Source organism: Synechococcus sp. RS9902 (assembly GCF_014279635.1).
GTDB lineage: Bacteria > Cyanobacteriota > Cyanobacteriia > PCC-6307 > Cyanobiaceae > Parasynechococcus.
Window position 1 is genome coordinate 1,375,445 of sequence record NZ_CP047949.1, and the last position, 53,393, is coordinate 1,428,837.

Genomic DNA, 53,393 nt, shown 5'->3' on the forward strand with positions numbered 1-53,393 from the left:
CGTTGGTATGGGCGTTGGATCGATGCCGCCAGCCTGAAAGCAGAGGTTGAACGCGTTAATTCTGCGATGTAAATCACACCGGAGTTGTGCAGAACCGAATGGATGTGGTTACATTGTGATCGGCAACAGGGCCCGGGACCGATCGTCGCCCTGCGCAGAGTCACTGACTCCTCCCATACTTTTCGCGAGAAAAGAAGCCATCCAGATGGTTGGGTGATCTGGACAATCTAATTTTTACAAGGCCAGTGCGGTGGGGGACTTGTTTCAGAAATCTCTGATTCATTCCCATGCCAGAAATTATTCGGCAGCTGTACAAGACATCAGCTGCTGCTCCCATGCTCTGCCTCTCGCAGGGCCATCTACAACGACTCAAGGACTCTCAAGGTGGTCCTCTGATTGAAGGAAAGCACTGGTTTTCAGGACCAACACCTAACAGCCCGATTCGTTGGGATGTTCCGGAAATTCTGAAGTTGCTAAGCCATCGTGGTCAGGCTCGGCGCCTTGCCGATAGAGAACTATTGGCCGCAGGAATGGCTCCATCCAAGCTCCAGGAGGTTGGGTGATGCCTGAAATCGCATGGGACATCGATCGAATTGATGCGCAAGCCAAGAAGTGGCAGGAGATGGCTTCTGTTCTTCCCAATGACAGCGACCGCGTCGCTTGGTTGATCGAACAGATCTCGTACCTAAGTGCCTCACACTTGCAACTGCAACAGGTCTGCAGGGTCCACAGCGATGCCGTGGTCAACGTGCTGAACAAGGCCGATGGCATCGAGAAGGTGCAGCTCATTCAGATGGAGGCGATCGCACAACGCCTCGAGGTACTGGAGCAACGGCCATGAAAAAAGCCACCGCGCTAACGGTGGCTCAGTCGATAAAAAGCACAAAGCAATTATCGCCACTGCAGGGCTTAGCGACTGCTAATTCCTGCAAGCCACCGCTTAAAAGCAGCTGTTCTGGCTTAAAGCTCGATACTGCTCAAGCCCATCAGCACCTGGACCTTCTGGGTCTGGATGAGACCTGCACCATCATCCGCTTAATCCCTCACAAGGGAAGACGCGGAGGCGCGATCAACGGCATCTTTGCCAAGGATCTCGACCGCGCCCAGGAACTAAACGGCCAGGGCTACGGGGTCTACCTACAGGTCAACATCGCCAGCGGCACCAAGGCTGATGACGTAACGGCCTGCACAGCCCTGTTCTGCGAATGGGACGACCGGCCTGTCGAGGAGCAGCTGGTGCTCTGGCAATCGCTGGGGCTGCCAGAACCAACGTTCATGGTCATGACCGGCGGCAAATCAGTTCACCTCTATTGGGTGCTGACCGTGCCGATCGAACCGGAGCGATGGGTGCCGCTGATTGACCGGCTGGTCGCTCATGCCAGTAGCGATCGGTCCTGCAAAGGACTGAACCGGATGATGCGGCTCGCTGGCGGTCACTACATCGACCGCGATGGTGAGGCCAAGGCCGTGACCCAGATCGTCAACGTGACGGGTTACCGCTACGAGGCAGCGCAGTTCGAGGAGTTGTTGCCTCTGCTGCCATCACCCACGAGATGCGGGAGGGCTCCCCGGAAGGCAGGCTCAACGCCTGCAAACCTCCGCCAAATCACCGAGGCGTTGGATTGCATCCCCAGGCGTGTTGAAGGTTCTGGCACCTACGCCGACTACCGAAACATCCTCTGGGGTCTGATCGATGCCTGCTCTGAAGCCGGTTGCGGCGAGGACGTTGCCATCGATCTGATGGAGGACCACAGCCCGTCAAAACAATGCGGTTGGGACATTCGACAGGTCGCCCGCTCTGGCGGCGATCAGATCGGTGCAGGGACCTTTTGGTGGCACGCAAAGCAACACGGTTGGAGGGGTCGCCATGCGTGATCAATTCACCTTCGACAGCTTGTTGCCGCCGGATCTTGCCGATGCGTTGGAGCTGATCCAGCAATCGTTGCCCACTGACCCGTTGTCGGCCACCGGCACCCTCCTGACGGGTTACAGCGGCCTGTTGAAGATCGGAACGCGGGTGGCACAAGACCACCAGTATTCGGTCCCCTGCAATGCCTTCTGGGCCAACGTCGGTTACTCGGGCCAAGGCAAATCACCGATCCACCAAAAGCTGATCAGGGATCCTGCGGCGGCGATTCGTCTGATGCACAAGCACCAGCATGAAAACGCCATTGAGCGGTGGCTCAAAGACACCGAGGGCATGAAAAAGGACGACAAGCCTCCCAAGCCTCGTCCTCGTTTTCCTCACGTCGGTGGCAACTACAGCCCTGAGGCATTGGACATCCAGCTCGACCTTCACGAAAAGGACGGGCTGGGCGCCTTGATCAGCAAGGACGAAATGTCCGGGCTGTTGCAATCGCTTGAGTCCGACACCAAGCGTGGCCGTGGCACAGGTGAGGCTCAGCTCTTGGAGCTATTCGACGGCAACGGCAATTTGTCGCTGCGGGTCGAAGGCCAACGGCAGTACGAACGCTGCCATGTCTCCCTCTACGGGAACATCCAGCCCAAGGTCCTGCGGCGGGCGATCGCTGGTGATGATCCCACCGGCAAGTTCGCCCGAGTGCTGTTCAATCGGCTCCCGGCCCAGTGTGCTGAGTGGAGTTATGACGACCCCACCGACCAAGAGCGTGAGGCTTATGCCCGTGCTCAAAAGGTGCTGGAGAGGTACGCCATAGAGCTGCACAAGCAGCAGCCAGACACTGTGGAGGTGTCGAGGGAGGCCAGATGTCTTCTGCTCGATTGGTTCAAGCCACAGCAGGCCAAGGCGATCGATCCCAACATCAGTGAGTTGTGCGATCACTGCTGGGCAAGACCCACGCTCATGCTTTGCGGTGGGCCGGGATTTTGCACAACGTGCACAACCTCAACGCTGCAACGCGGGAGCTGCGGGTGACGGCGCAGACGATGCAGATCGCGATCGACATCGTCGACACGATCACTACCGAGATGCGTCTGTTCCACCAGGCAGACGATGACGCCAGCACCTTGCTGATGCGTCGGGTGCATCAGCTGAGCTGGGGTGACGGAGCGTCACCAAGGGCTGTGGGTTGGCAGTACGCCAAAAAGGAGGCGGCCACGACCAATGCTTTGCGCGAGCTGGGAGCTAAGGGTTTCCACATCGCCATTGCAGATCTCGCTGAACTTGGCTTCGGGACCGTCAGCCAAAACGGCACCACCACCTACAAGGCTGAGCGTGCGATGCCCGGGCAGACATAACAGACATCGGCAGGCATCCACCATGTCTGCCGACATCACAGTTCTCAACTGTGGTTACAGCGAATCAGGCACAAAGACACGGTTTAAGACCCCCGGAGTTCTCGGAACCCTGGAGTACTAAAAACCGTGTTTTTCTGTCTGAATCATCCATTTCCGTTGCGCTGGAGGCTGTCTCAGCGGACATGGCATGTGTCTGGGAATGTCTGCTGTGTCTGTGGCTAGTTATTCAGCTTCCAGGACAGAGCCTTCGCACCAAAAATCCAAGTGTGCTTCTGCAGTTTCCATGTCGTCGCAGTACACGCAGGATGTGCCGTGGCATGCGTAGTAACGGGGATTGCTGTCTCCCATAAACATGTGAACTGTTCCACCTTTCTGGTTTGTATGCACCAGTGAAGGAGCAAGAGCCATTGTCACCTCCATTTGACTGACGAGACGCTATGACCCTTTTTCTACGGCTACAAGCAATCTGTTAAGGCGAATAAAGTGCCTAGGCAAAAATGCCTTTGGCTCGATTAGGCAAAAATAAGCTTGTGTTGGCCAAGTTTTGCTCTTTTAAGGCTCGGTTGCTCGCTGCTTTTGTTGATTAAACGAATTTAGATTTCCGGCTACTATTTGTAGACAACTATCCCTACACTCGAGGTAGTCACATGTCGCCAATATTGGCCGCAACGGTGATCATTAATCCTGTTGATGACGATGTACCCATGCATCCAGATCCTCTAGAAGATGATCTGGCCTCTGCTCAATCATGTCGTTATTTACGGGCCCTCTATGACAGCGAGGTCCTCTATGACAACCACAGCCGTTGAAGTCCAACGGCGTTATCTCACCATCAACGAACCCAAGGCTGATTCCGATCAGCTGGAGTTTTCGTTCAGCAGCGAGACACCCGTCACCCGTTATTTCGGCGACGAGGTGCTCGACCACGACCGTGAGGCTGTCGACCTGTCGAGGCTCAACGGCGGGGCAGCACCGCTGCTGTTGAACCATGACCCGGATCGCGTGCTCGGCATCGTCGAACGGGCATGGATTGATGAGAAGCGCCGAGGCATGGCCCGCATCACCTGGGCCACCAACGACCTGGCCCGGCAGGTCCGGCAGGACGTTGAAGCCGGAGTGATGCCAAACATCAGCGTTGGCTACGCCGTGCAGCAAGCCGAGCAGGAGGGCGACGTGATGGTCGTCCGCAAATGGCAGCCAATCGAGCTGAGCGTCGTGAGCATCCCTGCCGACGCATCCATCGGTGTGAACCGATCTCTACCAACTACGACCTAACAACCAATGACTTCGACTTACGAAACGATCAGCGCCTTGAACCCTGATGAGTTCGGGCATGCGCAGCGTGACTTCAGCGTGGTCCGTGCCATTCAGGCGTCTGCCTCTGGCAACTGGTCACAGGCTGGCCTTGAGCGTGAGGTGAACCAAGAGCTGGAGCACCGCAACGGCAAGCGCACCCAGGGTTTCTTTGTCCCTGATGACTGCTGGGGCAAGCGTGATTACGTCAAAAGCACTGCTTCTGCAGGCGGCAACTTGGTCGCCACCGACCTGCTCGCCGGCAATTTCGTCGAGGCGCTGCGTGACCGTCTCGCGGTTGCTGAACTCGGCGCCACCATGCTCACCGGCTTGGTTGGTGATGTCTCAATCCATAAGCGCACCGGGACGGCGACTGCTTACTGGTTCGGGGCTGATAACGCTGATGCCGTGACTGAATCGACCGGCACGATCGGCACCATCTCGATGAGCCCCAAGACCGTCGGTGCCTACAGCAAGTTCTCCCGCCTGATGGAGCTGCAGTCGACACCAGACATCGAGCAGCTGATCCGCGCTGACTTCGTTGCCCTGCTGGCCGATGCGATCGACACCGCTGCCATCAATGGTTCTGGCAGCAGCAGCCAACCCACCGGCATCCTGCAAACCTCAGGCATTGGCTCGGTAGCTGGCGGCACAAACGGACTGGCCCCAACGCTCGATCATCTCCTCGACCTCAAGAAAGAGGTCGCTGTAGATAACGCTGACGTCAGTACCTGTGGCTTCCTCACGAACGCGAAAGTCGAGTCCGTTCTTGCCAAAGCCAAGGACTCGCAGAACCAGTACCTCCTCAGCCCTTATGGAACTGAACTTGGCCGTAGCCAGGTTGCAGGGCGCCGTCTGGAGGTCAGCAACAACGTCCCCTCAAATCTCACGAAGGGCTCAGGGACCAACCTCTCGGCTGTTATTTACGGGAACTTTGCAGACCTGCTGATCGGCATGTTCGGCCAGCTCGAAATCCTGGTTGACCCTTACACCGACTTTGCCAAGGGCACCGTTGGTGTCCGTGCTCTGCAGTCGATCGACATCGCTGTTCGTCACGCTGAATCGTTCGCCGCCATGCAGGACGCGATCGCATAACCGCGATCGTTGCCTGCTCTGGTGCAGATGGTGCCCGGGGGGATGCAGAACCCTCGGGCTTTTTTGACGAAATAGAATTTTTTGTCAACATGGGTTTGGTATGTATCATCAGATGAAAGGCGCTACTGGAAGCAAGACAAGAACTATCAAGTCAACGTCAGCAAAGGTTTGCGAATTATTTGAGTTCAACAAATCTATTATCCCTCATGGAGGAAGGACGTCCAGATTGAAGCTAAGACAGCGCAAAAATGGTTCGTATGTAATCAAACTTTTTCAGGATGTCAATAACGATGGGCGTGTTTTAAAAAAGGAGTTGATTTACAAAGGACAGAGCAGGGTCAGGCATGAAGCAGATTATTTGACTGATTTCAAGGGCAGGATTCGTCTGGAGAAAAGCATGCACCGATGCGAGTGGATTACTGCTAAATATCCGGATGAATTAATTGCCTGCACGAAAGAGTATATTCCCACAACTTACTCTTGCTTGCTCGTGGATAACAATGGGGCGAGGTATAAGTTTGATGGCATCGGTAATTTTGCTGCGGATATAAATTATCTGGTTGGTGTTAAATGAATATCGTTGGTTTTTGGGGTCCTTGTTGGCTCAAGCTTTGCGGGTCATCCGAAGGCGCGTTGTTCGCCTAGGGACGACGTCTGAAAATTTGTTTAGTCCGATTTAGCTGCGTTTAAGCAGAGCTACCCCTACCCCGTTCATTTAAGCGGTCACTGAGAAGAGTGGAACTCAACTTAAGTGGCAAGTGATACGCAAAGTGCTTGACCTCCAAAGTTATGACTTCTGTGCTCCGGTTGATTTGCACCTCTGAGAGCGGCGAAGTCACCTCTGTACAGGCGGTGGTTTCGCTTGCCCAGAGCTGTGCTTCAACATGCAGTGGGTGACGCTGCGCAACGTGATTGAGCTGGCTGAGGAGACCTAGCGCCTGCGGTTGCTTGAGAGATTGCTGAAGCAGCAGTAGCAGTAGCGGTTCGTGGGAAGTCGAATGTGATTAACCAGCTTCTCGTCGGTAGTCAGTGATACCGATGGAATAGAGGCACACGAAAGAAATCCTTGATCCCAAAGGTCTCCGGAAAATGGTGTGCGAAAGCACGGGGGATTCCCTATCAAAGAGACCTGCGGCACTTCCTCTTACGGCTGAGTGAGGTGAAGCAGCACTACGGGAGAGCGACCCGTAGCTGGCAGACAATCCAGTCCTCATCCCACGGCATCTGGGACGGGGGCTGGCTTTCTGCGCTTAATCCCGTCTTCCAATAAAGGAAAAGTTTCAGTGCATCGCACCGAAGTGCGTAACGCCTCACCAAGCTTTTGGAACGGCAACCGCATCGCTCGGGGAGAACGCTGTTCTCCTCGCGGTTCCGTAGCCCCACATCATTGCTTCGGTTAAGGCTGTTGGAAGTCAGCCCAACCGATAGAAGGGGTTGTTTTTTTAATCACTGACTGGTCGTCGTTTTATGCGGCAGGGATGCCAGAAATTTGATTAGACCATTTGCATGTCAAATAAGGACCGCAGCTTCCACGAGTCGCCAGAAAAGGCTGGTGGTGAGGGGTGGCTGTACTCCGAGCAGCAGCAGAAGCTCTGTCACTTCAAGCCCGACACAGCGACGGTGCATGCGCAGTGGGTAGCCATCAGGACCTACAGCTACGTTCCGCCCCGCCCACCTGAGCCGATGACTCGGCGGCGGATGCTGCGGCACAACGCCGTTGAGGCTTGGCAGACGATGCAGAAGACGGGCTGGAGACGCTGCCCCCCGCCTGTCCGATAGCTATCAGTTGGGCATGACCAGACCACAGCGAATCGCTGTCACCGCTTTTCTGTCGGCTCTGTTTGTGCCGTCGTTGTTCCTTCTGCCCGTCTGGTGCTTGAAGAGCGAAGGGATGAGGTCGCTGCTCGGGGATCTGAGTTCCAGCGCGCCTCCATTTGTCACCACGGTGGCGGCTGGGGCCATCCCATTGACCGTGTTTGCCGTCCTTTGCTCAGTGTTTGCTTGGGTCATCGCAAGGATCTGGCGCTGACCACGAAGCCTTGCGCACAATTTTGCGCACATTGATGAATATTTAAACCAGAACCCACCGCAGCACTTCAGTTACAAGCAAAAGACATGCTGCTGGAGGAGGAGCAGACGCTCAGCCAGGCCAAATAAGCACTAACACTCAGGAATGGTCGGAGCTAGTGGCCTACAACGGGTTTGCGGCAGGGACTGATACGGCGTCCATGCCGATTGGAGCAGGGTGAATCGTCTACACACTCTGCGCAGCCCGGTCGTTCCCTCCGCTTCTTTCCTGAAGGGGGGAATGGCCCCTATGGGCCGGCAATGAGATCAGAGCTCTGTCGTGAGGGGTTGCTCAGCTGATGAATCAACTGCGGAAGTTGAACTCCAGCTTTGTTTTGGGCTTTTGGTACTTGATCACATTCATCACCTGAAGACCAGTATTTTCAGACTTCCTCTCCTCGGCAAGTGCTTTGAGGATCATGGAGCCCGAGGCCTGCCAGTCTTGTTTGACTTCGATCAAATGCTTGGCACGTGAGTAGTAATCTGCAGCTTTCGCCAAATAATCTGATTTCTGGCTTGATGTCTTTGAAGATATTGCTGTTGTGATGGATCTCGCTTTCTCTGGAAGAATTGTACAGCATGCTTTTCAGTGCAGATAAATTACTTGAAGCCTGCAATCCCGTGAACGCGTTTTAGACCAAGGCGATTGACAAACCGCGAGGAATCGATAACCAGCTAGCTGGGGCGGATGCTCCTAGCGAGCGTTTTTGGCCTGAATGTCACCTGATATATCAACGTTTTGAATCTTTAACCTGCCAAATTCACCAGCTGCACTTGCGATAAGGTCAGGCATGGATGACCCCACCCTGGTTGTACGGCAGCTGATCAATGAGCTTCGGGATGACATGTCCGAAGCGGGCCGTGAACTCAGAAATCGCAGCACCTGGGATCTCCAATGCCCCGTCGTCATCATTGATGCACGTACCGAACCCAACCGGGTAGTTCGTACCTCAGTTCGCGGCATCACTGGTGCCATCGCCACCAGCAACGTAATCGATGATCCCTTGATGCGGTCTTTTCTGGATCGCTTCCGTGAAGTTGGTGCTGATGAAGCCCTCAATGAATTTCTGCAGGGACCGGAGGCAGAACGGTTCTCAGAGCTCTGGGACATCTACAACGACGAAGCCCAACAGCAGGGTCTAGCGGTCTGGTCCCACAGTGACGCCGCCAAATTTGTGCTCAAGTCGAAAACTTGTTTTGAGGATGGTCAGCTGGCCTGTGTTGCCATTACGTCGGGAGACCATCGTGATGCCCACGACGTACTCACCTTTTCTGTGGATGCCTGCTGGTTGTCTTGAGCGCCGGTTCGGCCTTAAACGCACCGGAATTCAGGAGCGAATCAGTTGAACAACAACAAAAAGCGCTGAAGCTGCCAGGGGCCAAAGCAACCAGGTCAACTGAGGAATGGAGAGGGCGAGCACCAGCCCGATCACAGAGAAAATCAGAAAACGGCCGAGGGTCATGTGGACACCAATACCGACGTATTGAACCGAAAACCCCGCCTTAGGCCAGTTTTTCGCGCCTTGAGCTGGGAGCTGGTTCGGGGGTGAACAGGATGGGGATCGAGGAAGCAACCAGCACGCCGCCAACCGTCAGCAACACCAGCAGCGGAATGGGCCGGACCAGCGGCTGACGCTGCAATGGTGTCGCGCAGTTGGAGCAGAGCGGAACAACCCCCTTGGGTGGATGCAACACCAAGGCCGGGCCGCAACAGCAGGACGGGCAGCGGTAGCGCGGCATCGACCGGTGAAACGCAGCTGCTGGCACCTTATTGCGAAGATCATGGATTGCCGAGGCCTGCTCCATGCCGCTCCGTTCCCTGGTGACCAAGTTGCAGGAAACTGCACTCACCGGTGAGCTTGATGAGCGCTCAGGCCGCCCCGAACGTTTGTTGATGCGCGGGGCTGGTCGGTGCAGCCGAGCTCTGGTGGCCAGCGCGCTGTCACAACGGCGGGGAGCACCTCTGCTCGTGGTGGTGCCAACGCTTGAGGAAGCGGGACGCTGGACGGCGCTTTTGGAATTAATGGGGTGGAGCCAGGCCGGCCTGTACCCCACCAGCGAAGGCTCTCCCTATGAACCCTTCGATCCCACAAGTGAAATCACCTGGGGGCAGCTTCAGGTTCTGAGTGACCTGCTGGGGGAACCCAACGCGGCGTCCTGGGCCATCGTGGCCACGGAACGTTGTTTGCAGCCCCATCTCCCCCCGCCGGATGTTCTGAAAACGAAAACGCGCACCTTGCGCAAAGGGGATGAGGTTGATCTTGAAGCACTGGGCGAGACGCTGGCCCAACTTGGCTATGAGAGGGTCACCACCATTGAGCAGGAGGGGAGCTGGAGCCGTCGCGGCGACATCGTCGACATCTTCCCGGTGAGCAGTGAGCTACCTGTTCGACTCGAATTTTTCGGAGAGGAGCTCGACAAGCTGCGGGAATTCGATCCCGCCAGCCAACGCTCACTGGACCCCGTCGATGCGCTTCGACTCACACCAACAGGGTTTGGGCCTCTGATTGCGGACCAGCTCAGGGAGACGATGCCCGATGGACTGGAGCAATTGCTTGGTAGCGAGGGCACAGAGCAGCTTCTGAACGGCGGGACACCCGAAGGCATGCGCCGGCTGATGGGGCTCGCCTGGGAGCAACCAGCCTCGCTTCTCGACTACCTGCCGGACACCACAACAGTGGTGATCGATGAGCGACGCCAGGGCCTAGCCCACGGACAACAGTGGCTCAGCCATGTTGAGGAACATCACCACGACATGGCTGCTGAGGCGGGCCTGGACGAGGGCGATCGCAATCGGCTCTGGCCAGCGGTTCTGCACCGTGAGATTGAAGCCGCCTATGCCCTGACGGAGGTCTTCCATGGATTTGACATGGCAGAACTGCTCGAAGTTGACCAGCACCCCAACAGCTTTGACCTCGCCAGCCGCCCTGTTGCCGCCTACCCCAACCAATTTGGAAAACTCGGGGAACTGATCAAGGGATTTCAAACCGAGCGCACGGCGGTTTGGTTGGTGTCTGCACAACCCAGCCGAGCGGTTGCTCTGCTGGAGGAGCACGACTGCATCAGTCGGTTTGTGCCGAACGCGGGAGACAGCAATGCCATTTCCCGTCTGATTGAGCAGAACACCCCCGTCGCCCTGAAAGTGAGGGGCACTGCTGAACTTGAGGGTTTGCAGCTGCCGGCCTGGCGAATTGCCCTGGTCACCGACCGGGAATTCTTTGGTCAGCAGAGCCTGAGTTCCAGTGGTTATGTGCGCCGCCGTCGCAAGGCCGCCAGCCGCACGGTGGATCCCAACAAGATGCGTCCGGGCGATTTTGTGGTGCATCGAAACCATGGCATCGGCCGCTTCAAAGCCATGGAAAAACTCGCGATGTCAGGCGACATCCGCGACTACCTCGTGGTGCAGTACGCCGATGGAATCCTTCGGGTTGCCGCCGATCAACTGGGCAGCCTTGGGCGTTATCGGGCCACGAGTGAAACACCCCCGCAGCTCAACCGTATGGGTGGCACGGCCTGGAACAAGGCCAAGGAACGGGCCAAGAAGGTGGTTCGCAAGGTTGCCCTTGATCTGGTGAAGCTGTACGCAGAACGGCAACAGGCCGCAGGCTTTGCCTTCCCCTCCGACGGCCCCTGGCAGGTGGAAATGGAGGAGTCGTTCCCTTATGACCCGACGCCGGATCAACTGAAGGCCACGGCCGACGTGAAGCGGGACATGGAACGGCAGGAGCCGATGGACCGACTGGTGTGCGGGGACGTTGGCTTCGGCAAGACCGAAGTTGCGATCCGCGCCATCTTCAAAGCCATCACCGCTGGGAAGCAAGTGGCGATGCTGGCCCCAACCACGGTGTTGGCTCAGCAGCACTGGCGCACGCTCTCGGAACGCTTCGCGCCATATCCGATCAAGGTGGCTCTGCTGAATCGTTTCCGGACGGCGTCGGAACGCAAATCCATTCTCGATGGCCTGAAGCAGGGAACCATCGACGCCGTGGTGGGAACCCACCAGCTGCTCAGCAAAGGAGCGTCGTTCCAAGAGCTTGGTCTGTTGGTGGTGGATGAAGAACAGCGCTTCGGTGTCAACCAGAAGGAAAAGATCAAAGTGCTGCGGAAGGACGTCGACGTGCTGACCCTGTCGGCAACGCCGATTCCCAGAACGCTCTACATGAGCCTTTCGGGGGTGCGGGAGATGAGCCTGATCACCACACCACCGCCACTGCGCCGTCCGATCAAGACGCACCTGGCTTCTCTGGATCCGGAGGCGGTGCGCAGCGCCATCCGCCAGGAACTGGATCGTGGGGGCCAGGTGTTTTATGTGGTTCCCCGGGTGGAAGGAATCGAGGAGGTGGCTGCAGGCCTACGGGAAATGCTGCCAGGCCTGAAGCTTTTGGTGGCTCACGGTCAGATGGCCGAGGGCGAACTGGAGAACGCCATGGTGGCGTTCAACGCCGGTGAAGCCGACGTGATGCTCTGCACCACGATTGTGGAAAGCGGCCTTGACATTCCTCGTGTCAACACGATCCTGATTGAGGACGCCCACCGCTTTGGCCTGGCCCAGCTGTACCAATTGCGGGGACGGGTCGGTCGCAGTGGGATTCAGGCCCATGCCTGGTTGTTCTATCCGGGCAACGCATCGCTGAGCGACACCGCCCGTCAGCGGCTGCGCGCCATTCAGGAGTTCGCCCAACTGGGCAGTGGATACCAGCTCGCTATGCGGGATATGGAGATCCGTGGAGTGGGCAATCTCCTCGGCGTGCAGCAGAGCGGCCAGATGGAAACCATCGGCTTTGACCTCTACATGGAGATGCTGCAGGAATCCCTGGCGGAAATTCAGGGTCAAGACATACCCAGCGTTGAAGACACTCAGGTGGACCTCCCCGTCACGGCCTTTGTGCCTGCGGACTGGATCACTGATCCCGATGAGAAGATCGCGGCCTACCGAGCTGCCGCCGACTGCCTCACCGCCGAGGCCCTGGTGGAGCTGGCTGCGGGTTGGGCCGATCGCTACGGAGCGCTGCCCGCTGCCGTGGTGTCGCTCCTGCAGCTGATGGAACTCAAACTGCTGGCGAAGCGGTGCGGCTTCTCCAGGATCAAACCGGAGAAGCCCAACATCGTGCTCGAAACTCCCATGGAGGAACCGGCGTTCCGTTTGCTGCGCCAGGGGTTGCCCCAGCATCTGCATGGCCGCTTGGTGTATCAGGCCGGCAGCGGCATCCAGCACAAGGTGATGGCCCGCGGTCTTGGTGTTCTCCCCATGGAGAAGCAACTGGAACAGCTGATGGAATGGCTGCGTTTGATGGCAGCCCAGATTCCCGATGCCGATGGCAAAACGGATGCACAGCGGCAGGAGGAACTGCGTGCCAAGAATGCAGAGGTGGTTCAGGTCTGAAGCCTGAACCCAATTCTGAGAAAAACGTTACCAACCACGCAATTCTTCGTTACATTGGTACCAGCGAAATCCGTTGGACATGGGTGAATTCGTCGAGATCGGTGCTGGTGGCGTCTCTCTGGAACTGATCAGTGGCGTTTTCTGTGCCACTGCGCTTGGTGTGTATGCCCTGTTCCAGCCCGGCGCTTCAGACGATGATGACTCCAATGGTGGTGGCGGCGGCGGACTGATGCAGCCGATCTCCTGAGCTACTGCAGCGCGTAGCTGAGGTTGGCTCGGCCGGGTTGATAGGTCGTGCCCGCCTGAATTTTCTTCAATTGGTTCATCAGGGTCCCCTCAGCTTTCCTGTACTGACTGTCTTTCTGGGTTCCCAGGTCCTCAACCGAGAAGTTCATGATCTCCTGCTTCGACATCGCCGCTTCGATATCAGGTTGGATTCCGTTCTTGTGAATATCGGTTCCCTTGGGTGTCAGGTACTTCGCGATGGTGACCGTCAGACCCGATCCATCGGCCAATCCACGAACGGCTTGGACAAGCCCTTTGCCGAAGGTCTTCTGGCCAACGAGTTGGGCCCGGGAATTGTCCTGAAGTGCCCCTGAAAGAATTTCGCTGGCACTGGCGGATCCCTGATCAATCAGCACCACCAGGGGTTTGTCGGTGATCGCACTACCCGTGGCGCGCCTCACATCGCGGATTCCTGCGCGGGTTCGGGTGCTGACGATGGTGCCTTCATTGAGCCATTGGCGGGCGATGTCCACGCTCGCCTCGAGCAAGCCTCCGGGATTGCTGCGTAGATCCAGCACATAGCCCTCAGCATCCTGCGATTCCAGATCCTTGATGGCCGCACGCATCTCACGCGTGGCGTTGGCATTGAATTGCTTGAGACGGATGTAGCCCACCTTGCGGCCATTGGGCGCCGTGTTGAGCATGGCCTTCACGGCATGAATCTCAATGCGCGCCCGTTTCAACGGCACATTCAGCACCTGACCCTGGCGCCTGAGCCCCAGCACCACATCGGTGCCCTCCGGACCTCGGATCAACTTGACAGCGTCTTCGGTGGTCATGCCTTTGGTGGAGGCACCATCGATGGACACAATCACATCCTTGGGCTGAACACCTGCACGGGATGCAGGGGTGCCCTCAATCGGGGAGACAACAATCAGCTCCTTCGTGTCTTTGTCGAGACTGAGCTGGATCCCCACGCCCATCAACTCCCCGGAGGTGTCGATCTGCATTTCCTTAAACTCTTTCGGATCAAGGAAACGGGTGTAGGGGTCATCAAGGCTGGCGAGCATGCCCCGGATCGCCTCGTAGGATTCGGCGCTGCCCCCGTAGGACTTGCGCAGCAGATTGCTGCGCAACTGGCGCCACGTTCTTTCGTCGTAGGCGCCGGTGGAATCCAGGTAATCGCGATAAACGATCTGCCAGACCTGATCAATCACCTCCTTGGGGCTGTCGTGAATCGATCCGCCGGAGGCCGATGGCAGGGAAAGACCTGGCGAGCTGATACCCAGGGCGGTGACCACACCACCAACCCCCAGCATCAACAGCAAAGGAGTCGACCGAACCAAAGAACGCAGGCGCTGACTCCGAACCATGGCCCTTCAGGACTGATTCTTCAGACTAGCGAGATCAAGCGGGCTCCACCCAGCGACCGTCCTCTTTGATCAACTGGATGAGGGCTTCAACGCCCTCAGCTTCAGGCACCTTGCGGATTTCATCACGGCCGCGATACAGCGAAATCACGCCCGGGGTTTTACCGACGTAGCCGTAATCAGCGTCGGCCATCTCGCCGGGACCATTGACGATGCACCCCATCACGGCAATGTCCAGACCCGTGAGGTGGGATGTGGCGTTGCGCACCTTATGCAACACCTCCTCGAGATTGAACAGGGTGCGACCGCAGCTGGGGCAGGCGACGTACTCGACCATGGTCTTGCGCAGACCCAGGGATTGAAGAATCGAGTAGCAGACGGGGATTTCCTTTTCAGGGGCCTCCGTCAGTGAGACACGGAGGGTGTCTCCCAACCCATCGGCCAGCAGTGTGGCGATGCCTGCGGTGCTCTTGATCCGGCCGTAATCACCATCACCGGCTTCGGTCACGCCCAGATGGAGTGGGTAATTGAAACCTTCCTTGTCCATGGTGTCCGCCATCAGGCGGTAGGCCGCGAGCATCACCGGAGCCCGCGAGGCCTTCATCGAAATCACGATGTTGTGGAAATCAAGCTCATGGCAGATGCGCACGAATTCCATCGCTGACTCGACCATCCCCTCAGGGGTGTCGCCGTAGGTGAACAGCATCCGCTCCGCCAGGGAGCCATGGTTCACACCGATTCGAAGCGCCTTGTTCTGATCCCGCAGCAGGGTCACCAAGGGCTCGAACGTCTCACGGATGCGCTGACCGATGGCGGCAAATTCCTCGGGGCTGAACTCCTGGCGGTTCGGATCTGGCTTATCAAAAATGAACAGGCCGGGATTGATCCGGACTTTGTCGACGTGCTGGGCGACCTCCAGGGCGATCTTGACGCCGTTGTGGTGAACATCCGCCACCAGGGGAACGGTGCAGCCGCGCTGACGAAGCTCCTGACGGATCTGTCCCATCGCTTTGGCGTGGGCCATAGAAGGAGTCGTCACCCGCACGATCTCACTGCCCGCTTCCGCCAGGCGGATGATGCCGGCTACAGCAGCCTCGATATCGAGGGTGTCCTCGTTGATCATCGACTGCACCACGATCGGGTGCTCGCTGCCCACGGGCACATCCCCCACCATCACAGTGCGGGTCACACGGCGGTGGATCTGGGTGTCGTAGCGCCGATCCAGGGCAGTCATGGGGCCGGTGGTGAAGCGGGTCAACGTTCGCACAGCCTGCGCCGAACCGCGTCGAGATCCTGCCGTGTCAGATCCAGGGGCGCGCCGGCTGCTTTGGAGGGATTGCGCAGCAGATAGGAGGGGTGAAAAATCGGCATCACCGCCCGTCCATTCCAGCTCTGCCACTGACCACGAAGCTGGGTCATGCCACCCTTGATGCCAAGGATGGCCTCCACAGCGGTGGCTCCTGTGAGCACGATCACCGTGGGATCAACGGTCTCCAGTTGCAGGTCAAGCCAGGCACGGCAGGCGGCCAACTCAGCCTTTTTCGGCCGTCGGTTGTTGGGCGGCCGGCATTTGATCGCGTTGCAGATGTAGAGGTCATGCTCGGGATCCAGATCCACATCCCGCAGCAGTTGATCGAGGGCACGTCCTGAACGCCCGACAAACGGAATGCCCTGAGCATCTTCCTGAGCTCCGGGTGCTTCACCGATCAGCATCAGATCCGCCTTGGGGTTGCCGCGGCTGATCACGACGGTGTGACGCGTGCTGGCCAGATCACAGGCAGCGCAAGAACTGCAGGCCTCCAGGCTGGAGAGGGTCATGACGTCGGAGCAACAGATTCCAGGGGAGCCAGGAGCAACAGGGGATTGCCCTCCGGATCGTGGATCCAGGCCTCAGCACCAAAGGGCTCAAGCCGCGCCTCCTCGAGGAGCGATCCGCCACGCTGCAGGGCGTTGCTGAGCAGCCGTTGTAGTTCAGGCAGGGGTTCCTGCGATGGGGAGAGCCGCAAGCAGGGCGCCAGCGCTCGCCCTCGGGCTGGAAAAGAGCGCCGGCGTGAGGGCCTGTAGATCTCCAGCTGGGTGCCATCGCTGAACTGAACGATGCAGTGGTGCTCCGCCAGCCCAGGCTTCAACGTGGCTTGAAACAGCTCGCTGTAGAACGTCGCCAATCTGGCGCTGTCCTCTGCGGCCAAGACCCAGCTGATCTGTATCGCATTCATGGGCGCTGAGAAATCAAGGTTGTCTGCGACACCATCTGCGGCAGGATGATGAAGTTTTAAACGCACCGCGGGGAGGTGCGTTACCGATGCTGCGCCCGCCAGAACTTTCCGACCGGGCTGTCGCCCTCAAACCGTCGCTGACGCTGGAGATCAGCGCCAAGGCCAAAGCACTGCGCGACAGCGGTAAGGACATCTGCAGCCTCAGTGCCGGTGAGCCGGACTTTGCGACGCCTGCATTCATCGTTGAAGCGGCTCAGCATGCTCTGGGATCCGGCTTCACCCGCTACGGCCCCGCCGCGGGGGACCCCGATCTGCGTGCGGCTCTGGCCCACAAACTGAGCGTCGAAAACGAGATTCCAACCCAGCCCGAGCAGGTGATGGTCACCAACGGTGGCAAGCAAGCCATTTACAACCTGTTCCAGGTGCTGCTCAATCCCGGCGACGAAGTTCTGGTGCCGGCGCCCTTCTGGCTGAGCTATCCCGAGATGGCGGCCCTGGCCGGGGCGAGCACGAGGATCATCCCCACCAAAGCGGAGGAAGGCTTCCGTCTCGACCTCGCTCTACTGGAGCAGCAGATCACCCCACGCAGCCGACTGCTGGTGATCAATTCCCCTGGCAACCCCAGCGGCCAGGTGATGACACGGGCCGAACTGGAGGCCCTGGCCGCGCTGGTGGCCCGTCACCCCCAGCTGATGGTGATGAGCGATGAGATCTATGAATATCTCCTGGCCGATGGTCAGCAGCACTGCAGCTTTGCGGCCATTGCCGAAGAGATCCGCTCGCGCTGCTTCACTGTGAACGGTTTTGCCAAAGGCTGGGCGATGACCGGCTGGCGCCTTGGTTATCTGGCTGGAGATGCTGCCGTGATCAAGGCTGCTTCAGCCCTGCAGAGCCAGAGCACCAGCAATGTGTGCAGCTTTGCTCAACGGGGTGCCCTTGCGGCGATCGAAGCGCCCAGAGATTGCGTTCGCGAGATGGCCATCAGCTACAACCGCCGACGAACTCTGCTCACTGAAGGGCTGCAGGCTCTGGAGGGCATCACCCTGACGCCCCCTCAAGGGGCCTTCTACGCCTTCCCCCGCCTGCCGGACGGCGTGCCCGATTCGATGGAGTTCTGCCGGCAAGCCTTGGAACAGGAAGGCCTGGCCGTGGTTCCGGGCCTGGCCTTCGGCGATGACCGCTGCATTCGACTCTCCTGTGCCGTGGCGGATGAGACGATCCACAATGGACTGATGCGACTAAATCGGCTGCTTCGCTCCTTCTGATCCGATCTGATCACTGTCTTTTTCTGAATGTCTGTACGAGAACGCAGGGCCGTGGTGGCCACCGGTTTGATTGCCGGACTCGCACTCACGGCCAGTGTTTCCAGTTGCGGCGCACCCCAGAACGACGCCAAACAGGCCGTTCTGCAGATCGGTGCCATCCCCGACCAGAACCCCGAGAAACTCAATCGTCTCTACGGCACGCTCTCTACGGAACTCAGCGAAAAGCTGGATGTTCCCGTGCGGTATGCGCCGGTGAGCAATTACGCGGCGGCAGTAAGTGCTTTCCGCACCGGCAGCCTTGATCTCGTCTGGTTCGGTGGACTCACCGGTGTGCAGGCCCGGCTGCAGACGCCTGGAGCCCGGGTGCTGGCGCAACGGGACATCGATGCAGAGTTCACCAGTGTGTTCATCGCCAATGGCGCCAGTGGTTTGCGCCCTTTCACCAGTGCCGACCAACTGGTTGAGCTGAAGGGACGCCGACTGGCCTTCGGTTCGGAGAGTTCCACCTCCGGCCGCCTGATGCCCCAGTTCTTCATGGGGGAAAACGGCGTGAAACCTGAGGATCTGGCGGGGGGCGGCCCTGGCTTCAGCGGAAGCCACGACGCCACCGTTGCTGTGGTGCAGAGCGGTGCCTACGAGGTTGGCGCCTTGAACGAGCAGGTCTGGCGCAGCAATGTGGCGGACGGCCGCGTGGATCCCGGCAAGGTGTCGGTGATCTGGAGGACACCGCCCTACGTGGATTACCACTGGGTTGTACGACCCGGTCTGGATGATCGCTTTGGCGATAGTTTCACCAACAAGCTGCAGACCGCGTTGCTGGACCTGTCGGCAGACACAGAGAACGGCGCCATGATTCTCGAGTTGTTCGGTGCCGAACGCTTCATCCCCGCCAAGGACGAGGACTACGTGATGATCGAAACGGTGGGTCGCCAACTCGGAAAGATCCGTTGACGGCGCTGCTGGAGCTGCACCAGGTCTGCCTGGGGCAACGGCTCCAACCGATCACCCTCACCCTTCGTGCGGACCAGCGTGTGGTTTTGCTCGGTGCCAGTGGCGCCGGCAAAACCACGTTGCTGAAGCTCTGCAACGGGGCCTTATGCCCCGATGCAGGATCCGTGCACTGGTGTGGTCGCCCCCATCAGCAGTTGTCCCGCCGGCAACGGCGCCAAATCGGCACGCTCTGGCAGGACCTACGCCTGGTGGAGGAACTGAGTGTGATCCAGAACATCAACAGCGGTGCCCTGGGACGCCATGGGCTGCTCTGGGCGATTCGAAACCTGCTGGGTCCCCTGGACCCAAACACCTGCCTTGAGCTGATGCACCAGGTGAAACTGGAGGCCGATCTGCTTGAACAGCCCGTGCGTGAGCTCTCCGGAGGGCAGCGCCAACGGGTGGCTCTGGGCCGTCTGTTGCATCAGCGGCCTGAACTCGTGCTGGCGGACGAACCCCTCTCCGCCCTTGATCCCAGCCTCGCCGAAGACGTTCTCAACACCCTGCTTCTCTTGCCGGGCTGTCTGATCAGCCTGCATCGGCCGGATCTGATACACCGTTTCGATCGGGTTCTGGGGCTCCGTGGTGGTGCCCTGGTGATCGATGCGGCTCCAGACACCATTCATCGGGATCAGCTGGAATGGCTCTACGCATCGGCCTGAAGCCAGCCCTGCCGCTGATCCCATTGCTGCCGGGCCTCAGCCTGCTCGGCATTCTTGTGGTGCTGTTGCGCGATGGTCACGGCGGCGGACTTTCAGTTCTTCAACAGTTCGCGGCTGGGGCCGTGCAGCCCTCCATCGATCCCATCGTTCTGGGCAGCTTGCTCAACGGGCTCCAGATCACCCTGGTGATCGCCGTGATGTCCTGGGGCATCAGCAGTGTTCTCGGCGTGGGTCTCGGACTGCTGAGCTCAAGCACCTTCTGGGAAATCCTGGCGGACGTGCGTTGGCCTGCCGTGATCTTGCGCCGTTGGCTGGCGCCCCTGCGCGCTGTGCATGAACTGGTCTGGGGGCTGTTGCTGCTGCAGGTGTTCGGGCTGAATGGCTGGGTTGCGATCTGCGCCATCGCGATTCCCTACACGGTTCTGATGGCGCGGGTGATCGCCGATCAGGTGGATTGCCACGTTTCACCGGCCATTCCCGTCCTCAAGGGAGCCGGCGCCACGCCATGGGCAGTGATGCTCACCGGGCTGGTCCCACCGCTGGCAGAGCCGATCAGCGACCACATCGGCCACCGCCTCGATTGCGCACTTCGTTCAGCCTTGATTCTGGGCGTTTTCGGCCTCGGAGGACTGGGGACAGACCTCAGCCTCAGCCTGCGCTCGCTCCAATTTCAGGAGCTGTGGAGTGGGCTTTGGATGCTGGCCATCGCCATGGTGGTGCTCGACCGACTGCTGCGAACGCTGCGCAGCTGGTCACGCATGCTGATTCTTCCCGTGGCCATGGCCAGCCCCTGGGTTGCCCTTGGCTGGGGAACACAGCTGGATCTGCAGCTGGCCTGGCCAGTGGCTGAGTGGTCGATGGTTGTCGGCAACCTCATCGACGGATCCCAGGGATTCAATGCTGCCCTTGAGATCTCCTGGCCCGGGGTGATTGGAGCCACGGTGTGGATCACCCTGATCGCCGGTTGTGTTGCCACCGGCCTTCCACCGCTGTTGCTGCTTGTTTGGCCCAGCCAAGCCAGCCTGCGTTTGCAGGGAGTGATGTGGGGCGCGTTGCGACTCATCCCGGCCCCTCTCACCGCACTCCTACTGCTGATGCTGGCCAAACCAAGCCTGGCCCTGGCGGGGCTGGCCCTGGGGCTGCACCACGGGGGTGTGATGGGTCGGGTGCTGATCGACGCCCTCCGCAGCCGGGGATTGCGTTCCGCCCAGACCATGAAGACCTGCGGCGCCACCAACCGGGTGAGCTGGCTTTACGGCCCCCTGGCGGATGTAAGTCGCGCTTACCTCACCTATGCGACCTACCGATTGGATGTGATCCTGCGCGACACCGCGATCATCGGCATGGTTGGGGGAGCCGGTCTGGGCTGGCAGCTGATGGAAGCCCTCAGCTCGTTTCATTGGTGGTTGGTGCTCTGGATCGTGCTGATCTCCGCAGTGCTCACACTGCTGGGTGAGAGCCTGGGGGAACGACTTCAGGGGAGCTGGAACAGCCGGGCCATGGCCTTATGAGCGGTGCGAACGACGCCCCCCGTCAGCTGATCGTGCTCGGGGACAGTGGCGTGCATGGTTGGGGTGACCGTGAAGCGGGTGGCTGGTGCCAGCGACTGCGCCTGCGCTGGATGAACCTGCCCAACGCACCAGTGGTATACCCACTGGGCATCCGCGGGGATGGCCTGGAACGCGTGGCCGCCCGCTGGCGCAGCGAATGGAGCTGCCGCGGCGAACTGCGTCGCCAAACGCCGGGCGGACTTCTGCTCAGTGTCGGGCTGAATGACACCGCCCGCGTTGGTCGGATCGACGGCAGACCCCAACTGGATGTGGAGGCCTTTTCGTTCGGGCTGGGACAACTTCTCAATGAGATGACCCAGGAGGTGCAGGTGTTTGTGCTGGGCCTCACTGCGGTGGATGAACACGTGATGCCCTTTGCCGGCTGTCTCTGGTACAGCAACAGCCAGATCGCGGCTACGGAGGCCGTGATGGCCGAACAGTGCCGTGAGGCCGATGTGCCCTTCCTGTCCATGCATCAGGAGATGCAGCAGGAGCCCGACTGGTTGACCTGGATGGAACCCGATGGGATCCATCTCAATGCCGATGGCCACCGCTGGCTCGATCAGCGCTTGGGCCAGTGGGCGCCCCTGCAGGAGTGGGCCGGACTCGCTGCAGTTAACACATCAACACCTATCAGCATGTAAACGGGACCCGAAGCGACGACTAATGTGTGGCTCTCCTGACATTGGTGATCGGACTTGGGACCTGACCGCTCTGCAGAACGCGCTGCCGGCCACCCCCCTGCCCAGCGCAAAACCACGCTCAAGTGGGACGAAAACGGTGAACTCACAGCCCTGGATATGGCACGCATCGTTGACCGCTTGACCCAGCCGGAACTGCAGCGCTGCGATCTCGACCCCTCCTGAGGATCAGCTCGGGGCCATGGCCTGCTTGGCGGATTTGTAGAAATCCAGGTCGATGTCGGAACGTCCGTCGGAATCCGCCATCGCCTCAACCCGTTTACGAACAGCAGGCCGTACGAAGAACGGAACATCTTTCTTGAGTGCTGCCAGTGCTTCTGGTTGCCAGTCCATCCATCCAAAACCGTTGCACCCATGATCCGGCACGAAAGTGCCGATCTGCGGCACCAAAGGGCCAACCGCTTCGGGGCTGAGGGTTGAACCGTTGGATCAGTTGCACTGATCCCTTGATTTCTCAACGTCACCTGCACCAGGAGTCCCGGCGTGGACTGCCGCCCTGCATTGCACGACGCAATCAGCAGGCTCTCAAGCACCTGGGCCTGGCCCACTGCGCGGCCCGTCGCCAAGAGCAACGCGGGCCTGAAGAGTTCGACGACCTTCTGCAGGAGTCCCGGGTTGGATTGATCCGTGGCCTTGAACGGTTTGATCAACAACGAGGCCTCCGCCCCAGCAGCTATCTGCTCTCGCGGGCCACCGGCCAAATCCTCCACTACCGCCGCGATCGATCACGCACCATTCGGATTCCCTGGCGACTGCGTGATCTTTACGCAGCCGGAATGAAGATCCAGCGGGAACGCGAACAGAACCGGCAGCCCCTTCTCAGCGATCAGGACCTTGCAACCGAACTATCGGTTCGACCAGAGCGCTGGGCTGCCGCCGTTGAGAGCCATGGAGCCAGCCAGGTCGTCGACCTGTCTGCCAGCCCTGGAAAGCCAGCAAGCTCGAGGGCGGAGGATGAACACCTTGACTGGCTGAAGAGCGTGCTGCACCAGGTGGATGGCCTGGCCGGCACGGTGCTGCAAGCCCACTTGATCGAAGGCCAGACCCTCAAGGATCTGGCTCAGGCCATGAATTGCAGCCGTTCATCCCTGCGCCTTCATCTCCATGAGGGAGTTCAACTGCTGCAGCAATGGGCCCAGCGCGATGGTCTGATGCCCATCCAAACCAGCTGATCAGAGCACCATCAGCAGCATCGCCAGAACTGCGGCCAAGAGGGTCTGGAGAGCATTGACCAGCTCATTGCTCAACCAGGCCACGCGATCCTGCACCAGAGCACCGAGCAGGCTTTCGCCGAGGGTCGCCACCAGGCCAACCAGCATCACCAGCACTGCCACAGGCCATGAAGGAACCAGCTGCAGGGCCAGCATCACCAGGGTCATGGCGATGCTGCCGGCGGCACTGGCCAGGGTTCCCTCAAGGCTGATGGCTCCTTCGGTTCCTGGTGGAACAACCCGCAGGCTGGTGATCAACACCGTGGTGCGCCCGAATCGTTTGCCAATCTCACTGCCGAAGGTGTCGGCCAACTTGGCGGCAAAACTCGCCGCAAAACCAACCAACATCAGCTCACGGGGCTCGACACCAGCACCGATGAGCAGTGCCAGGAAGGCTCCAACGGCCGCAGAACCCCAGACGTTTTCAGGGCCGCGCTGCCCACCGCGGGCTTCGGCAAGGCCCCGGTTTTGCTTGTTCTGAAAGCCGATCTTGGTGACCAGACTTCCCAGACAGAGATAGGCGACCACGGCCAACCAGCCCGACCACCCCAAACACCCCCACAGAATCGTGCCCAAGGCAGCTGCATGGACCCAACCACTGCGGGTGAGCACAGATGTCCGCTGCGCCAGGGCAATCAAAACCGTGTTCACCAGCAGGGCCTGAATCCAGAGTGCGGACATCACACCGTGTTGCAGTGCCCTAAGCATCTCCTGCCTGCGGCCATTGCAGAGGGAGAATCGGGTGCGTTCGTTCTCTGGTCGACCGGATGGTGTTCAACAGCAACAAGGGCTTTTTCCTCACCCTGGATGACGCCGCCGCTCCGGCTACCCTCGATCTGCCTCAACAAGAGGCTCCAGCAACCGAAGAGGCACCGGTCGAGGCAGCTGTGGTCGCTGCCTCCGAGCCCTCAGAGGTTGCCCAGCCTTCAGCCCCCGAAGCTGTTGAAGAGACTGTTGCAGAAACCAGTGCTGCATCCAGCGCTCAGCCCGCAGCCTCACTCACCACAGCAGAAGCGATCGCCGCTGAACTGGCTGCAGCAGAGGCATCCCGCCCGGCGGTGACCTACTCCACCTTTGCCCCCAGCAACCTTATGCCTGGTGGCGGACTGCGCCAGCGCAGCCGCCGGCCCGGAGCAGCTCTGAAATCCTTCCGGGGGATCGCTCAGGATCTGTTCAAGAGCTGATCAGCCGATCACGCCAACGAATCAGTTCCACGGCACCAGCCACCGCGGCCGTCGAACTGCGCAGGATGGTTGATCCCATCTGGACGGGCTGAATCTGGGCTTGGGTGAACTGCTTCAGTTCCTCTTCGCTCCAGCCCCCTTCCGGGCCGACCATGAGCCATGTGAGCTGAACAGGATCGGCCTGATGACGCAACCATTGATCCAAGGCCGGTGGTGCCGCCTCGCGGGTCACCCCCACCAGACGCTGGCCCCGCTCATCTCCCATCCATTGAGATAGGTCTTTGAGATCGAGCAGCTGTGGCGTCCACAACCGTTCGCACTGCTCCACCGCTTCACGAATGATCGTGGCCCAGCGCTCGGGTCGGTGGTCGGCCTGGGGAACACAGCGATCGCAGCGCAGGGGCTGAATCCGATCAATCCCGAGCTCACAGGCCATCCGGACGACCTCATCCATCCCCCGCCGCATCAAGGCCACGGCTAGACCCAGTTGAGGTTGGGCCTGGGGCTCAATCAGTTGCGCTGGCCGATCGAGCTCGAGCAGCTTGGCTTCCATCAGGGTTGCGGTCGTGAGCCGGCCGCAACCATCGATCAGATCCACCTGCTCGCCACAGCGCAGACGCAACACTCTCCGCAGGTAGTGCTGCTCTTCGGAGTTGAGCAGAACCGATCCACCCTGCTCCAGGCGATCCGACGACAGAAGCAAGCGCCGGCGTTCAGCCACCGGCAGGGAAAACACTGTCGGGATGGTCTTCAACCGGCCAATTCTCATTGACCCCACCAACGACCAGCTCTTCGATCTGAACCACGTCGGAGTCCAATTGACGCAGGGCATTGATCAGAACATCGATGGCAACTCCATCCGACGTACCGAGATCAACCCAGCAACGTCCCCAGTCGTTCTGGTATTCGAGCTGCCCCATGTTGTGCATCAGGGCTGGCATCGCCGACTCAGCCCCATCGTTGTCGTAGGTCATCCAACTGAGATCGGAGCCCGCGTCATGCACCTGCAGGTTTTCTGCGTTGAAGCCGCCCAAACGCCCGATCACATACCAGCTGTCGAAGACACCATCGACGTAATTCCGTTCCCCCTGACTGGGGGGTTCCGAAAAACGGATCCACAACCAGCAATTGAAGGGATCGACTTCACGAAAACGAATGTCCATGGGGCCATCGCGACACCGTCATCATCGTTCAAGCTGAACGCATGCTCGAGCTCTCAGGAATCACCTATGCACCTGCGACTGCCGGTGCCCCCATCCTCGACGGCGTCGGTTTTCAGACGCAGAAGGGACGGCCGCTGCTGATTGCTGGCGCCAGTGGATCCGGAAAGACATCGCTTCTGGAAATCATCAGTGGCCTGGCATCAGCCACATCCGGCAGCATCCGCTGGAACGGCAGCGCAGTGAAACGACGGCAGCTGCGATGGATTTGCGGCATCGTTTTCCAGTTTCCTGAGCGCCATTTCCTCGGGCTGAGCGTGGCTCAGGAACTGCGGCTGGGACATCGGCGGCTCGGTCATGAGCGCGAACAGAGCGTGCTCGAACGGGTTGGCCTCGACAGCATCGCCTCCACAACGGCGCCAGAACGGCTGAGCGGCGGGCAGCAACGGCGGCTTGCCCTCGCCGTGCAAATGCTCCGCGGTGCTGAAGTGCTCCTCCTGGATGAACCCACCGCAGGTTTGGATTGGTCGGTGCGACGGGACGTGCTTGATCTGCTCGCCGGCCTCGCCCGTGAGCAGGTGTTGATCGTGGTCACCCATGAACCCGAGCTGTTTCAGGACTGGGACTGCCAAAGACTGCGCTTGCAGGGCGGGCGGCTCGAACCGATGACTACATTGCCCTGAACTTCCGAGGGGATATGGCCGACCGGCTGGTGCGTGCAACAGCCGCTGAGGGCGGCATCCGATTGGTGGCGGTATCAACAACCAACATCGTGCGTGAGGCGAGGGAGCGCCATGGTCTGTCGTTCCTCACCAGCGTGATGCTCGGACGAGCCATGGCCGCTGGATTGATGCTGGCCAGTTCGATGAAGGTGCGGCACGGCCGGGTGAACCTGCGCCTCGGTTCCGACGGACCAATCAAGAACTTGATGGTGGATGCCGGCCGTAACGGAACCGTTCGTGGGTACGTGGGCGAGCCGGGCCTGGAACTCGACCCGATTCAGGATGAAGCAGGCCATTTCAGCTTCAACTTCAAGGAGGCCGCTGGCACCGGCTACCTCCACGTGATGCGTGATGACGGCAAGGGTGAGCCCTTCAACAGCACCGTTGAACTCGTCAGTGGAGGCATTGGTGAGGATGTGGCCTCCTATCTGCTCCACTCCGAACAGACGCCTTCAGCCGTGTTTGTGGGTGAGCAAGTGAACAGCGCCGGCATCCATGCCAGCGGTGGCCTCCTGGTTCAAATCCTTCCCAAAGCAGCGGAAGAGCCGGCCCTGGTGGAGCTGATTGAACAGCGTTGCCGCGAGATCACTGGATTCAGTCAGCGGCTTGCGGCAAGTGGCGACCAGCTGGAGGATCTGCTTCGGGACGTCTTCCCCGACCTTGATCCCAAACCCCTCGACGATGCCGAGGCCAGTCAGGAACTTCGTTTTTTCTGTCCTTGCAGCCGTGAACGCAGCAAAGCGGCACTGCTCCTGCTGGGCAGGAACGAACTCACCGACATGCGTGACAAGGATGGTGGCGCGGAACTGACCTGCCACTTCTGCAACGACCGTTATGACGTGAGCGCTGCGGAGCTGCAGGAGCTGATTGACGGCCTACCGACGGCGGCCTGATGCTCAGGCCAGGAACAGGGCTGCAGCCCACAGCAGCAGAGCTGCAGGCAGAGCCTGGATCTGCAGAGGGCTGAGAGCCAGCTGTTCAACAGCAGTGGGGGAGAGCGCCAGGTTCAGCAAAGAGCCTGCCGCCAAGCCCAGGATGAGCACCAGCAACGTCCAGCCCAGGGATGCCAGTGGGCGGCGACCACGGCGAACCTGACTGAGAAAAACGCCGATGGTTGCCAGGGCCAGCACCAACTGAATGCTCCCGGCCGAGATCAGCAACAGAGCAACGCCGACGATCCCAGCAATCAGGCGAACGGAACGCCCCTGCCCTTCCACCAGGGCCCAGTCGGGCTTGAGGCCGGAGAGGGTCGGGGAGGGATCGGGCAGCCTGTTGCGGAGATTCGCCAACACGTTGCCCATCGGTGCCTGAGCTGGCGGAGAAGGCATGGATCCCGCCATGGCCTCCCGCTCCGATGCCGTCGCTGCAGCAGCACTCACCTGACCCTGTTGCCGGTCCCGCAGGCGAGCCATCAGGACGGCGTCGTAGGCCGCTTCGATCTTTGCTCGGGCCTGATCATCACCGGAAACCTCGGCGAGACAGCGTGCTTTGGCCGCCTGAACCTGATCAAAGCCCGCATCACGGCTCAGGCCAAGACGGGCAAATGGATCATCTGCGTTTGCATCGGGGCCAGATTCACCCAGGGCTGCCATTGCGTCGATCGGGTTCCTTTTGATGAGCGTATCGGGGCCTGTTCAGAAGAGGGGCGCACCGTGACGAAAACCCTCGCTGCGTTCCAGCCTGCTCCGGCAGCTGAGGGCATCCACCCGGTTCATCCAGGAGCGGCGCTTGATCAACGGCATCTGCGGAGGAAGGTGGTAGCCCTCCAGCATTTCCACCGATTCGTCATCACCACGGAAACACACGTATTCGGTGCCGCCGTCAGCGCTGTTCCTCAGCAGCCAGAACGTACTCACGGAAGTTGAAGGCGCGGCACAATTCTGGCGAGAGAGGCGTGGAGGTGTGGATGGGGTGATCGGCGCGGTTCAGAGACTGATCGGCTCCACTCCACTCACCACCGGGGCAACACTGCTGAGTTCAAGGTCGGGGTGGTCTTCCCGAAGCTGGTTGAGATTCCACTCGTTCTTGAACAACAGCACAGGCCGATTCCAGGCATCACGCACGGTTTTGCAATTGAAAATCCGGCCCACCTTTTCGAGTTCAGCCCAACCGCCGTTGATCCAACGGGCAACCTGGAAACCCATGGGCTCAAGCCGGGTTTCCACGCCGTATTCGTTCTCAAGCCGGTGCTGCACCACCTCAAGCTGGAGTTGTCCAACGGCCGCCAGGATTGGATCCCGCTTGCTCTCGTCGGTGTCATAAAGGATCTGCACAGCCCCCTCTTCCCGCAGCTCGTTCACCCCTTTGCGGAAGTTCTTGAAGGCTGAAGGGTTGGGGTTGCGCAGCCAACTGAAAATCTCCGGGCTGAAACAGGGAATGCCTTCGTATTCCACTTTCGAACCCACATAAAGGGTGTCGCCAATGGAAAACATGCCGGGGTTGTTGAGACCGATCACATCACCCGGATAGGCGTCTTCCACCACAGCTCGGTCCTGACCGAACAGCTTTTGAGGACGTGAGAGACGGATCGCTTTGCCCGTGCGGGCGTGCTTGACCGTCATGTCTTTTTCGAAGCGGCCGCTGCAGACACGAACGAAGGCCACCCGGTCGCGGTGCCTGGGGTCCATGTTGGCCTGAAGCTTGAACACGAAGCCGCTGAACCCTTCACGCAACGGGTCCACCAGACCTTCGCTGCTGGATCGGGCGATCGGCCGTTGCGCCATCTCAAGGAAGGCGTCGAGGAACGGACGGACCCCGAAGTTGGTCATGGCCGAGCCGAAGAACACCGGGGTGAGCTCACCGGCATGGACCATCTCGATGTCCAGCTCGGCGCCAGCCGCCTCCAGGAACTCCATTTCTTCAATGGCCAGATCCAGCAGGTCCTCTTCCACCAACTCGCGCAGAGCAGGGTCGTCCAGCGAGAGGCGTTTCTCACTGGCCTGCTTGCCACGTTCAGCACGGCTGAACAGAACCACCTCCTTGCTGCGGCGATCAATCACACCTCGGAATTGCTCGCCACTGCCGATCGGCCAGTTCACCGCCCAGGGGGTGAGGCCGAGTTCCGACTCGATTTCATCGAGCAGGGTGAGCGGTTCCCGCCCCGGACGGTCCATCTTGTTGATGAAGGTGAAGATCGGGATCTGACGCATGCGGCAGACCTCGAACAACTTCCGGGTCTGAGGCTCCAGGCCCTTAGCGGCATCCTCCAGCATCACGGCGTTGTCCGCCGCTGCCAGCGTTCGGTAGGTGTCTTCGGAAAAATCCTGGTGACCAGGCGTGTCCAGGAGGTTGATCGTGGTGGCGTCGTAATCGAACTGCAGCACCGTGGAGGTGATTGAAATGCCCCGCTGCTTTTCAAGCTCCATCCAGTCGGAGGTCACCTTGCGCTGCTCACCCCTGGCTTTCACCGCACCGGCCTGCTGAATGGCACCGCCATAGAGCAGCAACTTCTCGGTGAGGGTTGTTTTTCCCGCGTCCGGGTGGGAAATGATCGCAAAGTTGCGACGGCGATCCACCGCCGAGGCCAAAACCTGGGCCAGATCACCATCAGTGGTCGCTTGACTGCCGCTCATCGGATTTCAGGACTTCACCAAGCCTGACACCACCAGATAACGGTCGCCCTCCGCCGAAACCGTCAACTCGTTGAGATCAAGCCGGTGGAGCTCTGCGGTCACCTCCTGAGGTTCGAAGGCCGCCGCCAGCGAGGCAGCGAAATCGTGCTGCAACACCTCTGGAGCCGATGGCAGGTGCTTGAGCAGCAGCTGGTGAATCTCAGCGTCGGAGGCAGGACGCCGCAGATCCCGGTGCAAGGTGCGACAACCCGGTGCTGCCAAATCTCTGGTGACCATCCAGAGCAGATCAGGCTGGTGCAGGTGATGCAAAAGGCTGTTGCTGACGATCAGATCAGCCTTCCCAAGCAGAGCACCTCGAAGAACCTCCTGAAGGGTCTGACAAAGGAACGAGATCTCCAGCCGCTGCTGCTGGGCCTGCTCCCGGGCGACAGCCAGCATCGATTCGGCACCGTCAATGCCGATGATCCGAGCCTTGGGGAAGAGGCCGGCCAGCCGAAGCGTGATGTTTCCCGGGCCACAACCCAGGTCCACCACCAGTGGATTAGGCGGCAAAGGCGATGTGCGTGAGAGGAGCCGCTGAATCGCTTCGATGGTGGCTTGATCGCCGGAACTGAAGTCGGCAGCGGCATAGGCCTGCACCTGCGTATCACCGTTCATCAACTCAGGCTCCAGCCGCCGCTGCATCATTTGCTGCCGATTTGGAGCTCAGTTTGAACGGGACACTGTTGATGGTGGTAAAGAGACCTTGCTACCCCCATCTGTGGCGTTAGGGTTTCGATACTTGTCCTTCGCCCCAGCACCGCACGTGACCCTCACTCCAAATCGTGTGGAGACCTCTGCGGGAGCTGTCGCCGGGTTCGGCGACTTCCCCGCAACCGCTCCTGCTGCCAACCCGGTCTTCTATCGCACCTACAGCCGCAAAACCCCCAGCGGCCGTGAGAGCTGGAGTCAGGTGGGCGCGCGAAACCTGGAAGGCCTGCGTCAATTGGGCAACCTCAACGATGCGGAAGTTGCCCTGCTGGCTCGCATGCAGGCCGAGAAAAAAGCTCTTCCCTCCGGCCGCTGGCTCTGGATCGGTGGCACCCGCTGGATCGAGCAGCCCGAAAACTTCTCGGGTTCCTACAACTGCACATCCACCAACCTGGTGGATTGGCAAGCCTTTGGTCTGATGATGGACCTGGCGATGATGGGCTGTGGCACCGGAGCCATCATCGAGCCGCACCTGATCGACCGGCTTCCGGTGGTTCGCAACAGCTTTGAAGTTCTCAGCGTCAGCGAAATCGGCATCACTCCTGCCGCTGAGCGCCAGGACGACTGCACCCACAGCATTGATGGCAACAAGGTGACCATCAAGGTGGGTGACACCCGTCGCGGCTGGGTGGACAGCTACCAGCTGATGCTCGAGCTCAGCAGCGATGAACGGTTCAACGGAGGGCCGATTCAGATCGAGGTGGACCTCAGCGATGTGCGGCCGGTTGGGGAAACGCTGAAGGGTTTCGGCGGCATGGCCAACCCCGTCAAGCTGAAGGATCTCTACGGGCGCGTTGCTCGGCTGCTGAACAAGGCCCAGGGCCGTCGGCTCACCTCAGTCGAGTGCTGCCTTCTGATCGACGAAGCCGCCGTCACGATCGTGGCTGGAAACATCCGCCGCAGCGCCGGCATGCGCCAGTTTGCTTCGGACGACCAGGCGGCTGCGTCCTCCAAGGACAACCTCTGGCAGCAAGACGAGGAGGGCAACTGGAGGATCGACCCCGAGCGTGATGCGTTGCGGATGGCCAACCACACCCGTGTGTATCACACCCGTCCCAGCAAGGACGTTGTGCACGCAGCGGTGACCAAGCAGTTCCACTCCGGCGAAGGCGCGATCCAGTTCGCTCCCGAAGCGATCGCTCGCTCCAATGCCGATCTGCTCACCACCCCTGAGCTGCGAACGGAATTCATTGAGATCTACTGCGAACAGGGTTGTGAGGAAGCGGGGCGTTGGCTGTCCGACAACCACGGCCCCATCGGCGCCGACGAGCTGGAGCACCGCCTCAGCCGTTACGGCTTGAATCCCTGCGGCGAGATTCTGGGTGCCGATTTCCACTGCAATCTGGCCGAGGTGCACCTCAACCAGATCGACCCTAGCGACGAGGAAGGACAGGCCGATGCCTTCCGTGCAGGTGCCCTCTCGGTTGCTTGTCTGCTCAACCATCGCTTTGAAGTGGAGCGCTACCGCCAGAGCCGTGAATGGGACCCGATCGTTGGCGTCAGCTTCACCGGTCTGTTCGACTTTTTCGTCCATGCCTTCGGCACGGAATGGCTGAGCTGGTGGGAGGCTGGCCGGCCTGACACCGAGGAGGGTCTGCGCTTTAAGGAGCAGGAAGCCGCTTACCTGAGCCGTTGGAAGGAGATCGTCAATCAAACGGTCTGGGACTACTGCGACCGTCATGGCCTGCGTCGTCCCAACCGCTGCACAACCGTGCAGCCTGCTGGCACCAAGAGCCTGCTCACCGGTGCTGCCCCCGGCTGGCATCCGCCCAAAGCTCAGCGCTTCATCCGTCGGATCACCTTCCGCAAGAACGACCCCGTAGCCATGGCCTGCATGGACTACGGCTACACCATCGTTCCCTCCCAGTCCGACAAGGATGAGGAAGGCCGTCTGCTGAATGACCCCTTCGATCCCCGCTGCACCGAATGGCTGGTGGAGATTCCCACCGAGGTGAGCTGGGCCAACCTGCCCGGTGCTGATGCCGTTGACATCAACGGCTTCAGTGCGATGGCGCAATTCGATTTCTACATGCAGGTGCAGCGGCATTACACCGCCCACAACACCTCCGCCACCATCGAATTCCGCGAGCACGAAATCGAACTTTTGGCTGATGCTCTGCATCAAGCCATGGAGAAGGGCGAGGGCTACATCTCAGCAGCACTTCTGGCCCGCTTCGATGCCAATGCCACCTTCCCCCGACTGCCCTTTGAGCCGATCGATGCAGCCACCTACGAGGAGCTGCAATCAGCTGTGGTGAAGCGTCGCGTCAGCAGTGATTTCTTTGAAGCACTGCAGCGTTATGACCAGGGCGAGCTGACCGAAGCGGGCCCGGCCGGATGTGATTCCGATAAGTGTCTGTTGCCTCTGGCCAAGCCGGAAAACTGAACTGGGAGCACGTCCCGATACAGTTGTCAGGTGTCCTGCGGGGCACCTGACACCCTCTGGAGAGGTGGTCAAGTAGTTTATGGCTCTGGTCTTGAAAACCACTGACGACTGAAACTCCAAGAATTTGACCAAAAGATTTGAGCCCCGTGATCGCGGGGCTTTTTTATTGCGCTGCAATGGATCTCGGCGTTTTCTCTGGAGCGTTAGAACCTGGATCTGACTCGTCTACCGGTTGCCAGTAGGTCTTCACCCGGTAGCTTTTAGGGCACGTTTTTAGGGCACGCTCCAGTTGGAGGACATATCGGAGCAGCTCAAGCAGTCCAACGTTGTTCTCAAGAACAGCAAGGCTGGCGTCACGATCCGGCAGAGAAGAAACAAGCTCTGCCTCAGATCAGTATTGCCAGCAAAAGATGGCAGCCAAAATCTCACCCAATACGACGTACCCACCGGATGTGATGCCAACGCTCTAGGACTAAAGCGATGCATAAAACTCGCTCAGAAACTCGCGGCTGAGAAATCTCTTGGATCGTTTGACTGGTCCAACTGGCTCACAGCACCGAAAGAGGTGCAATCGAGAGCAGAGGTTCAGACCGAAAGCCAGACCGTTGAGGCATGGGTCCAACGCTTCAAGGTCCATTGGTGGGATGACAAGACTCTCGACACCACAGCCCAGAAATCCCAAGCCAAGCGTTCTTGGTACGCCTACGAGGTTCAGTTCAATCGGATCGCAAACCAGAAGGACCTTCTGACTGTTGATCTTCTGGTGGAAGTGGCGAAGACCACCAAGGCTGGAAGCAAGCCAAGGCATGAGTTCTGCCAGAAAGCCAAGGCGCTAGCGAAATTCGCTGACCTCCCTGGCATCAAGAAGCTGGAGAAGGTTCACACCAAATACGTCGCCAAGGTTCCGAAGCTGCCAACTGATGAAGAGCTGTTCGCCTTTGCTGAAAAGCATCGGCATGACGGGCGCTTCGGTTGGTGCTTCGCTGCGTTGGTCGTTTACGGATGCCGAGTCAGCGAGGTGTATTCGCTGGTTCCAAGCAGTGATGGAAAAACTGCATCAGTGCTGACGCTGAAGCAGAAGGGGTTCGATCCAAAGCCAAGAACGGCAATCGCACTGCCGTTTGATTTGGTGGAACGGTTGGACCTGCTGAACGTTGAAAAACCTTTTGAAATCAACGCTGGTGAGGACTACGACAGCGACGCTGCCAAGAGCCAAACCGACATGTTCAACAAATGGCTCCAGAAGCGTTGGAATGGAAGCACCAAGCTCTCGAACAAGAACGTTCGGCATAGCTGGTGCATCCGCTCCATCACCGAACCGAAGTTCAGTGATGCGCTTGCTGCAAGATCAGCAGGTCACTCGGTGGCGCTCCACACCTCTACCTACGCGACTGCGATTGAGAAGCGAGACATGGAGGAACAAGCGGCGCGACTGGCGAGCTGATCAGAAGGATTCGACAACACGAGCAATTTCGTGTGGCTTGCGAATGACACCCTCGTCATCCATGACGCCAATGACATGCTCAAGGTTCATGAGGATCGTGCAGATGTCATGCATCCACGGATCTTCAACGTCCGGCATGTCTTCGTTGTCGTAGTAAGGGACCTTGAGGGTGTCTAAGACTCTGCAACCGCACTGAATCCAGTACGAGCCAGGCTCTAGATCAAGAGCCTCACAGATGTGTGATGGGGCGATCCAAGGCGTTGAGTGTGTCTCGTAGCTGCCGAGATGAATCAGCACACGAGTCATTTCTCCAGCCAAATACCGACGCTTACGTCGCGACAGAGTTCCGTCGTTGATGTAATCGCTGATAACTGTGGCGGTAGACCAATCCTCTTGGCGCTCGGTTGTACCGGCACCTGGAACGCTCTTCGATTGTGCAGACATGTGGGGCTAACTCCCGATTGGGAGTGACTGGTTTACGGGAAGTTCTTCATCGCCGAAGCGGAAACCAGACCCACGCCGAAGCGGGATTTCGTCCAGTGCAAAAAAGATAGCACTGGGGTCAACCCCGTGCGAACCCACTACATATGGTGTAGGTTCTAACTGACAGCAACTCAGGGAAACCGTGTTGCTCTGGAATCATTTCTCCAGCTGACTGCCTCGGAAACGAGAAGTGGATTGACGGTCACTGTTCACACCCCTCTGTGCAAGTGGGCAAGAAAGCGAACCGTTACGCCAACGTCAAAAGCAAGAAAGTCGCAGTCCCTAAGGACTGTGGATTTCCTGCGTCTGAGGCAGTGGAGTTCATCGAGAGGCGTAATCCAAACGCTATTTGGGACTTCTCGATGCTGGAGATACCAGCGCTAGATCGCATCGCGCAGCACAAGGGGATAAAGACCGTCCCCAGAAATGAGCGACTCGCTTCTACAGACGCTGACTGCCGAAGTTCGGCAGATGCGTCACGACCTCAATCTGCTGATTGAGAAATCACCTGAATCGGTCAGTCCGTGGATTCCTCCACGTGAGCTGGCACGTCTTCTTGGTGTTAGCAGCCAAACGATTACCGCCTATCGAAACGATGGTCGGTTCCGTTCCAGCAGCACCCGTGCCATCAAACGAGGGCAAAGAACTGACTGGGAATACCACCGCCAAGACGCCATTGCTGATGTCAGGGGGTTGGTATGACCTACCGCGACTATCGAATCGGTTTTTCTGGAACGGACCTCATCAGTCCAACTCAGTTCGAGTATTACCCCGAGCTGAAATACCGGATGCCTCAGGCGCTGGCTCATGCGTTGTATCGGCTTGAAGAAGTTCAAGGCGAGATCAACGACATGGAGCTGAGTGAGGAGGTGAGACGTATCGCCCGAAAGCGACGTCACATCCTCAATGGCTGGATCAGCTATTACCGGGAGCAACTCCAATGAGATTGCTTCCGACAGCACAGGCAGCCAAGGAATTACACCTGCACCGCAACACGCTCCACCGATACAGACGTGAGGGTCTTTTGAAGGCTGGAACGCATTGGTGTCGGCAAGGTCCCTGGCGTAATGCAGGGTTCTTGTACGACGTGGATGCGTGTCTTGAGCTGTTTCGGGCGTGGGCGATTGACCCTCCACTACGTCTTCAGCTCCTTAATTGCACAAGGCTGCACAAAGCCGAACAGGATTTGCAAGGCGATGTAGTGCACACGAATGGTTTCTCATACGTTGTGAAAGATGAGTAGACATTCCGAATTGGATTACTACCAGCGGGAGAAATTAGGAGCCCCACTTGCAGATCAGATCACCTTTCGAGTGTAGAAACGGCTCGCCGTTTTTATTCGAACGGTTGCTCTTACTGAAGGTCGAGATCCTGCTCAGCTGATACGTCGGATGCTTCATGAGGCGTGCCAAGAGATTGGCTACGACCCAGACGGTTTCTGACATGAAAAAGGCCCCTGAAGGGAAAGGGGCCTCCATCTGATCCAGACACATCATGACATCTGTTCACGAGCTACGTCCTCCAAAAATCGACATCTCGCGATGGGTACTCAGAGCTGAAATGCTCTTGCTTGCCCACTGGGGAGACATAGACGCGTTTAAGCCACCAGTTCACGCAGGTGGATTCTCCGCAGCCGAAATGATGGCTGAAGAGTTTGTGCCACCTACAGATGAACCTGCGGGTGTGGCTTGGTACGAAGCTCAGGCTCTAACCCAGGACTGGTCTCTCATTGATCGAGATTCGATCGAATGGAAGCAACGGGACTGGGAGTGTGTAGACCTTTGGCTTGCCCTTCAATCCCACTTCGACAACGACAACTCTCAGTACAACCAACGTTGTATTGAGAATGGTCGAGAGCAGTTCCAGCACTCAGACCCTCAAGTCATTGAAGACATCGAGGAGTTCAAGGCTCGGCTCATCTTGCGACGTGGGAAGTTTCCACTCGTCATCAGACGCAAAGTAGATGGTGTGTCGTATGAGGACGCCACCAACTACAAGAATCGGTTCAACGCTCCAAAGATCAGCCGCTATTACCTCTCGGCAGTTCAGAGGCTCAAGCACTTCAGAGAAGCCAAAGGACTCCTAGATCCAGCGTTTGAGGCGCAGGATGAGCTTGAGCATGAGAGCCAGCGCAACCTCAAGAAGGTCTCTGCAGCGTGGGATTCCATCAAGTTGATGGCTAGCCCTACGCAACGCCGTTTAGCCCACCAGAAGCTCAGAAAGGATCTGGGCATCGCTGACAAGGAGTACAAGTCTTTGATGCACACCCTGCTGGTTGAGCAGAGCGACGAAAACGTTCAGCTCGACAGCGTTGATGCCGTCAAACGAGCAGCAGCAGCTTCTGAAGAACGAGCAGTGGTTGATCGTTTCTTGATGGCTGGAGCGGTGTCAATCATTGCCGCTGAAGGCGGTTGTGGAAAGACAGCACTCCTCTGGGCCATCTCAGAAGCAATCTCCAATGGCTCGCCTCTGTTTGGGCAGCTTCCAACGATCAAAGGCCACGTCGTGGTCATTGAGGCAGATGAAAGCTGGCGTAATTCAGCCGAGAAATGGTCTCGGATGGACTACTCACCCAATAAAGACAACGTCTACACCCAGTGGGCTTGGGACCCTTCAAAGCTCTTAGAGCTTGAGCAGACGATCCAGAAGCACAACTCCGTTGCAGTCCTAATGGACAGCTTTGGAACGTTGTTCAGCGGGGGCGGTGAGTCAATGAATGACTCTGAGATTGGTCTGTACATCTATACCCTCAACCAAATGGCTGCTCGTACTGGAACGGCCATCTTGGTGACGCACCACCTCAAGAAGGGTGCAAGCAAGGACAACAGTGGATGTCCCAGACCAATCACTCTCCCTGATCTGTTTGGCTCGTCTTACATCGTCAACGGTGCCAGTGACATTTGGGTGCTGTGGCGTACTGCTGACGATGAGCACAGCTTCCAGCTTCGGTATCTGAAAGACAGATCGATGCTGGTGGAACGGAACTTCGACTTTCAACTCACTGGCAGCGATGAGTCACTGCGTTTCGACCTCACTGGTGGAAGCCTGCATGAACTTGAAACTCGAAAGACCGTTAAAGCGAAGCTGCTGAGCATCCTTCGGCACTCTCCCCACCAGTGGTTCACGGTTGAACGACTTGGAGTTGAGTTGAAGGAAGCAAACAAGTTCAGCCTCAGCTACTCAGCCAGAGCCGTAAGGCGTGAGTTGACTGAGCTTTACGCAGAAGCTGCTGTTACTGGGGTGGCACGTCGTCGAGTTAATGACGGCAAACCAGGTCGCCCCAAGTTTGAGTACGCCTTCGTTAGGTGAGTGGGGTGTCTGAACCGTTCCAAAAAGCACCTCTGATGCCTGAGACACGTTCCAGCGCAACAGATCAAGTGATGTCCCAAACCACTCTGAATAAAGGACATCGTCAAATGGACAGTGTCCTTAAATCATGGGGGTTTAGGACTTTCCGAGATCCGTTCCAGGAGAACAGCAGTCAGGGATTAGAAGCTAATAAAGGACAAAAAACCACACCCTTACGAGAGGTGGTTTGCCCTGGAACGTCTCATGAAAAAGAGTCCACCGGTGTTTGCCCTTTGGAACGTGATGACAGTTCCCGCACGAGAGCGGGAATAACAGTGAGAGCAGTTCGCGCCTTTTTGGGACGTAAAACGCTCAAACCATTTGCAGCGCAATGGATCTACACCCGCGCCCCTGGTGACAGTGGTGTCACTAAAGCCACTAAGTACAGACCATTGGCTACCCGGTTTTTCGACGTTCTGACGGCCCCTGTTTTTCAGGAGAAAAAACCATGACCCTGGAACGTGAACTGGCGGCCCTTAATAGGCGTCTGAGTGACCTCAAGCGAAGGCAAGAGGCCATTCACATGCGTGTATTCACTCGAAACCACGATGAGCCATACCCCGCTGATGCAAGGGATGGCGACTTAGTGGTGACTATCGAGAGTCAGAAGCCTCTCCCTTGAACTGCCGGCGGTCAAGACGTCTTAATTCCACAATTTCAAGGCGTCTTCTGTTGGTTTCGATCTCAGCCTCACGAGCTAATTGTTCAAGTTGAGCATTTGTGCGCTTTTGGTGCTGAGAAGATACAAAAGACATAGGGATATGGAATTAGATGCGCAGAAACTAAAAACCGGGAGAAATTGATGCCTGAAAGCGTTACCCAAATACACCTATTCGTGTAGTTAGGTAACACGACCACTCATGCACCAGCCATAACAGCGTCGTTCTTCGCCTGATCACTGACTTCGAGGTACCGACTCAAAACACCCAGATCGCTGTGACCTGAAATTGCTTGGAGCGTCCTTAATGGGATTCCATTAGCACTAGAAGCAGTCAGAAAACTCCTTCTAAATGAGTGCGTTGAAATTCCACCGAAGCCAAGTTCACTGGCTGCTTTCCGCAAAGCGTGATCGAAACCACGTCTTGTCAGATGTTCACCAGGGTTACGACCAGGGAAGACCCATTGATCTGGATCGTTCTCTGGATTCACCACTTGTTTCCAAGCTGCTAACTCGGCTGCAAGTTGTGGATGGATTGGAACGGATCTTGTCTTTTTTCCACCTTTTGTTGTTGGAGCGGTCAACAGCACGTAGCCGTCAGCGACATACCTCCACTTGAGCTGCAAACCTTCTGACACCCGAGCAGCAGTGCGTCGAAGCAACGTGGCTAAGACGCGATGGTTCTCAGGTAAAGCCTCCAGAAGCAGATCAAGCTCAGCAGTCGAGAGAACACGTGCTCGACCGAAGCGATCTTTCTTCATAGATCTATTTAGTTACCGAGGTTCAGAGGCAAGTCAGAGCCTGGCTTGTCCTCTTCCATAACGTAGAGGACTAGTCACCTACTTTGTACCTGGTAGACCCACAGACTATCTGATGCAAAATCGCAATCATTATGAGTAATACTAGGTTTCTGAATGCTGATCGGCTGATGTGATTTAAGTGAGGACATCTAATTATTACTTGACAAATGTAGGGGGTGGATTTACAGTTTTTAGCTTCAAAATCTTTACGCGGGGAACTTACTGAGACAACAATACATACCCAAGGAGTAATCAGCAACATGCAATCTCTAGTTAATTCTAGTGCACTGCAATTAGGTGGGTGCCATGGAGCAATAAAGACAGTTAAGATTTAGTTGCGGTCATTTCTTCCACCTGTATGGATTCCGATTGGGATCTAACACCAGCAGAATGGTCAATGATGAGCAGGGCGAACAAATGCGGCAAGCAGTTGTATCCCTACTCATCTCAATCATCTGAAGCCTGGGCAGCTCGTGCTTTCCGTAGATGGAGAACAGAGGGGGTACCACCCGAAGTTCAACAGGATAAACAAAGCCCAGGAATTTTGAACCTCATTAACAAGAGGCCACCTAAGCCATGAGCAACATCGAAGCCTTCGTCAGCACGTACCAGAGCCTTTTCCCTGGAACGCCTACACCCCCTATGCCCTCTAAACCAGAAGACCTAGGTCTTTCGGTTCAGATGGCTATCAGGGAGAACAACCCACGACTGTGGCAAGCGATGTTTGGTGGACATGGAGCACCACTTCCTGCTGATGTCGCCATGCGAGTAGCGAAGGGTGAAATCGCTCCAGAAGACGTCGCTCCCTTGCGTGCAGCCAACTACGACGAGTGGGCAGTTCAAGCAAACCAGATCCGCGAGGAAATTTTTGAGCGTGCTCGTCAAAACACTCGCGAACGAGAGAAAGCTCAGTACGAAGCCGTGCGAGCACGTTTTCAGGAGTTCCAGCAGAAAGGTTTGTTGGAGCGTCTTGCTGCTTCACCACTGTCAGGCGAAGCAATCGCTCAAGCACGAGAGCAGTGGGGCATCACTGGTCGCTGATGACCCAAGCGTTTGTACAAATGCCAGAAGGACGTAGAGGCAGGCCATTCCGTGAGGAACAGGATCTGCCACCACAAATCCAACAAGCGCTTGTTCTGCGTGCTGCTGGAGCGTCTTGGATTGATTGCGCTGCTGGAGCGGGTGTCGATGTTCGAAACCTTCGTAAGTGGAGGAAGCATCCACAGGCAGAGCCATTTCTGAACGAACAAATCAGAGGCAACCTCCAACAAGCTCAAACGCTTTTTGCAGAAGCAGCGCCAAAGCTTGCTGAACGTCTCATCAAGTTGGGACTGGATGAGCGTGTGAAGGGGTACACGGCTGTGAGCGCCATCTCAGAGGCGTTCAAGATCTTGCAAACCGGTGTTGTGAACCACCAGCAACGAGAGCAGATCGAAGCTATCAAGGCTCAGCTCACTGCTCTTGAGGATGGAACGCCCAACGTGATCGACGTTTAGGTGGAGAAGCTGAAGAGACTCACAAGCACCGACTACCCACAAAATGTGATGCCGGAGTTGGCGTTCACATTAGAAATCGCAACTTCCACTCAATCAGCCTGCGATCACACGGTTAAGGATTTCTTGTTTTAGGAGGGCACGATCTCGTTCCACCTTGATTTCCTCCATCAGCTCAGGCTTTGTCTGGGAGCGAAGGTTGACCCTGTCCAAGGGAGTCTTCAGCATCGTCAAAACTTCCTCAACGTGAGAGGTCGGATCATCTCCAAAGCTGTCGAAGCTGGACAAGGCTTTGTCGAGCTGGTTCGTTAGTCGTTTTACGGCTCTCATTGGCTTGGTGCAGGCAATCGCCAACTATGGACCATGAAACTCCATATGGCTACACGCCAAGCCCTTTCACTTTTGATTCATCGCTACCCAGATGCAACTGCCCCATCAGCTGCAAGCAGGGAATGACCGGGTAGAGACTTCTCCCCAAACCAGTGGTTGAAACGATTCAGACCCTTGGACAGATGTGAGTCACGAGGTCAGCGCTGACCCAGTTGATGACGCCGGTATCGACATCAGCCACTTGGAACAACGTTGGAACCTTTGGGTTCCTGGCACCGCCATCGACCCAAATCACATCAGCCATACGCCAGGCCCCTTCCGTGTCAGTGACGATCACGGTCATGCCTGCTTTGACGTGTAGGAAAACGGGATTCGACGTGGGCGCTGCAACGGCGCTTGCATGATCAACCGACATACCCTCTGAGCCAGTACAGCTGTATTAGCCCCTAAGGGGCCTAGGGGTCCAGGAACTGAATCCGAAGACTGGCGTGGGTGCAGAATTCGTAAAGCAGCCCCGCAATAGAGCTGCAGGGGCTGCTTTTCCCGCGTGCATCAATTAGGGCACGTTTTAGGGCACACAAGATTTAGGGCACGCTTACAGCCAAGTTGTCGAGGTACTGGAACGAGCTGTTTTGAAGCCTGTTCTTCTAATACCCTAGTCCAGCAGACCCATTGGCAGCACTGACTTCAGGCCACGTTGACGATTGGGTAGACTAATCAAGTCGATCCAAGGGATTGACCCGCCTGGAGAGGTGGTCGAGTGGTTTATGGCTCTGGTCTTGAAAACCAGCGTGTCTTCACAGGCACCGTGGGTTCGAATCCCACCCTCTCCGTTTTTCACACTTAGGCCCCACATTGGGGGCTTTTTCAATAGATTAACGATAGGCGTTGCTTATATCCCCACACTTCATGAATTTCTCTGAACTAGTTCAAGAGTTGAAACTCATCTATCCCAAACAGCAGCCAAGTACGTTTGCTTATTAGGACAAGTCAATCAAACCAGTTGCTGACTTGCCTGTCGATTCAATCAATAAAGCATCAACCAGATGGACCAGAGCATGTCAAGCAGGTAGGTCGAAAGGCAATCACGGCACCCACAAGCATTAGGCCAAATGCGGGACTGGCCATATATCCATTGCTTAATTATTAAAAACTCTAAATTAGATGCATTGGCAAACAGCTTATGCCTAAGATCTCAATAATAGTTCCTTGTTATAATTCTGAAGATTTTTTAGTTCAAACCATCGAAAGTGTCCTTAAACAGGACATGCTTGACTGGGAGTTATTATTAATTGACGATGGTAGCTCTGACAACACTCTAAATATTATCACCAATTTCATTAATCTTGATAATCGTATTTTTGGGTTTCAGAAAACAAATGGAGGGACAACTAAAAGCAGGAACTACGGGTTCAAGCAAGCCAGCCAGTCATCTGAATATATTTGGTTTCTTGACCATGATGATCAGCTAGAAGCCACCGCCCTCTCAAAGATGAGTGCATATCTAGATGCTCATCCCGATATAGGCTTATTAAGCTGTGGCGTAAAAACTATTAATGCTATAGGTGATGAAATCAATAGCACATACAACAGATGGGCGCCAGGAAAAGTATTTCCTCGAAAGCTTCGAGATTACGAACATGAGACACCTTTTGTTGTTTTCTTCTGCGGTACTGGTATGGGACCTTTTGCCATGTACCGTAAATCAGTTTATCTGCATACAACCGGTTGGGACGAAAATGAGGCTCTCTGGCCGCACGAAGACACTAATATGTTTTGCGAAATGGCATTAATATCCAAAGTCGGATTCATTCCAGACCGACTTTACATAAAACGTGAACATTCTGGGCAGGGAATGAGAAATCACCAACGAATGCGTTCAGCATACAAGGAGTTTAGGAGAAAGTGGGATTCTAGAAGGCCCAAAAACGCAAAAGAATCACAAATTCTTTTCGAGGCAAAAAAATATTATTACACTATGCATAGCCCCTGCAGAGACTTAAAAGTGCTAAAAAAAACACTTGTGCAGTTTTTCCTAAGTCCAAGCATCAAAAAGCTAAGTTGGTCCTTGACGCTGCTTGCGAGTGCGGCTAAAGGCTTTCTACTAAATAGAATTAAATTTCTAAGTGCATGCCTTTAAGTAAATTTAAAAAATGTGATGAAAGCTTCGAATGAAAATGGTTTTGCAGCACTCAATGCCTGCGGAAAACCAAGGGGGTCTACTCATAAGTCTTTCTTACTGGATCACTTGCCTGAGGGTGCTATTGATGGCCTAGCGCCTACTAATGAGAGGGTTCGAATCCCACCCTCTCCGTTTTGAACCCCCTGAATCAACGATCTAGACGGTCGTTGGTCTTGAAATGATTCAGGAAATGTTGTGTGGCCGACGGTGATGCACCACCGGAGCGATTCGACCACATAGATACCTTGACGGGCCAATCACTGCAGATCGATTCATCACCAGGTTTCTTAAGAAACAAAAGGATTTGCCCCCTGCCGAAGCAGGAGTCAAACACCAAGGCGTCGGACATCGCTCTGTCCGGCTTCCAAGCCCAATTAGCGACTTGGCGAGGTCACTATGAGCCGAATCGTCCGCATTTTTGAAGGGATTGCGCTGGGATTTCTGGACATCCACAAAATGCGCCCAAGACTCAATCTGATTCCTGCCTAGACGGCCTCGATCGAACTCTTAACGTTAAGGCTCGTGCATCGATGGGTGAAGTGACTGAACAATTGAAATCCGATCAGCCCATCTGGGTGGGAGGCTCAATGCTGCTGCCGTCAAAGTCGAAGATATAAGCCGATTCCTCAGCAACCAATTCACGAATCTCCTGGCGGGGGATATAAAGCAAATCAGTTTCACCAGCCGCGCAGGACTCTGCATGGCGGCAGTAATAACAGGCGTAGCCAAAACAAGGCTTACGAGCTCTGGGGTCTTGTTCGATCCCATGCTCATCCATCAAAGAGCGCACAAGGCGGCAACAAAAGCGTTGCTTCTGGATTTGCATTAACGCGAAATCACGTAGCACATCTTGCATGCTCCGGTTCAACGAAGCGCAATAGGCCTTCAACAGAGTGTGCTCCGATTCAGACATTCTGACGTTGACAACTTTGTCAGCCTGAACCGAAGTTGCGCCCATCCGCTCCCATGAATCCACGCCAACATCATATCCATGGATATGCAGATTTTGCATAAAAAACTTCGCCTGGGTGATCAACAATCGACAACTGGAATCAACGGGATAAGGAAAGATGGCAGCCCAGACAGGGCTGAATTGACGACATAGAGGCGCAACAATTGCAGCCAGATGGTTCAGGCCTGGCACCTCAACGGGGTGGCCCATGAATCAGCCATGCAAGCAGCACCCTGGCGGTCACGCCACAGGGCCGAGCAATACCGAGGAGCAACGCCGAAGCAACCCCAAAAATACCCAACAGATACTCCTGAGTTGCTCAGCAGTGTCTTTTGAGCTACCCTGGGGATGCTCCGGCAGCAGACGGGTCATGATCAAAACCTCCACCCGAGAGACCCAGGTGAAGCTCACGGTCTCCGTCCCACCGAGCCTTCATGTGCTTCTTCGCGGCTGGGCCCTGTGCGAAGGACGTGAGCTGACCAGCGTTGTACTTCAGTGCGTGGAGCTGTCGGTGCGCCAACTCAAGAGCAATGGCTCCATTCCCAGCGCAGCCATCCGCGCCTATGAGACTGCCTGTGATGAACGTTTGGCTGTGGGAGGTTTGTGATCGTGCAGCTTGATCAGATCGAACAAGCGCTTCAGGCTCCGGTGATGGACGCCGTGATTGCCCTGAGCGAAAGGGTGCAAACCCTCGAGAACAATCCTGAGGGGCGGATCTACACCGCCTATCGCGCTATTGATCAAACCCTCTCCTTGGGGTACTCCGAGAACATCGATGCGATCGGTGAACAGCTTCGCGAACGCGACTTCGTGCTTCTCGCGAGCCGTCGGGGTACACGCCGAGAGCAGAGGTTGCTGTTACTCACCCTCAAAGAGATCGGTATCGCCAGCAGCTACAGCGAAAACTGCTTCAGCGCATCGCCGAACACGGTGAGCCATCTCAGGCACCTGGGCTGGCCCTTGGGCAATCTCAAGCAAAACGCCAACGGCACCAAGACGCGCAAACGCTTCAACCCGGGGCGCTGATCAACGATCGACAGCGTTGCACCATCGCCGCTACAACGGCAGGATCAGCGGCGGCTCGATCGCCGCGATCCATGTCCCGGTACAAGTCGGCAACCGCCCACGCTTTGGAAGCCGGTTCATTCAGATGGCGTGGGATGAGATGGAGATGAAGGTGCTGGGCTCCCTCACCAAAGGCAATGGCATACACGCGCTCGCATCCGCTGATCTGTTTCACGAGATCACTGGCATCGCGAACAGCGCACCCCCAATCAGAAGCCTCGGCCGCCGTGAAATCCACGGGGCCGGAACAGTGCCTTCGTGAATCCAAGAGAAGCCAACCTGGTAGGGGTGCTGGGTCCGGGTGATGCCGCAAAACCCAGAGTTCAGAGCGCTGAATCTCGTACCGCTCTTGCGCGGTGGGATCGAGATGCAGCTGGCAGATGGCGCAGTTTTCCACGGGGATGATCTTCAACGACGAACAGCACCACGGCCATTACCGATCAGCCCGAAGTCGATGATCAAACCTATCAACACCACCAACAGGCCACTGAACGACGACACGCCCCCGAACGAGGCCGCAGCCCAGCAATAGCCGAGGGTTGTGGTGGGGAGAAACAACAGACCCAGGATGGGAAGCAACGGGTTGGGAACACTGGTGCCACTGAAGGGCTGCAGCACGAAACTGCTGTTGATCAACCACATCAACACCAAAACCAGGCGTGGAGCCAGCAGGCCAATCGCCGCCAGAAGACACATCGCAAGGCAGGGACACCGGGTCATCCATAGCGACATCATCTGACGGCGACATCGTCCTCACCTGAAGATTCAGGTTTCGAGCGAGCAATTCATCGCCAACTCGAACGGAACGGCGGCGTTGGGGATCGACAACAGGCTGCTCGAGAGAGACGCAAGATCCTCGGGTTGGGTCATCGCGGCAGGTTCAACGGCCGTCACCGCACGAGCCATATCTGTGTTGACCCAACTGGGACAGATGGCGGTCACCCGAATCCCCTTGTCCCACCCTTCATTGCGCATGCTCTGACAGAGCCCCATCAAGGCGAATTTGCTCACGGGATAACCCGCCATTCGACCTTTGACGCGTTTGCCACTCATCGACACCAGCACCTGGATTCGTCCATGGCCACTGGTGACCAGATACGGCCAGGCCGCACGGGTCAGCCACCAGGGCCCCTTCACGTTGATCGCCCACAGTTCATCAAGCTGCTGCTCTTCGCCATCCGCAAACAACAACGGGGTTCGATGCAAAATCCCCGCACAGTGGATCACGGTGTCGATGGCGCCCCAGTGACGAACGGTGCTGTCAACCCATGCTTCAACACTGGTTGGATCGCTGGCGTCGTAGGCGTGATGCAACACCGTCTCAACGTCTAGGTCTGTTCCCCTTAGAGCCTGCGGATCCCGCAGACCAAGGCTGAGGCGGTGTCCATCCTTGAGCAACCGTCTGGCAATGGAACGTCCGATGCCACGACTGGCTCCGGTAAGCAAAACCGTGCGTTGCATCAGGACGCGTTGAGAAGTCGATCGATCAGCAATTCTGGCGTTGTTGCATCCAGGAGGAGCTGGCGATTTCGCTGCGAGAGAAAGCCCTTCGAAACGCTTTGATCCAAAAAGCTCAGCAACGCATCGAAGTAGTCATCGATGTTGAGCATGCCGATCGGCTTGGCATGAAAACGAAGCTGAGCCCAGGTCAAGGCCTCAAACAACTCGTCGAGGGTTCCCAGGCCTCCGGGCATGGCAACGGCTGCATCGGCCAGATCGAGCATTCGCGCTTTGCGCTCTTGCATCGATCCCACAACCTCGAGATGGGTCAAACCGGAGTGCACCACTTCATCCTGCGTTAACGCCTCGGGGATCACCCCAATCACCTCCCCTCCAGCCGCCAAAGCGGCATCAGCAACAGCGCCCATCAAACCAATGCGAGCGCCGCCGTAAACCAGGGCCATGCCGTGGTTGGCGATCAGTGCACCCAGCTCAGTGGCAGCAAGCTTGAACAGGCTCGAGTCGCCGCTCGAGGAGCCGCAATACACAGCGATTCGATTCATGGCGCCTGGCCGTGATCCATTCATCCTCACCTGCGATGGCTGGCAAAAACGAGCCATGCCTCGAGAATCACCAGGAACGGGTCCCGATGAGGATGACCTCGATGCGCCTTGAGCTGCTGAGCCGTCACAGGATTCGAGACCCAGGCCTCGGCCTGAATGAACCATCCGGACTGACGCTGAACGCGGATGGATCAGCGCTGTACACCGTCAGTGATGACACCAAGGCGATTTTTCTTTTGGATCTTAAAGGCAGGGTGTCGGTGAGTGACTCTTTCTTCATCGGCCTCGACGACTTGGAAGGCATTGCACTCCGTGGAAATGACAGCGAGCTGCTCGTGGTGCAGGAGCGGAGCAATTCTGTGGTGGTGGTGGATCTGAGCAGCCGGCGCGAACGGTATCGGCGCCCGCTGTCAGCCATGACCAATTACGACACGATCGCGCACCACTTCCCAGACCCTCCGGACAACAACGGATTGGAGGGCATCACCGTGAACACCAGCAACAACCATGTGGTTGTGGTGAAAGAGCGCCAGCCCGGTTTGCTGATCGAACTGGATTCCACACTCACCACAATCCTCTCCACACGAATGCTGCAAGCCAGCCAAGGGTTCATGCACCCCGAACTGAAGGCCGAGAAGCTGGATTTCTCGGGCCTGAGCTACGACAGCAGCAGCGACACCCTCTGGATCGTCAGCGACAAGGGGCGGTGCCTGTTCCAGTACGACTGGGCAGGCGACACTGTTCTCCAGCGCCTCGATCTCACCATCAGCACGGGAGACAAGCCACAACGGATCCGCAAACCTGAGGGTGTTGCCATCGATCCCGGGCGGAAAAGGATCTACGTGGTGAGCGATCGGGACGCTGATCTCTACGTGTTCAAACTCCATGACGACTGCTGAACAGCGCCGCGTTCTGATCACCGGTGCGAGCAGCGGCATTGGCCTTGAAGCGGCAAAAATCCTGCTGGCCCGTGGTGATGCACTCACCGTTGTTTGCCGCAATGCAGAACGGGCCGAACGAACCCGCACGGCTCTGTCGGGTTCCGTTGACACCTGCATTGCCGATCTGGCGGACCTTGCGTCTGTGGCCAAGGCGATCGAACAACTCCGCCATCACGAGATGCCATTCGATGCACTGGTGCTCAATGCCGGGTTGCAATACGCCGGCTACAGCTCCCCCCGTTGGAGTGCACAGGGCATTGAACTCACCTTTGCGGTGAACCACCTGGCCCATCAACTCCTGACTGAAGGATTGAAGGAGCAAACCCAAGCCATCGTGATCACCGCCTCTGAGGTGCACAATCCAGCCACCGGCGGAGGACGGGTTGGCCAGCCTGCAGGGCTGGGCTCGCTACAGGGACTGCGCCAGGGCCCCGGGGCGCCGATGGTGGATGGAGAAAGTCCGTTCAATGCAGACAAGGCCTACAAAGACAGCAAGCTGTGCAATCTGCTGATGGCCCTGCAGATCCACCAGCAGCGTCCGGACATACCAGTCGTGGCCTGGAGTCCGGGACTGGTGATTCCCCGCACGTCAGAGGGGTTTTTCAGAAACAGTCGCCAAGCCAATCCACTTGGGCAGGCCTTGTTTGGGTTGGTCGCTCGGGATCTCTTGCGATTGACGGAAAGCGTTGAGCGGGCAGGGGCACTGCTGGTGCAGCTCATCGATGAACAACTTGATCAACCGGGATTCAGGTACTGGAGCAATGCCCTGTTGGGCCCTGGCCGGCATCAATTCAAACCAACGGAACCCTCCGAGGAAGCGAAGAACAGCGACACAGCGACGATGCTCTGGATGTTGTCGAACAAGCTGATCAACTCTTTTTTGACGCCATCCCGCTGATCGCCAAACCGTTCACCAACCAGCATCCATTGCATTAGTTCATTGACTGATTATCAAACTTGTACACACGGTTGGGAATCACACTGATGTTGACGTCAAGGTCATCCAAGCCGAAGTCTTTGGCTCGTTTCAACATCTGCTAATTGACATCGTTCATAAAGGATTGATCCAAGATGTCTTCGGGTGCATTGAGCACAACATCCAGCCTTGCCTCGTTGTTAACAACACTCACGCTGCTGTACATCTGACGAATTTTTGACCACAACCTCTGGTTGCCTCGCGCGAGGGCTACACGTTTGAGTTGTCCTGCTTTGAAGCGACCAAATTCCGCATCCATCTGCTGCCGCACACTGAAGTCATGCAATGCCGATGACAAGGGCAGGCTCAACAGCCCGAGCAATCCCAACCAGACCAGAAGATTGCGCCAACAGCTGCGGAATGAGCCGTAACGCTGCAGCAAGAACACCACAAGGCTGGTGACGGTGATGCCGATCAGGTTCGCCAGAAAAAGCAGAAACGATCCCTCCGCGATCTGGTTGGTGAGACCCGCCACCGTTCCACGGCCAAACACAGCAACCATTTCCGAGCCGAGCGTGAGGCCAATGCCGCTGACACAGAGTGGTGGCACAAGGGCGACAGCAATCGCCACCCCTGCAATCGAATTCGACAATTGCTTGCGGGTCATCGAGAACGACCCGGCAATGGCTGCCGCGATAGCGATGCCCAGATCGATCAGGTTGGGAGACGTGCGGCCGGTGATCTCCGACTGCACATGGCTGATGCCCAGTCCCAAACTGATCAACGCCGCGGTTCCAATCACCGCCAGAACGCCGAAGCCAATGGTGACGGCGGAACGTCAGATCAATTTCCCATCGCTCACGGCCAAGCCAAAAGCCAGGCTGAGGATGGGGTCCATCAGCGGAGCGACGATCATGGCCCCGATCACAACCGCCGTGCTGTTGGAGATCAGCCCGAGGCTGGCGATCACCGCAGAGCTGATCAGAAGAATGAAAAAACCAAGCGATGGCTTGGATGAAGCGATCCGCGCTTCATAAAGCTCCGTGCGAGGAACACGACTTTCAAGATGAACCGCCCAATGCCCCGACAGGGTCTCCAGCAATTGCCCCAGCACCGTGCACGTCTCCAGGCTTCACATTCCTGAATTGTGCACAGAGTTCTCGACTGCACAGCAGACTGCACAACGATCAACACCAGACCATGACGGGTGTATTGGCGGCCCTTGGAGCAGCCATGGCCTGGACGGGAGCCAGTGCACTCTGGCGATCGCTATCAGGGCGAGTCACGGCGATCCGGCTCAACGCCATGAAGAACGGCTTGGCCAGCCTGCTGTTTCTGCCGGTTCTGCTCACACTTCCGCACAACACCGAAGTGCATTCTGTTCTGCTGCTGTTAATCAGCGGCTTGATCGGCATTGCGGCCGGCGACAGCTTTTATCTCGGGGCGTTGCGGCGACTCGGCACCCGACGAACCCTCACCGTTGAAGCCAGTGGACCGGTGCTCGCAAGCATCGCTGGGGTGCTGGTGATGGGGGACAGCTTGGGAGTGAAGAACGGTCTCGGCGCGCTTTTGGTTTCAAGCGCCGTGGTGCTCATTGCCATGCAGGCGAAAGAGACGAGCCAACGGAAGCAGGGAGCCATCGCTGCTGACTTCGGCACTGGGCTGCTGTTGGCACCCACCGCCGTGATCTGTGGGCTCAGCGGAGCCTTTCTGGCCCGTCATGTGCTGATCAGCAGCGACCTCACCCCTTTGCAGACAGCATCGATACGATTGCTGGGCGGTTGGCTAGGTCTGCTTCCCTTTCTCAAGGGGATCTGGAGACAAACCAACCTGAAGCAGCGGGAGCAGTGGAAGCTTGTGATCGCCACCGTGGTGGGAACCAACGGGGGAATCCTGTTGCAACAGGTGGTGCTGCAAACGATGCCCGTTGGAGAAGGGGTGACGCTGATGGCCACGGCACCAGTGATGGCTCTTTTTGTGGGCCGAATGGAAGGAGACCCGATTCACCTCTCCGGTGTGGCTGCAGCGGGGCTGGCCTTGGCCGGTGTGGCCTGCACCAGCCTCTGAAGGCCAGATTCCAGGGCCGGAGCTGCAGCCTCGTTCAAGGCCAAAACCACTAGATCAGCACCACAACCCTGGTCGGGACGCCAGGCATGGCTGGGAGCTGCTTCAAACCAGCTGTTCAACCGCGGACCCACCATCTGGATCTGGAGAGGAAGCGTTTTGCCGGGCAGCCATACACGCCCCTTGAGTCGAACCACCTGGTGATTGCTCACGAGGCTGGGCAACATCTGCTCGAGGGCCTGACGGTCCAAGGCCCCTTCAACGCGCACATTGCTGCCGACCATGTCGACATGGCTGTGGTCGTGGTGGTTGTCGTGATGGGTGTGGGCCTCCTGGGGGGGGGGCTTGTGGTCAAGGCCCAACACAACGGATGTCTCCACCTGTCCCTGAGACACAGGAAGCAGAGCGGTACCCGGGCGCACTTTGTCTTTGATCCGCCCCTGCACCTCAGCCATCGCTGATGCATCCAGGCAATCAGCCCGGCTGATCAAAACCAGGTCAGCGGCCTGCAGTTGATCCTCAAACAAGTCGTCGATCGCTGTGAGGTGATCAAGGCTGGGATCCTCGGCCCGTTGCCGCTCGAGCGCTTCAGCATCAGCCACTGGGCTGCCTGCAGCCAAAGCTTCGCCATCCACCAGCGTCACCACACCATTCACATGCACACGGCTGCGAATGGCCGGCCAATCCAGGGCCTGAAGCAGAGGCGTTGGCAAAGCGAGACCGCTGGTTTCAACAACGATCCCATCCAATTGATCCGCCCGTTCCAGCAACGTCTCCATGGTCGGCAGGAAGTCGTCCTGCACCGTGCAGCAGAGGCAGCCGTTGTTCAGCTCTACCAAACGGCCATCCACCTCCTCCTCAGGACAAAAGCCGCAGCTGCGAATCAGATCACCATCAAGCCCAACGCTGCCAAATTCGTTGACCATCACGGCCAATCGCTGACCGCCACGGGTGAGCAGATGGCGGAGCACCGTGGTCTTGCCGGCCCCAAGAAATCCGGTGATTACGGTAACCGGCAGACGCTTAGCCATGACGATTAAGGGCGGCAGCCCAGGCTCTCACGGGTGGAGACACCACTGATCGGATTGGATCCATCCGCCCGAGCGCAGAGGGCCCGCTGTTGGGGAAGGTCGATCACTGCATTGGTGAAATCAGCACCGTCGATCTGCGCGTCAGTGAAACGGCTCTGCATCATCATCGCGTTGGTGAAGTTGGCCCCCCGGAGATCGGCGCCCTCGAAGTGGCTGGCAAAGCCCACAACATCGGAGAGATCGGCATCGCGGAGATCGGCCCCCTGCAGTTGCGAGGTGTTGATCACAGCGCCGCGCAGGTCTGTGCCGCTGAGATTCACCTCGCGCAAATCGGCCTTGAGGAATTCTTTTTCCTTGAGGTCAAGACCGTGCATATCCGCGCTGATCTCCTGAACTGCGAACTGACCACGCAGCTCGGGAGCGGTGATGGCCTGAACTGATTCAGCCCAAACAACAGTGCTGAACGCCAGCGTGATCACCGCCAGCAGCGAGGCCATACGTCGAAGGGCGCCCATGAGACCGGTAATTTGAGCAATCACGTTATGGCAACTGTCCGCGGAGCGAGTCGATATGGCCATGAGCTTGCGGGTGGTGGTTCCACCCCATCCCCTGATCGGCCATTGGCTGACCATGCTTCGGCATCGGGAAACCCCTGCAGCCCTCTA

At 57.5% G+C, this 53,393-nt stretch carries 65 protein-coding genes and 1 tRNA gene (2 of these 66 running past the window's edge); 38 read left to right on the top strand and 28 right to left on the bottom strand.

What is annotated here, in order from left to right:
- The 9 genes from SynRS9902_RS07545 to SynRS9902_RS07585 form a co-directional block, all read left to right on the top strand.
- On the top strand, positions 1–72 hold the 3' portion of the coding sequence (locus SynRS9902_RS07545) for a site-specific integrase (protein ID WP_186508631.1). Its footprint begins 1,284 nt before the window's first position; the window shows 72 of its 1,356 coding nt (coding positions 1,285–1,356); its start codon lies off the left edge, out of view; the stop codon is at positions 70–72.
- 490 nt (positions 73–562) lie between these two features.
- The gene (locus tag SynRS9902_RS07550; RefSeq protein ID WP_186508633.1) at positions 563–841 is read left to right on the top strand and encodes a hypothetical protein; all 279 of its coding nucleotides are present in this window, start codon (positions 563–565) and stop codon (positions 839–841) included.
- The gene (locus SynRS9902_RS07555) at positions 838–1,875 is read left to right on the top strand and encodes a hypothetical protein (RefSeq protein WP_186508635.1); all 1,038 of its coding nucleotides are present in this window, start codon (positions 838–840) and stop codon (positions 1,873–1,875) included. The genes SynRS9902_RS07550 and SynRS9902_RS07555 overlap by 4 nt, the downstream gene beginning before the upstream one ends.
- Positions 1,868–2,893: a DUF3987 domain-containing protein gene (locus SynRS9902_RS07560; RefSeq protein ID WP_186508637.1), complete on the top strand. Its 1,026-nt coding sequence runs from the start codon at positions 1,868–1,870 to the stop codon at positions 2,891–2,893. The genes SynRS9902_RS07555 and SynRS9902_RS07560 overlap by 8 nt, the downstream gene beginning before the upstream one ends.
- Positions 2,854–3,216, top strand: a complete 363-nt coding sequence (locus SynRS9902_RS07565) for a hypothetical protein (RefSeq protein WP_186508639.1) — start codon at positions 2,854–2,856, stop codon at positions 3,214–3,216. The genes SynRS9902_RS07560 and SynRS9902_RS07565 overlap by 40 nt, the downstream gene beginning before the upstream one ends.
- Before the next feature lie 789 nt (positions 3,217–4,005).
- Entirely contained in the window at positions 4,006–4,491 is a 486-nt protein-coding gene (locus SynRS9902_RS07570; protein WP_186508641.1) for an HK97 family phage prohead protease, read from the top strand.
- A gap of 6 nt (positions 4,492–4,497) precedes the next feature.
- Positions 4,498–5,604, top strand: coding sequence for a phage major capsid protein (locus SynRS9902_RS07575; protein WP_186508643.1), 1,107 nt, complete (start codon positions 4,498–4,500; stop codon positions 5,602–5,604).
- A gap of 112 nt (positions 5,605–5,716) precedes the next feature.
- Positions 5,717–6,178, top strand: a complete 462-nt coding sequence (locus SynRS9902_RS07580) for a hypothetical protein (protein WP_186508645.1) — start codon at positions 5,717–5,719, stop codon at positions 6,176–6,178.
- 932 nt (positions 6,179–7,110) lie between these two features.
- On the top strand, positions 7,111–7,383 hold the full coding sequence (locus SynRS9902_RS07585) for a DUF1651 domain-containing protein (RefSeq protein ID WP_186508647.1): 273 nt from the start codon (positions 7,111–7,113) through the stop codon (positions 7,381–7,383).
- A gap of 592 nt (positions 7,384–7,975) precedes the next feature.
- Here SynRS9902_RS07585 and SynRS9902_RS07590 read toward each other — a convergent pair.
- Positions 7,976–8,170: a hypothetical protein gene (locus tag SynRS9902_RS07590; RefSeq protein ID WP_186510677.1), complete on the bottom strand. Its 195-nt coding sequence runs from the start codon at positions 8,168–8,170 to the stop codon at positions 7,976–7,978.
- Positions 8,171–8,462: 292 nt separating this feature from the next.
- On the opposite strand from SynRS9902_RS07590, the gene SynRS9902_RS07595 reads away from it, so the two are divergent.
- Positions 8,463–8,969 (top strand): hypothetical protein, encoded by a 507-nt coding sequence (locus SynRS9902_RS07595; RefSeq protein ID WP_186508649.1) that lies wholly within the window; start codon positions 8,463–8,465, stop codon positions 8,967–8,969.
- A gap of 30 nt (positions 8,970–8,999) precedes the next feature.
- Here the strand turns inward: SynRS9902_RS07595 and SynRS9902_RS13665 are convergent, their stop codons facing one another.
- The gene (locus tag SynRS9902_RS13665; protein WP_255446065.1) at positions 9,000–9,134 is read right to left on the bottom strand and encodes a hypothetical protein; all 135 of its coding nucleotides are present in this window, start codon (positions 9,132–9,134) and stop codon (positions 9,000–9,002) included.
- A 40-nt stretch (positions 9,135–9,174) separates the two neighbouring features.
- A complete protein-coding gene (locus SynRS9902_RS07600; RefSeq protein WP_186508650.1) occupies positions 9,175–9,411 on the bottom strand; it encodes a hypothetical protein in 237 nt (78 codons plus the stop codon).
- A 64-nt stretch (positions 9,412–9,475) separates the two neighbouring features.
- Between SynRS9902_RS07600 and mfd the strand changes: the two genes are divergently transcribed.
- Complete coding sequence (mfd, locus tag SynRS9902_RS07605; RefSeq protein WP_186508652.1) at positions 9,476–13,054, top strand: transcription-repair coupling factor; 3,579 nt, start codon at positions 9,476–9,478, stop codon at positions 13,052–13,054.
- A gap of 79 nt (positions 13,055–13,133) precedes the next feature.
- A complete protein-coding gene (locus SynRS9902_RS07610; RefSeq protein ID WP_006849887.1) occupies positions 13,134–13,301 on the top strand; it encodes a hypothetical protein in 168 nt (55 codons plus the stop codon).
- Position 13,302: 1 nt separating this feature from the next.
- On the opposite strand, the gene SynRS9902_RS07615 is transcribed toward SynRS9902_RS07610, so the two are convergent.
- Genes SynRS9902_RS07615 through SynRS9902_RS07630 form a run of 4 tightly spaced genes read right to left on the bottom strand, consistent with a single transcriptional unit; the run spans position 13,303 to position 16,865 of the window.
- Positions 13,303–14,652, bottom strand: a complete 1,350-nt coding sequence (locus SynRS9902_RS07615) for a S41 family peptidase (RefSeq protein ID WP_186508654.1) — start codon at positions 14,650–14,652, stop codon at positions 13,303–13,305.
- A 34-nt stretch (positions 14,653–14,686) separates the two neighbouring features.
- The gene (ispG, locus tag SynRS9902_RS07620; RefSeq protein ID WP_115162065.1) at positions 14,687–15,883 is read right to left on the bottom strand and encodes a (E)-4-hydroxy-3-methylbut-2-enyl-diphosphate synthase; all 1,197 of its coding nucleotides are present in this window, start codon (positions 15,881–15,883) and stop codon (positions 14,687–14,689) included.
- A gap of 20 nt (positions 15,884–15,903) precedes the next feature.
- Positions 15,904–16,467 (bottom strand): uracil-DNA glycosylase, encoded by a 564-nt coding sequence (locus SynRS9902_RS07625; RefSeq protein WP_186508656.1) that lies wholly within the window; start codon positions 16,465–16,467, stop codon positions 15,904–15,906.
- Positions 16,464–16,865 carry a VOC family protein gene (locus SynRS9902_RS07630; RefSeq protein WP_186508658.1) on the bottom strand — a complete coding sequence of 134 codons (402 nt, stop codon included), beginning with the start codon at positions 16,863–16,865 and terminating at the stop codon, positions 16,464–16,466. Before SynRS9902_RS07630 ends, SynRS9902_RS07625 begins: the two co-directional genes overlap by 4 nt.
- 86 nt (positions 16,866–16,951) lie before the next feature.
- Between SynRS9902_RS07630 and SynRS9902_RS07635 the strand changes: the two genes are divergently transcribed.
- From SynRS9902_RS07635 to SynRS9902_RS07660, 6 genes are read left to right on the top strand one after another with little or no spacing between them, the layout of a single operon-like run.
- A complete protein-coding gene (locus SynRS9902_RS07635; protein ID WP_186508660.1) occupies positions 16,952–18,130 on the top strand; it encodes a pyridoxal phosphate-dependent aminotransferase in 1,179 nt (392 codons plus the stop codon).
- 27 nt (positions 18,131–18,157) lie between these two features.
- Positions 18,158–19,081 carry a putative selenate ABC transporter substrate-binding protein gene (locus SynRS9902_RS07640; RefSeq protein ID WP_186508662.1) on the top strand — a complete coding sequence of 308 codons (924 nt, stop codon included), beginning with the start codon at positions 18,158–18,160 and terminating at the stop codon, positions 19,079–19,081.
- A complete protein-coding gene (locus tag SynRS9902_RS07645; RefSeq protein WP_186508664.1) occupies positions 19,078–19,782 on the top strand; it encodes an ATP-binding cassette domain-containing protein in 705 nt (234 codons plus the stop codon). The genes SynRS9902_RS07640 and SynRS9902_RS07645 overlap by 4 nt, the downstream gene beginning before the upstream one ends.
- Complete coding sequence (locus tag SynRS9902_RS07650; protein ID WP_186508666.1) at positions 19,761–21,293, top strand: phosphonate ABC transporter; 1,533 nt, start codon at positions 19,761–19,763, stop codon at positions 21,291–21,293. Before SynRS9902_RS07645 ends, SynRS9902_RS07650 begins: the two co-directional genes overlap by 22 nt.
- Positions 21,290–21,976 (top strand): GDSL-type esterase/lipase family protein, encoded by a 687-nt coding sequence (locus SynRS9902_RS07655; protein ID WP_186508668.1) that lies wholly within the window; start codon positions 21,290–21,292, stop codon positions 21,974–21,976. The genes SynRS9902_RS07650 and SynRS9902_RS07655 overlap by 4 nt, the downstream gene beginning before the upstream one ends.
- A gap of 54 nt (positions 21,977–22,030) precedes the next feature.
- Positions 22,031–22,198, top strand: coding sequence for a hypothetical protein (locus SynRS9902_RS07660; protein ID WP_186495470.1), 168 nt, complete (start codon positions 22,031–22,033; stop codon positions 22,196–22,198).
- A gap of 3 nt (positions 22,199–22,201) precedes the next feature.
- On the opposite strand, the gene SynRS9902_RS07665 is transcribed toward SynRS9902_RS07660, so the two are convergent.
- Positions 22,202–22,366: a PCP reductase family protein gene (locus tag SynRS9902_RS07665; RefSeq protein ID WP_115082491.1), complete on the bottom strand. Its 165-nt coding sequence runs from the start codon at positions 22,364–22,366 to the stop codon at positions 22,202–22,204.
- A 113-nt stretch (positions 22,367–22,479) separates the two neighbouring features.
- On the opposite strand from SynRS9902_RS07665, the gene SynRS9902_RS07670 reads away from it, so the two are divergent.
- Positions 22,480–23,205 carry a sigma-70 family RNA polymerase sigma factor gene (locus SynRS9902_RS07670; RefSeq protein ID WP_186508670.1) on the top strand — a complete coding sequence of 242 codons (726 nt, stop codon included), beginning with the start codon at positions 22,480–22,482 and terminating at the stop codon, positions 23,203–23,205.
- Here the strand turns inward: SynRS9902_RS07670 and SynRS9902_RS07675 are convergent, their stop codons facing one another.
- A complete protein-coding gene (locus tag SynRS9902_RS07675) occupies positions 23,206–23,925 on the bottom strand; it encodes a TIGR00297 family protein (protein WP_255446067.1) in 720 nt (239 codons plus the stop codon).
- Between the two features lie 86 nt (positions 23,926–24,011).
- Between SynRS9902_RS07675 and SynRS9902_RS07680 the strand changes: the two genes are divergently transcribed.
- Positions 24,012–24,428, top strand: a complete 417-nt coding sequence (locus tag SynRS9902_RS07680; protein ID WP_186508674.1) for a hypothetical protein — start codon at positions 24,012–24,014, stop codon at positions 24,426–24,428.
- Here the strand turns inward: SynRS9902_RS07680 and SynRS9902_RS07685 are convergent.
- Both SynRS9902_RS07685 and SynRS9902_RS07690 read right to left on the bottom strand, forming a co-directional pair.
- On the bottom strand, positions 24,418–25,182 hold the full coding sequence (locus tag SynRS9902_RS07685; RefSeq protein ID WP_255446068.1) for a 16S rRNA (uracil(1498)-N(3))-methyltransferase: 765 nt from the start codon (positions 25,180–25,182) through the stop codon (positions 24,418–24,420). The genes SynRS9902_RS07680 and SynRS9902_RS07685 overlap by 11 nt on opposite strands.
- Positions 25,142–25,591: a DUF3531 family protein gene (locus tag SynRS9902_RS07690; RefSeq protein ID WP_115082235.1), complete on the bottom strand. Its 450-nt coding sequence runs from the start codon at positions 25,589–25,591 to the stop codon at positions 25,142–25,144. Before SynRS9902_RS07690 ends, SynRS9902_RS07685 begins: the two co-directional genes overlap by 41 nt.
- Before the next feature lie 41 nt (positions 25,592–25,632).
- Between SynRS9902_RS07690 and SynRS9902_RS07695 the strand changes: the two genes are divergently transcribed.
- Both SynRS9902_RS07695 and hslO read left to right on the top strand, forming a co-directional pair.
- Positions 25,633–26,271, top strand: a complete 639-nt coding sequence (locus tag SynRS9902_RS07695) for an ABC transporter ATP-binding protein (RefSeq protein ID WP_186508678.1) — start codon at positions 25,633–25,635, stop codon at positions 26,269–26,271.
- Positions 26,272–26,285: 14 nt separating this feature from the next.
- Positions 26,286–27,203 (top strand): Hsp33 family molecular chaperone HslO, encoded by a 918-nt coding sequence (gene hslO, locus SynRS9902_RS07700; RefSeq protein ID WP_186508680.1) that lies wholly within the window; start codon positions 26,286–26,288, stop codon positions 27,201–27,203.
- Between the two features lie 3 nt (positions 27,204–27,206).
- Here hslO and SynRS9902_RS07705 read toward each other — a convergent pair whose 3' ends face one another.
- The 4 genes from SynRS9902_RS07705 to SynRS9902_RS07720 form a co-directional block, all read right to left on the bottom strand.
- On the bottom strand, positions 27,207–27,902 hold the full coding sequence (locus SynRS9902_RS07705; protein ID WP_115008996.1) for a CPP1-like family protein: 696 nt from the start codon (positions 27,900–27,902) through the stop codon (positions 27,207–27,209).
- A 42-nt stretch (positions 27,903–27,944) separates the two neighbouring features.
- Entirely contained in the window at positions 27,945–28,166 is a 222-nt protein-coding gene (locus tag SynRS9902_RS07710) for a hypothetical protein (protein WP_025362298.1), read from the bottom strand.
- A gap of 69 nt (positions 28,167–28,235) precedes the next feature.
- Positions 28,236–29,882 (bottom strand): peptide chain release factor 3, encoded by a 1,647-nt coding sequence (locus SynRS9902_RS07715; RefSeq protein ID WP_186508682.1) that lies wholly within the window; start codon positions 29,880–29,882, stop codon positions 28,236–28,238.
- 6 nt (positions 29,883–29,888) lie between these two features.
- The gene (locus tag SynRS9902_RS07720) at positions 29,889–30,569 is read right to left on the bottom strand and encodes a trans-aconitate 2-methyltransferase (protein WP_186508684.1); all 681 of its coding nucleotides are present in this window, start codon (positions 30,567–30,569) and stop codon (positions 29,889–29,891) included.
- Positions 30,570–30,687: 118 nt separating this feature from the next.
- Here SynRS9902_RS07720 and nrdJ point away from each other — a divergent pair, with 118 nt between their 5' ends.
- Positions 30,688–33,018: a ribonucleoside-triphosphate reductase, adenosylcobalamin-dependent gene (gene nrdJ / locus SynRS9902_RS07725; RefSeq protein ID WP_186508685.1), complete on the top strand. Its 2,331-nt coding sequence runs from the start codon at positions 30,688–30,690 to the stop codon at positions 33,016–33,018.
- Positions 33,019–33,583: 565 nt separating this feature from the next.
- On the top strand, positions 33,584–34,462 hold the full coding sequence (locus tag SynRS9902_RS07730) for a hypothetical protein (RefSeq protein WP_222929448.1): 879 nt from the start codon (positions 33,584–33,586) through the stop codon (positions 34,460–34,462).
- On the opposite strand, the gene SynRS9902_RS07735 is transcribed toward SynRS9902_RS07730, so the two are convergent.
- Positions 34,463–34,906: a hypothetical protein gene (locus SynRS9902_RS07735; protein WP_186508689.1), complete on the bottom strand. Its 444-nt coding sequence runs from the start codon at positions 34,904–34,906 to the stop codon at positions 34,463–34,465.
- 465 nt (positions 34,907–35,371) lie between these two features.
- Between SynRS9902_RS07735 and SynRS9902_RS07740 the strand changes: the two genes are divergently transcribed.
- From SynRS9902_RS07740 to SynRS9902_RS07755, 4 genes are all read left to right on the top strand, one after another.
- On the top strand, positions 35,372–35,647 hold the full coding sequence (locus SynRS9902_RS07740; protein WP_186508691.1) for a hypothetical protein: 276 nt from the start codon (positions 35,372–35,374) through the stop codon (positions 35,645–35,647).
- On the top strand, positions 35,644–35,889 hold the full coding sequence (locus SynRS9902_RS07745) for a hypothetical protein (protein WP_186508693.1): 246 nt from the start codon (positions 35,644–35,646) through the stop codon (positions 35,887–35,889). Before SynRS9902_RS07740 ends, SynRS9902_RS07745 begins: the two co-directional genes overlap by 4 nt.
- A gap of 550 nt (positions 35,890–36,439) precedes the next feature.
- Positions 36,440–38,254, top strand: coding sequence for an AAA family ATPase (locus SynRS9902_RS07750; RefSeq protein ID WP_186508695.1), 1,815 nt, complete (start codon positions 36,440–36,442; stop codon positions 38,252–38,254).
- Positions 38,255–38,259: 5 nt separating this feature from the next.
- A complete protein-coding gene (locus SynRS9902_RS07755; RefSeq protein WP_186508697.1) occupies positions 38,260–38,745 on the top strand; it encodes a hypothetical protein in 486 nt (161 codons plus the stop codon).
- A gap of 406 nt (positions 38,746–39,151) precedes the next feature.
- Here SynRS9902_RS07755 and SynRS9902_RS07760 read toward each other — a convergent pair whose 3' ends face one another.
- A complete protein-coding gene (locus SynRS9902_RS07760; protein ID WP_186508699.1) occupies positions 39,152–39,712 on the bottom strand; it encodes a site-specific integrase in 561 nt (186 codons plus the stop codon).
- A 615-nt stretch (positions 39,713–40,327) separates the two neighbouring features.
- On the opposite strand from SynRS9902_RS07760, the gene SynRS9902_RS07765 reads away from it, so the two are divergent.
- Both SynRS9902_RS07765 and SynRS9902_RS07770 read left to right on the top strand, forming a co-directional pair.
- Positions 40,328–40,792: a hypothetical protein gene (locus SynRS9902_RS07765; protein ID WP_186508701.1), complete on the top strand. Its 465-nt coding sequence runs from the start codon at positions 40,328–40,330 to the stop codon at positions 40,790–40,792.
- Positions 40,792–41,247: a hypothetical protein gene (locus tag SynRS9902_RS07770; protein ID WP_186508702.1), complete on the top strand. Its 456-nt coding sequence runs from the start codon at positions 40,792–40,794 to the stop codon at positions 41,245–41,247. The genes SynRS9902_RS07765 and SynRS9902_RS07770 overlap by 1 nt, the downstream gene beginning before the upstream one ends.
- Before the next feature lie 93 nt (positions 41,248–41,340).
- Here the strand turns inward: SynRS9902_RS07770 and SynRS9902_RS07775 are convergent, their stop codons facing one another.
- Both SynRS9902_RS07775 and SynRS9902_RS07780 read right to left on the bottom strand, forming a co-directional pair.
- On the bottom strand, positions 41,341–41,598 hold the full coding sequence (locus SynRS9902_RS07775) for a hypothetical protein (RefSeq protein WP_255446069.1): 258 nt from the start codon (positions 41,596–41,598) through the stop codon (positions 41,341–41,343).
- A gap of 142 nt (positions 41,599–41,740) precedes the next feature.
- On the bottom strand, positions 41,741–41,989 hold the full coding sequence (locus SynRS9902_RS07780) for a DUF3104 domain-containing protein (RefSeq protein WP_186508703.1): 249 nt from the start codon (positions 41,987–41,989) through the stop codon (positions 41,741–41,743).
- A gap of 331 nt (positions 41,990–42,320) precedes the next feature.
- On the opposite strand from SynRS9902_RS07780, the gene SynRS9902_RS07785 reads away from it, so the two are divergent.
- Together SynRS9902_RS07785 and SynRS9902_RS07790 are read left to right on the top strand one after the other, a co-directional pair.
- Positions 42,321–42,407: transfer RNA gene (locus tag SynRS9902_RS07785), tRNA-Ser, on the top strand.
- A gap of 350 nt (positions 42,408–42,757) precedes the next feature.
- Positions 42,758–43,714, top strand: coding sequence for a glycosyltransferase family 2 protein (locus SynRS9902_RS07790; RefSeq protein ID WP_186508704.1), 957 nt, complete (start codon positions 42,758–42,760; stop codon positions 43,712–43,714).
- A 604-nt stretch (positions 43,715–44,318) separates the two neighbouring features.
- On the opposite strand, the gene SynRS9902_RS07795 is transcribed toward SynRS9902_RS07790, so the two are convergent.
- Positions 44,319–44,918: a hypothetical protein gene (locus SynRS9902_RS07795; protein WP_186508705.1), complete on the bottom strand. Its 600-nt coding sequence runs from the start codon at positions 44,916–44,918 to the stop codon at positions 44,319–44,321.
- Positions 44,919–45,078: 160 nt separating this feature from the next.
- On the opposite strand from SynRS9902_RS07795, the gene SynRS9902_RS07800 reads away from it, so the two are divergent.
- Positions 45,079–45,315, top strand: coding sequence for a hypothetical protein (locus tag SynRS9902_RS07800; RefSeq protein ID WP_186508706.1), 237 nt, complete (start codon positions 45,079–45,081; stop codon positions 45,313–45,315).
- 2 nt (positions 45,316–45,317) lie between these two features.
- Positions 45,318–45,734 (top strand): hypothetical protein, encoded by a 417-nt coding sequence (locus SynRS9902_RS07805; RefSeq protein ID WP_370586287.1) that lies wholly within the window; start codon positions 45,318–45,320, stop codon positions 45,732–45,734.
- Here SynRS9902_RS07805 and SynRS9902_RS13840 read toward each other — a convergent pair.
- The 4 genes from SynRS9902_RS13840 to SynRS9902_RS07825 all read right to left on the bottom strand — a co-directional run bounded on the left by SynRS9902_RS13840 (position 45,718) and on the right by SynRS9902_RS07825 (position 47,776).
- Positions 45,718–46,011 carry a hypothetical protein gene (locus SynRS9902_RS13840; RefSeq protein ID WP_370586288.1) on the bottom strand — a complete coding sequence of 98 codons (294 nt, stop codon included), beginning with the start codon at positions 46,009–46,011 and terminating at the stop codon, positions 45,718–45,720. The two genes, SynRS9902_RS07805 and SynRS9902_RS13840, sit on opposite strands and share 17 nt — an antisense overlap.
- Before the next feature lie 170 nt (positions 46,012–46,181).
- A complete protein-coding gene (locus tag SynRS9902_RS07815; protein ID WP_115009267.1) occupies positions 46,182–46,469 on the bottom strand; it encodes a hypothetical protein in 288 nt (95 codons plus the stop codon).
- Between the two features lie 69 nt (positions 46,470–46,538).
- Entirely contained in the window at positions 46,539–47,234 is a 696-nt protein-coding gene (locus SynRS9902_RS07820) for an SDR family NAD(P)-dependent oxidoreductase (protein WP_186508707.1), read from the bottom strand.
- Positions 47,234–47,776, bottom strand: coding sequence for a TIGR00730 family Rossman fold protein (locus tag SynRS9902_RS07825; protein ID WP_255446070.1), 543 nt, complete (start codon positions 47,774–47,776; stop codon positions 47,234–47,236). The genes SynRS9902_RS07820 and SynRS9902_RS07825 overlap by 1 nt, the downstream gene beginning before the upstream one ends.
- Before the next feature lie 86 nt (positions 47,777–47,862).
- Between SynRS9902_RS07825 and SynRS9902_RS07830 the strand changes: the two genes are divergently transcribed.
- Positions 47,863–48,675: an SdiA-regulated domain-containing protein gene (locus tag SynRS9902_RS07830; protein ID WP_255446071.1), complete on the top strand. Its 813-nt coding sequence runs from the start codon at positions 47,863–47,865 to the stop codon at positions 48,673–48,675.
- A complete protein-coding gene (locus tag SynRS9902_RS07835; RefSeq protein WP_186508708.1) occupies positions 48,662–49,615 on the top strand; it encodes an SDR family NAD(P)-dependent oxidoreductase in 954 nt (317 codons plus the stop codon). The genes SynRS9902_RS07830 and SynRS9902_RS07835 overlap by 14 nt, the downstream gene beginning before the upstream one ends.
- A gap of 139 nt (positions 49,616–49,754) precedes the next feature.
- Here the strand turns inward: SynRS9902_RS07835 and SynRS9902_RS13845 are convergent, their stop codons facing one another.
- Together SynRS9902_RS13845 and SynRS9902_RS13850 are read right to left on the bottom strand one after the other, a co-directional pair.
- The gene (locus tag SynRS9902_RS13845; protein ID WP_370586289.1) at positions 49,755–50,435 is read right to left on the bottom strand and encodes a DUF389 domain-containing protein; all 681 of its coding nucleotides are present in this window, start codon (positions 50,433–50,435) and stop codon (positions 49,755–49,757) included.
- 36 nt (positions 50,436–50,471) lie between these two features.
- Entirely contained in the window at positions 50,472–50,747 is a 276-nt protein-coding gene (locus tag SynRS9902_RS13850; RefSeq protein WP_370586290.1) for a hypothetical protein, read from the bottom strand.
- Between the two features lie 86 nt (positions 50,748–50,833).
- Between SynRS9902_RS13850 and SynRS9902_RS07845 the strand changes: the two genes are divergently transcribed.
- Positions 50,834–51,700 carry an EamA family transporter gene (locus SynRS9902_RS07845; RefSeq protein WP_186508709.1) on the top strand — a complete coding sequence of 289 codons (867 nt, stop codon included), beginning with the start codon at positions 50,834–50,836 and terminating at the stop codon, positions 51,698–51,700.
- Here SynRS9902_RS07845 and cobW read toward each other — a convergent pair.
- A complete protein-coding gene (gene cobW, locus SynRS9902_RS07850) occupies positions 51,637–52,728 on the bottom strand; it encodes a cobalamin biosynthesis protein CobW (protein WP_186508710.1) in 1,092 nt (363 codons plus the stop codon). The two genes, SynRS9902_RS07845 and cobW, sit on opposite strands and share 64 nt — an antisense overlap.
- 5 nt (positions 52,729–52,733) lie before the next feature.
- Positions 52,734–53,225, bottom strand: coding sequence for a pentapeptide repeat-containing protein (locus SynRS9902_RS07855; RefSeq protein ID WP_244273103.1), 492 nt, complete (start codon positions 53,223–53,225; stop codon positions 52,734–52,736).
- A 73-nt stretch (positions 53,226–53,298) separates the two neighbouring features.
- Between SynRS9902_RS07855 and SynRS9902_RS07860 the strand changes: the two genes are divergently transcribed.
- Positions 53,299–53,393, top strand: partial view of a uracil phosphoribosyltransferase gene (locus SynRS9902_RS07860; RefSeq protein WP_186508711.1) — the start only. 511 nt of this gene lie beyond the right edge of the window; the window shows 95 of its 606 coding nt (coding positions 1–95); it begins with the start codon at positions 53,299–53,301; its stop codon lies off the right edge, out of view.

Coding starts and splice junctions, on each gene's coding strand:
- SynRS9902_RS07735 (WP_186508689.1), bottom strand. CDS start 34,906: ATGTCTGCACAATCGAAGAGCGTTCCAGGTGCCGGTACAACCGAGCGC.
- SynRS9902_RS07705 (WP_115008996.1), bottom strand. CDS start 27,902: ATGGCAGCCCTGGGTGAATCTGGCCCCGATGCAAACGCAGATGATCCA.
- SynRS9902_RS07560 (WP_186508637.1), top strand. CDS start 1,868: ATGCGTGATCAATTCACCTTCGACAGCTTGTTGCCGCCGGATCTTGCC.
- SynRS9902_RS07740 (WP_186508691.1), top strand. CDS start 35,372: ATGAGCGACTCGCTTCTACAGACGCTGACTGCCGAAGTTCGGCAGATG.
- SynRS9902_RS07570 (WP_186508641.1), top strand. CDS start 4,006: ATGACAACCACAGCCGTTGAAGTCCAACGGCGTTATCTCACCATCAAC.
- SynRS9902_RS07585 (WP_186508647.1), top strand. CDS start 7,111: ATGTCAAATAAGGACCGCAGCTTCCACGAGTCGCCAGAAAAGGCTGGT.
- SynRS9902_RS07635 (WP_186508660.1), top strand. CDS start 16,952: ATGCTGCGCCCGCCAGAACTTTCCGACCGGGCTGTCGCCCTCAAACCG.
- SynRS9902_RS07765 (WP_186508701.1), top strand. CDS start 40,328: ATGAGCAACATCGAAGCCTTCGTCAGCACGTACCAGAGCCTTTTCCCT.
- SynRS9902_RS07820 (WP_186508707.1), bottom strand. CDS start 47,234: ATGCAACGCACGGTTTTGCTTACCGGAGCCAGTCGTGGCATCGGACGT.
- SynRS9902_RS07630 (WP_186508658.1), bottom strand. CDS start 16,865: ATGAATGCGATACAGATCAGCTGGGTCTTGGCCGCAGAGGACAGCGCC.
- SynRS9902_RS07745 (WP_186508693.1), top strand. CDS start 35,644: ATGACCTACCGCGACTATCGAATCGGTTTTTCTGGAACGGACCTCATC.
- ispG (WP_115162065.1), bottom strand. CDS start 15,883: ATGACTGCCCTGGATCGGCGCTACGACACCCAGATCCACCGCCGTGTG.
- SynRS9902_RS07825 (WP_255446070.1), bottom strand. CDS start 47,776: ATGAATCGAATCGCTGTGTATTGCGGCTCCTCGAGCGGCGACTCGAGC.
- hslO (WP_186508680.1), top strand. CDS start 26,286: ATGGCCGACCGGCTGGTGCGTGCAACAGCCGCTGAGGGCGGCATCCGA.
- SynRS9902_RS07795 (WP_186508705.1), bottom strand. CDS start 44,918: ATGGGCCACCCCGTTGAGGTGCCAGGCCTGAACCATCTGGCTGCAATT.
- SynRS9902_RS07580 (WP_186508645.1), top strand. CDS start 5,717: ATGAAAGGCGCTACTGGAAGCAAGACAAGAACTATCAAGTCAACGTCA.
- SynRS9902_RS07800 (WP_186508706.1), top strand. CDS start 45,079: ATGATCAAAACCTCCACCCGAGAGACCCAGGTGAAGCTCACGGTCTCC.
- SynRS9902_RS07855 (WP_244273103.1), bottom strand. CDS start 53,225: ATGGCCTCGCTGCTGGCGGTGATCACGCTGGCGTTCAGCACTGTTGTT.
- SynRS9902_RS07595 (WP_186508649.1), top strand. CDS start 8,463: ATGGATGACCCCACCCTGGTTGTACGGCAGCTGATCAATGAGCTTCGG.
- SynRS9902_RS07770 (WP_186508702.1), top strand. CDS start 40,792: ATGACCCAAGCGTTTGTACAAATGCCAGAAGGACGTAGAGGCAGGCCA.
- SynRS9902_RS07575 (WP_186508643.1), top strand. CDS start 4,498: ATGACTTCGACTTACGAAACGATCAGCGCCTTGAACCCTGATGAGTTC.
- SynRS9902_RS07690 (WP_115082235.1), bottom strand. CDS start 25,591: ATGGACATTCGTTTTCGTGAAGTCGATCCCTTCAATTGCTGGTTGTGG.
- SynRS9902_RS07640 (WP_186508662.1), top strand. CDS start 18,158: ATGTCTGTACGAGAACGCAGGGCCGTGGTGGCCACCGGTTTGATTGCC.
- SynRS9902_RS07550 (WP_186508633.1), top strand. CDS start 563: ATGCCTGAAATCGCATGGGACATCGATCGAATTGATGCGCAAGCCAAG.
- SynRS9902_RS07845 (WP_186508709.1), top strand. CDS start 50,834: ATGACGGGTGTATTGGCGGCCCTTGGAGCAGCCATGGCCTGGACGGGA.
- SynRS9902_RS07600 (WP_186508650.1), bottom strand. CDS start 9,411: ATGCCGCGCTACCGCTGCCCGTCCTGCTGTTGCGGCCCGGCCTTGGTG.
- SynRS9902_RS13665 (WP_255446065.1), bottom strand. CDS start 9,134: ATGACCCTCGGCCGTTTTCTGATTTTCTCTGTGATCGGGCTGGTGCTC.
- SynRS9902_RS07830 (WP_255446071.1), top strand. CDS start 47,863: ATGAGGATGACCTCGATGCGCCTTGAGCTGCTGAGCCGTCACAGGATT.
- SynRS9902_RS07680 (WP_186508674.1), top strand. CDS start 24,012: ATGGTGTTCAACAGCAACAAGGGCTTTTTCCTCACCCTGGATGACGCC.
- SynRS9902_RS07655 (WP_186508668.1), top strand. CDS start 21,290: ATGAGCGGTGCGAACGACGCCCCCCGTCAGCTGATCGTGCTCGGGGAC.
- mfd (WP_186508652.1), top strand. CDS start 9,476: ATGCCGCTCCGTTCCCTGGTGACCAAGTTGCAGGAAACTGCACTCACC.
- SynRS9902_RS07625 (WP_186508656.1), bottom strand. CDS start 16,467: ATGACCCTCTCCAGCCTGGAGGCCTGCAGTTCTTGCGCTGCCTGTGAT.
- SynRS9902_RS07675 (WP_255446067.1), bottom strand. CDS start 23,925: ATGTCCGCACTCTGGATTCAGGCCCTGCTGGTGAACACGGTTTTGATT.
- cobW (WP_186508710.1), bottom strand. CDS start 52,728: ATGGCTAAGCGTCTGCCGGTTACCGTAATCACCGGATTTCTTGGGGCC.
- SynRS9902_RS07555 (WP_186508635.1), top strand. CDS start 838: ATGAAAAAAGCCACCGCGCTAACGGTGGCTCAGTCGATAAAAAGCACA.
- SynRS9902_RS07815 (WP_115009267.1), bottom strand. CDS start 46,469: ATGTGTCTTCTGGCGGCGATTGGCCTGCTGGCTCCACGCCTGGTTTTG.
- SynRS9902_RS07760 (WP_186508699.1), bottom strand. CDS start 39,712: ATGAAGAAAGATCGCTTCGGTCGAGCACGTGTTCTCTCGACTGCTGAG.
- SynRS9902_RS07790 (WP_186508704.1), top strand. CDS start 42,758: ATGCCTAAGATCTCAATAATAGTTCCTTGTTATAATTCTGAAGATTTT.
- SynRS9902_RS07610 (WP_006849887.1), top strand. CDS start 13,134: ATGGGTGAATTCGTCGAGATCGGTGCTGGTGGCGTCTCTCTGGAACTG.
- SynRS9902_RS07835 (WP_186508708.1), top strand. CDS start 48,662: ATGACGACTGCTGAACAGCGCCGCGTTCTGATCACCGGTGCGAGCAGC.
- SynRS9902_RS07720 (WP_186508684.1), bottom strand. CDS start 30,569: ATGATGCAGCGGCGGCTGGAGCCTGAGTTGATGAACGGTGATACGCAG.
- SynRS9902_RS07695 (WP_186508678.1), top strand. CDS start 25,633: ATGCTCGAGCTCTCAGGAATCACCTATGCACCTGCGACTGCCGGTGCC.
- SynRS9902_RS07650 (WP_186508666.1), top strand. CDS start 19,761: ATGGCTCTACGCATCGGCCTGAAGCCAGCCCTGCCGCTGATCCCATTG.
- SynRS9902_RS07615 (WP_186508654.1), bottom strand. CDS start 14,652: ATGGTTCGGAGTCAGCGCCTGCGTTCTTTGGTTCGGTCGACTCCTTTG.
- SynRS9902_RS07750 (WP_186508695.1), top strand. CDS start 36,440: ATGACATCTGTTCACGAGCTACGTCCTCCAAAAATCGACATCTCGCGA.
- SynRS9902_RS07780 (WP_186508703.1), bottom strand. CDS start 41,989: ATGTCGGTTGATCATGCAAGCGCCGTTGCAGCGCCCACGTCGAATCCC.
- SynRS9902_RS07665 (WP_115082491.1), bottom strand. CDS start 22,366: ATGGACTGGCAACCAGAAGCACTGGCAGCACTCAAGAAAGATGTTCCG.
- SynRS9902_RS07715 (WP_186508682.1), bottom strand. CDS start 29,882: ATGAGCGGCAGTCAAGCGACCACTGATGGTGATCTGGCCCAGGTTTTG.